This is a genomic window from Burkholderia sp. BCC0322 (genome assembly GCF_902833045.1).
Taxonomy (GTDB): Bacteria; Pseudomonadota; Gammaproteobacteria; order Burkholderiales; family Burkholderiaceae; genus Burkholderia.
Genome location: NZ_CADFDU010000007.1, coordinates 56080 through 113043, shown reverse-complemented (window position 1 = coordinate 113043; position 56964 = coordinate 56080). Strand labels below are relative to the sequence as shown.

The window sequence follows — 56964 nt, the reverse complement described above, 5'->3', positions numbered from 1 at the left end:
CGACGGCCTGCCGCTTGCCGAACGGTACCTGCACCAGCGTGCCCGGCCCGGGCGGCGGTTGCACGTCGCAGCGGTAATCGAACAGGGTGGCGAGCGGATGGTCGAGCGCGACGCGCAGATAGGTGCCGCTCATTGCGGCACTCCGACGGCGGCATGCGCCGCATGGGCATGGACGGCCGACATCCGCGCTCGCATCGGGGCAGCGAACTTAAAGTAAAACTTCAGATTCGGCGCTAAGTTTTGGATTCGCATTAGGAATCGCCGTATACCCTGCCCAGCCTGTGGATAACTTTGTTGAGAACTCGCCGCTCACTGGCTGCAACGCGCGCGGGGCCGCGCTTTGCGCGGATTTTCGCCGCTTGTTGCGGTGCCCCGCTGAGGCTTATTCCATAAGGCTGCTATTCAAATTACCGAACCATAGCGAGACAAATTGACCGATACAGGGCTCTACCGCGCTGCAACGTGGAAAATGTGTATAAGTCAAGTCTTGACAAGCACTGAATCGGCAACCGGTGGGGGGTTGCGTCCTGTTTAGTTCCGGCAGCGAAACGCTGTCACGCCGCAGTGCAGCATGACAGCACTTGCGCTCAGCCCGCGGCTCCGCTACGGATCGCGCGGCTGTGGCGATGCACTTCGTCGACGAGTTCAGCGACGTGATCGGGCGACGTGAATTGCGAAATGCCGTGCCCGAGGTTGAATACGTGGCCCGGATGGTTGCCATAGCTGTCGAGCACAGCACGCGCCTGCTCGCGTACGGCGGCGGGCGGCGCAAACAGGATCGTCGGATCGAGGTTGCCCTGCAGCGCGACCTTGCCCGCAACGCGTTCGCGCGCGTGGCCGAGGTTGACCGTCCAGTCGAGCCCGACCGCGTCGACGCCGGTCGCCGCGATCTCCTCGAGCCACAGCCCGCCGCCCTTCGTGAACGTGATCACCGGCACGCGCTCGCCGTCGTGCTCGCGCTTGAGTTGCGAGACCACGCGGCGGATGTAGTCCAGCGAGAAACGCTGGTACGCGCCGTCCGCCAGCGCGCCGCCCCACGTGTCGAAGATCATCACGGCCTGCGCGCCCGCTTCGATCTGCGCGTTCAGGTACGCGGCCACCGCCTGCGCGTTCACGTCGAGGATCCGGTGCATCAGGTCGGGGCGCGAATACGCCATCGACTTCACCGTGCGGAAATCGTCCGACCCGCCGCCTTCGACCATGTAGCACGCAAGCGTCCACGGGCTGCCCGAAAAACCGATCAGCGGCACGCGCTGGCGGCCCTGGCCGTCGGTGAGCGCACGACGGATCTCGCGCACGGCGCCCGTCACGTAGCCGAGCGTCTCTTCGATGTCCGGCACCGCGAGCTTCGCGACGTCGGCCTCGGTGCGCACCGGATGCGCGAACTTCGGCCCTTCGCCGACCTGGAAGTCGAGGCCGAGCCCCATCGCATCGGGAATCGTCAGGATGTCCGAGAACAGGATCGCGGCGTCGAGCGGAAAGCGCTCGAGCGGCTGCAGCGTCACTTCGGTCGCGTAGTCGGGATGCTTCGCGAGGCCGAGGAAGCTGCCGGCGCGCGCGCGCGTCGCGTTGTATTCGGGCAGGTAGCGGCCGGCCTGGCGCATCAGCCAGATCGGCGTGTAGTCGGTCGGCTCGCGCAGAAGCGCACGCAGGAAGGTGTCGTTGAGCAGGGTATGGGCCACGGTAGGAGCGACGATGCGAGGGCAAACCGGCATTTTACCGGACAGGCGCCGTCGGGCCGCGCTTGCCGACGCGATGGCGGCCATATGACGCGCGCGATGGCTCCGTTATGATCGGACGCTCATATCGAACGAAACGAAGGAGGAGACCGATGAAGACACTCGCCACGTTCGCCGCCGCCACGCTGCTTTGCTGCGCCGCGGCGCACGCGCAGACCGGCGCGGGCACCGCCGCCGCAGCGGGCGCCGGCTCGCGGCTCGACGACGTGCTCGCGCGCGGCACGCTGCGCGTGTGCACGACGGGCGACTACAAGCCGTATTCGTACTACCGTGACGACGGCCGCTTCGAGGGGATCGACATCGACATGGCCGAATCGCTCGCGAAGTCGCTCGGCGTGAAGGCCGATTACGTGAAGACGAGCTGGCCGAACCTGACCGGCGATTTCGTCGCGAAATGCGACATCGCGGTCGGCGGCGTGTCGACGACGCTCGAGCGCCAGAAGCGCGTGTTCTTCACGCAGCCGTACGTGGTGGACGGCAAGACGCCGATCGTGCGCTGCGCGGACGCCGGCAAATACCAGACCGTCGCGCAGATCGACCGGCCGGAGACCCGCGTGATCGTGAACCCCGGCGGCACCAACGAGCGGTTCGCGAAGCAGTACTTCACGCATGCGAACCTCACCGTCTATCCGGACAACGTAACGATCTTCAAGCAGATCCTCGCCGGCAAGGCGGACGTGATGGTGACGGATGCGTCCGAGACGCTGCTGCAGCAAAAGCTGAATCCGGGCCTGTGCTCGGTGCATCCGGACAAGCCGTTCCAGTTCGGCGAGAAGGCGTACATGGTGCCGCGCGGCGACGTCGCGTTCCAGCAGTATGTCGATCAGTGGCTGCATCTCGCGCTGTCGACCGGCGAATACCAGGCGATTTCGGACAAATGGCTAAAGTAAGCGGGCACGCGCACGGCGACAGATAGCAGGCACCGACCCCGCGACCATCGCCGCGAAAGTCGCCGCGCGGCGGCAACCGACGCGCCGCCGTTACAGTTCGGCGCAGCATGCCGGCGCCCGGAAAATCGGCCCGAAGCCATCGAATTGGCCGAACGGCCGACTTCCGCGCGTGCCAATCACGTTTCAAAATCTTTCTGACGAATGAATCGTCATGCGCGACATCGGCCGAAAGGCGCATTTTCTCACGTGCAAATCGGCAGTTCGTCGAGCCTGATACGCATGAAAAACGCATCGTGCGCATGCGCTGAAAACGCTGCGGAAAATATGAGTAAAAATGACCTTTTTCAGGCCCTCAAAAACAGCAAAAAATCCCGGAAAGCCTTATCTGGCGGGCGTTACAACCTGAAACACTTTGTTACCGCGACGGGTCATTAATTCGCCCACAATGGCCTCAACGGTTTCAACACGGATGCGGTCTCGTGTGCCAAGTGTGAGCGGACGCGAAGCGCTGCGAGCCAGTCGGTCACGTACCGAAGCCCTTCCGAGGGGCATCCCTGTTGGAGTCGTTTCCGGCCCCCCGCCGGATTCGGTTTCATCTTTGGTCTCCTCGCGCTAACCCCGTAGCGTGTGGTTTTTAGCGGGCTAATAAGCCCGCTTTTTTTCGTCCATCGAAAGCGCAACGGCCCGCAGGCCGCCGCGTTTTTCCCGCCTTCATGCCGCACTACGCGGTCTTCTGCACGTCGAGCTTCAGCTCCTCGATCATCCGGTCGCGCATCACGAACTTCTGCACCTTGCCCGTCACCGTCATCGGCAGCTCGTCGACGAAGCGGATGTAGCGCGGGATCTTGTAGTGCGCGATCTGCCCGTTGCAGAACGCACGCACGTCGTCCTCGGTCATCTGCTCGTCCGCGCGCAGCACGATCCACGCACACAGCTCCTCACCGTACTTCGCATCGGGCACGCCGAATACCTGCGCGCTCTGGATCTTCGGATGCCGAAACAGGAATTCCTCGATCTCGCGCGGATAGACGTTCTCGCCGCCGCGAATCACCATGTCCTTCAGCCGGCCGACGATGTTGCAGTAGCCGTCCGCATCGAGCGTCGCGAGGTCGCCCGTATGCATCCAGCCGTCCACCAGCACCTCGCGCGTCTTCGCGTCGTCGCCCCAGTAGCCGAGCATCACCGAATGGCCCTTCGTGCACAGCTCGCCGGTTGCGCCGACCGGCACGATCTCGCCGTTCGGGTCGACGATCTTCACCTCCAGATGCGGCTGGATGCGGCCGACCGTCGTCGTGCGCTTTTCGAGCGGATCGTCCGTCGAACTCTGGAACGACACCGGGCTCGTTTCCGTCATCCCGTACGCAATCGTGATCTCCGACAGGTGCATCTGCGACACGACGCGCTTCATCGTCTCGATCGGGCACGGCGAACCGGCCATGATCCCGGTGCGCAGCGTCGACAGGTCGAATTTCGCGAACTCGGGGTGATCGAGCTCCGCGATGAACATCGTCGGCACGCCATGCAGCGCTGTGCAGCGCTCGTCGGCCACCGCCGCGAGCGTCGCGACCGGGTCGAACGCCTCACCCGGGAACACCATCGCCGCGCCCGTCGACACGCACGCGAGCACCGCGAGCACCATCCCGAAACAGTGATACAGCGGCACCGGGATGCACAGCGTGTCCTGTTCGGTGAAGCGCATCGCCGCCGCGATCGAGCGCCCGTTGTTGACGACGTTGCGATGCGTGAGCGTCGCGCCCTTCGGGCTGCCGGTCGTGCCGCTCGTGAACTGGATGTTGATCGGCTCGCTGGCCGCAAGCGTCGCGCCGATCGCATCGAGCAGCGCGGGATCGACGGCCTGGCGGCCGCGCGCCATCACGTCCGCGAAGCGGAACATGCCGGCCGGCGCGACGTCGCCCATCGACACGACCGTGCGCAGGCTCGGCACGCGCGCCGCATGCAGCTCGCCCGGCGTCGCGCTCGCGAGCTCCGGCGCGATGGTCTGCAGCATCTCGACGTACGCGGACGTCTTGAAGCGCTCGGCGGCGATCACGGCCTTGCAGCCAACCTTGTTCAGCGCGTATTCGAGCTCCGACAGCCGGTAGGCCGGATTGATGTTGACGAGCACGGCGCCGATGCGCGCAGTCGCGAACTGCGTGAGCAGCCATTCGCTGCGGTTCGGCGACCAGATGCCGACGCGATCGCCCTTCACGATGCCGAGCGAGGCCAGGCCGGACGCCAGCACGTCGACCTCGTTCGCGAACTCGCGCCAGGTCCAGCGCACCTGCTGCTCGCGGAACACGACGGCCGGACGATCGGGAAAGCGGCCCGCCGTGTCGAGCAGGAACCGGCCGATCGTCGCTTCGGAGAGCGGTACGTCAGTCGTGCCGCGTACGTACGACAATCCGTTTTCGGGCGCGATCAGCGCCCCCACGCCAAGGTCTACTGCCATGAATGTCTCCGTCCTTTTGGTCTGGTCGGCCTGCGCACTTGCGGCGCCCGCCTCCGCCGCGCAATCGCGACGGACGGCCTCGACGCAGATGATGACGCGCGCGGCTGACGACACTCTGACAGCAAATCGCGGCGGACGGATGAAATAGCACGACCGGACGGAACGATCCGGCCCGCAAAAATCAGACGAACCCGACGGACGAAAAAAAAGCAGCCCGAAGGCTGCTTTCTTTCGCGGGACACGCGGCGCGGCTCAGTGCCGGCTGCGAATCTTCGCCAGACGCTGGATCGCCTCGAGCTGCGCCATCGCGGTCGCAAGCTCGGATTGCGCCTTCGCGAGGTCGAGATCCGACTTCGCGTTCTGCAGCGTTTCCTCGGCACGCTTGCGCGCTTCCTCGGCTTTCGCCGCGTCGAGGTCCTTGCCGCGGATCGCGGTATCGGCGAGCACCGTCACGGCGCCCGGCTGCACTTCGAGAATGCCGCCTGCGACGAACACGAATTCGTCGTTGCCGCCCTCGACTTCGATGCGCACCGCACCCGGACGAATCCGCGTGATCAGCGGCGTGTGGCCCGGCAGAATACCCAGCTCACCCGTTTCGCCCGGCAGCGCGACGAATTTCGCCTCGCCCGAGAAGATCTGCTCTTCCGCGCTGACGACGTCTACTTTGATGGTTGCCATATCGACTCCTGTCGACGAGTGCGAACGCCTCACGGCGCCTGCCCTCGTCCCATGCACGGCGGATTGAGCGTGTTGCGGTCGGCGCGGCCGGCCCGGTTACCGGTCAGTGAAGACCGACACCCCGGCCAGCACGCGCCGTGCGACTCACTCGAACCCTTACGAGATCTTCTTGGCCTTTTCGAAGGCTTCGTCGATCGTGCCGACCATGTAGAACGCCTGTTCCGGCAGGTGGTCACACTCGCCGTCGACGATCATCTTGAAGCCGCGGATCGTTTCCTTCAGCGGCACGTACTTGCCCGGCGAGCCCGTGAACACTTCAGCAACGTGGAACGGCTGCGACAGGAAACGCTGGATCTTACGAGCGCGCGCGACCGACAGCTTGTCTTCCGGCGACAGTTCGTCCATACCCAGAATCGCGATGATGTCGCGCAGTTCCTTGTAGCGCTGCAGCGTTTGCTGAACGCGACGGGTGATCGAGTAGTGCTCTTCACCGATCACGTTCGGGTCGATCTGGCGCGACGTCGAGTCGAGCGGGTCGACCGCCGGGTAGATACCCAGCGAAGCGATGTCACGCGACAGAACGACGGTTGCATCCAGGTGGCCGAAGGTCGTGGCCGGCGACGGGTCGGTCAAGTCGTCCGCAGGGACGTACACGGCCTGGACCGACGTAATCGAGCCCTTCTTGGTCGACGTGATGCGCTCTTGCAGCTTGCCCATTTCTTCAGCCAGCGTCGGCTGATAGCCCACTGCCGACGGCATACGGCCGAGCAGTGCCGACACTTCGGTACCGGCCAGCGTGAAACGGTAGATGTTGTCGACGAAGAACAGCACGTCGAGGCCTTCGTCACGGAAGTGCTCGGCCATCGTCAGGCCGGTCAGCGCGACGCGCAGACGGTTGCCCGGCGGCTCGTTCATCTGGCCGTACACCAGCGCGACCTTGTCGAGAACGTTCGAGTCCTTCATTTCGTGGTAGAAGTCGTTCCCTTCACGGGTACGCTCGCCCACGCCCGCGAACACGGAGTAACCGCCGTGTTCCTTCGCGATGTTGTTGATGAGCTCCATCATGTTGACGGTCTTGCCCACGCCAGCACCGCCGAACAGGCCAACCTTGCCGCCCTTTGCGAACGGGCAGATCAGGTCGATGACCTTGATACCCGTTTCGAGCAGTTCGGTCGACGGCGACAGTTCGTCGAACGCCGGAGCCTTCTGGTGGATCGAACGCGTATGTTCGCTTTCGATCGGGCCGGCTTCGTCGATCGGACGGCCGAGCACGTCCATGATCCGGCCGAGGGTCGGCTTGCCGACCGGCACCGAGATCGGCTTTGCCGTGTTCTTCACGGTCAGGCCGCGGCGCAGGCCGTCGGATGCACCCAGACAAATGGTACGGACCACGCCGTCGCCCAGCTGCTGCTGGACTTCGAGCGTCAGTTCCGAGCCATCGAGAATAAGCGCGTCGTAGATCTTCGGCATGCTGTCGCGCGGGAATTCCACGTCGATAACGGCGCCGATGCACTGTACGATCTTGCCTTCTACCAAAGCAGCAGTACTCATCGCTTTTCCTTTAAATACCTGATTCTTTACTCGCGCAAAGGCGCAGTTGTCGTCCGTGGCGCGCGCTTAAACAGCAGCTGCGCCGCCGACGATCTCCGACAGTTCTTTCGTAATCGCGGCCTGACGGCTCTTGTTGTACACGAGCTGCAGTTCGCTGATCACCGTCTTCGCGTTGTCGGACGCGGCCTTCATCGCGACCATGCGCGCCGATTGCTCGGACGCCATGTTTTCCGCGACGGCCTGGTACACCAGCGCCTCGACGTAACGCACGAGCAGTTCGTCGACGACTGCCTGCGCGTCCGGCTCGTAGATGTAATCCCACGACGTGGCCGGCGTACCGTCATCGGCTTCGAAGTGCTCCGACGACAGCGGCAGCAGTTGCTCGATCACGGCTTCCTGCTTCATCGTGTTGACGAAGCGCGTGTACGCGATATAAACGGCCGACAGCTTGCCTTCCGAGTACAGGTCGAGCTGCGTCTTCACCGCGCCGATCAGCTTGTCCAGGTGCGGGGTGTCGCCGAGGTGCACGACCTGCGACATCACCTTCGCGCCGAAGCGGTTCAGGAACCCGAGGCCCTTGCCGCCGATCGCGGTGGCTTCGACCTTCTGGCCCTTCTCTTCCAGCTCCTTGAACTTCTGCACCGTCGCACGCAGCACGTTGGTGTTCAGACCGCCGCACAGCCCCTTGTCCGTCGTGACGAGGATGATGCCGGCCGTCTGCGCGCCGTCGTTCGCCACCATGAACGGGTGGCGGTACTCCGGGTTCGCGCGGCTCATGTGCGCGGCGATGGCACGGACCTTGTCCGCATACGGACGAGCGGCGCGCATGCGTTCCTGCGCGCGGCGCATCTTCGATGCGGCCACCATCTCCATCGCCTTCGTGATCTTGCGCGTGTTCTGCACGCTCTTGATCTTGCCGCGAATTTCCTTCATTCCAGCCATAGCTTGCTCCTTGACCGAAGCGGCGCGGGCGCATCAGCACCCGCGCGGCCTCAGTGTGTCACTCGCGGATCAATAGGCACCGGACTTCTTGAAGGATTCGATCGCCGAGCGCAGTGCGCCTTCGTCGTCCTTCGAGAGATCCTTGGTGTCTTCGATGCGCTTGATGAGGTCAGCGTGGCTGGTCTTCAGGCTTTCGCGCAGGCCCTTCTCGAACGGCAGCACTTGCTTCACGTCGAGGTCGTCGAGGTAGCCGTTGTTCGCGGCGTACAGCGACACGGCCAGTTCCCACACCTGCAGCGGCTGGTACTGCGGCTGCTTCAGCAGTTCCGTCACGCGGCGGCCGCGCTCGAGCTGCTTGCGGGTCGCTTCGTCGAGGTCCGACGCGAACTGGGCGAATGCCGCCAGTTCACGGTACTGCGCGAGGTCGGTACGGATACCGCCCGACAGCTTCTTCACGACCTTCGTCTGAGCGGCGCCACCGACGCGCGACACCGACACGCCGGCGTTGATTGCCGGGCGGATGCCTGCGTTGAACAGGTCGGTTTCCAGGAAGATCTGGCCGTCGGTAATCGAGATCACGTTCGTCGGAACGAACGCGGTCACGTCGCCAGCCTGCGTTTCGATGACTGGCAGTGCCGTCAGCGAACCGCTCTTGCCCTTCACTTCGCCGTTCGTGAACTTCTCGACGTACTCTTCCGACACGCGAGCAGCGCGCTCGAGCAGACGCGAGTGGAGATAGAACACGTCACCCGGGTATGCTTCACGGCCCGGCGGGCGGCGCAGCAGCAGCGAGATCTGACGGTATGCCCAGGCTTGCTTGGTCAAGTCGTCGTAAATGATCAGCGCGTCTTGGCCACGGTCGCGGAAGTATTCGCCCATCGTGCAGCCGGCGTACGGTGCGAGGTACTGCATCGCTGCCGAGTCCGAAGCCGAAGCGGCGACGACGATCGTGTATTCCATCGCGCCCGTTTCTTCGAGCTTGCGAACCACGTTCATGATCGACGAAGCCTTCTGGCCGATCGCGACGTAGATACAGATCAGGTCCTTGCCCTTCTGGTTGATGATCGCGTCGAGCGCCACCGCGGTCTTGCCGCACTGACGGTCGCCGATGATCAGCTCACGCTGGCCACGGCCGATCGGCACCATTGCGTCGATCGACTTGATGCCCGTCTGCACCGGCTGCGACACCGACTTGCGCCAGATCACGCCCGGGGCGATCTTTTCGATCGCGTCGGTCAGCTTCGCGTTGACCGGGCCCTTGCCGTCGATCGGGTTGCCGAGCGCATCGACCACACGGCCGACGAGTTCCGGACCAACCGGCACTTCGAGAATGCGGCCCGTCGTCTTGACGACGTCGCCTTCCGAGATGTGTTCGTATTCGCCGAGAATCACCGCGCCGACCGAGTCGCGCTCGAGGTTCAGCGCGAGGCCGAACGTGTTGCCCGGAAACTCGAGCATTTCGCCCTGCATCACGTCCGACAGGCCGTGGATACGCACGATACCGTCGGTCACGGAGATCACGGTGCCCTGGTTGCGAACGTCTGCGCTCGCTTCAAGGCCCTGGATCCGGCTCTTGATCAGCTCGCTGATCTCAGAGGGATTGAGTTGCATTATTCGCTCCTGATAGTCAATTCTGTTGCGTGCCGGCGTGGCGCTCAGGCGGTCAAGGCTGCCTGCATCGATGCGAGGCGCGCGCGAACCGAGGTGTCGAGCACTTCGTCGCCGACCGTCACGCGCACGCCGCCGATCAGCGACGAATCGACTTCGACCGTCGGTTTCAGCTTGCGCTTGAACTTGCGCTCGAGGCCCGAGACGAGACTCTCGAGATCCGCGCCGTTCAGCGGGAACGCGCTCACGATCTCGGCGTCGGCTGCACCTTCACGTTCGTTCTTGAGCGCCTCGAACTGCTCGGCGATTTCCGGCAGCAGCGCGATGCGATGATTGTCGACCAGCATCTGCACGAAGTTCTTCGCTTCAGCGCCAGCCGCGAGCGGCGACTTCACCGCAACAAGCAGCAACTCGGCTACTTGCGTGCGCGTCACCTTCGGGCTCGACGCGACCGACAGGACTTCCGGCAGACGCGCAACCTGGGCCAGCTCTTGCACGAGCGTGGACCAGGCGGCGATGTCACCGCCCTCGGCCACGCGGAACAGCGCTTCTGCGTAAGGGCGGGCGATGGTTGCAAGTTCGGCCATGATCAGAGCTCGGCTTTCAGTTGATTCAGCAGTTGGGCGTGGGCCGTTTGATCGACTTCGCGCTTCAGGATCTGCTCGGCGCCCTTCACGGCCAGCGTAGCGACTTCGCCACGCAGCGCTTCGCGCGCCTTCACGATTTGCTGTTCTGCTTCCGCCTTCGCCTGGGCGATGATGCGGGCGGCTTCAGCCTGGGCGTTGGCCTTGATTTCCTCGGCGACCGCCTGGGCACGCTTTTCGGCGTCGGCGATGCGCTGCTGGCCGTCATTGCGGGCCTGCGCGAGTTCCTGGTCCACGCGCTTGTGCGCTGCGTCGAGTTCTGCCTTGCCCTTTTCGGCGGCGGCGAGGCCGTCGGCGATCTTCTTCGAACGTTCGTCGAGGGCGTTGATCAACGGCGGCCACACGAATTTCATCGTGAACCACGCGAGGACCAGGAACACGACCATTTGCGCAAACAGAGTTGCGTTGAGATTCACGGTGTTTCCTTATCTGCTATTCCGGAAAAATGAAACGGTAAGGCGCTCATCGAGTTGCATTCGATCAGCGCCCCAAGTCTCCGTTCCGCCCTGCGCCGGCTTGCGCCGGACGCATATTTCCGAGGAACCTTAGCCTGCGAGCTTCGACAGGAGCGGGTTCGCGAACGCGAACAGCATTGCAACACCCACGCCGATCAGGAATGCCGCGTCGATCAGACCAGCCAGCAGGAACATCTTCGTTTGCAGCGGGTTGATGAGTTCCGGCTGACGTGCGCAGGCTTCGATGTACTTACCACCCATCAGCGCGATACCGATACAGGCGCCGATTGCACCCAGGCCGATGATGATGCCGATACCGATGGCGGTCAGACCCTGGATGTTGGCGATGTAAGCTTGCATGATCACTCCTTTGTGAAAAGACTTGGAACTGAGATTTAAAAAACTAAAACGGAAACTCTTTCTTGCACGCCGCGCTTAGTGCTTGTCGTGCGCCTGGCCGAGATACACCAGCGTCAGCATCATGAAAATGAATGCCTGCAACAGAACAATCAGAATGTGGAAGATTGCCCAGACGCTACCCGCGATCACATGACCAATGAAGCCGAGGAACGTTGCGTCGCCACCGAAGCTCCACATGCTGCCGAGCAGGGCGATCAACAGGAACAACAGCTCACCCGCGTACATGTTGCCGAACAGCCGCATACCGAGGGAGACGGTCTTCGCGAGATATTCGACGATGTTGAGCGCGAGGTTCGGGATCCACAGCAGCGGGTGGGCGCCAAACGGTGCCGACAGCAGCTCATGCACAAAGCCGCCCGCGCCCTTGATCTTGATGCTGTAGTAGATCATCAGGACGAACACGCCGAGCGCGATGCCGAGCGTGCCGTTCAGGTCGGCCGTCGGGACGATGCGATGGTGGGAAATCACGTCCGACAGACCGAGCCAGCCGATCACGCGGCCCGGCAGGTCGACGGGGAGGAAGTCGAGGGAGTTCATCAGCGCGACCCACACGAACACCGTGAGCGCGAGCGGAGCGATGAAGGTACGGTTGCCGTGAACGATGGCCTTCGATTGGTCTTCGACCATCTCGACGAGCATCTCGATCGCGCACTGGAAACGGCCCGGCACGCCCGACGTCGCCTTGCGGGCAGCCAGACGCAGCACGAGGATCGTCACGATGCCGCAAACGATCGACCAGAACAGCGTGTCGAGATTCCAGACGTGGATGTCGAAAATCGACGTCTGATGCGAGGTGGAGAAATTCTGCAAGTGGTGCGCAATGTACTCGGACGGATCCGGACCGCGCGTGCCTTCGCTAGCTGCCATATCGTTAATGCCACCCAAATTGTCGAAAATCGTTTTGCCAGTTCCGCAACACGCTATTGCGGGAACGGGCCGGTGCGGTTCTTGTCGAAACCGCACGCTGCTTGTTCGTTACCGCCAGGCCAGCGCGATCCAGTACGTCTTCAGCACGACGAGGTACGTGACGAGGAACGGCACCCAGTGCACGCCGGCCCAGCCGAACGCCACTGCTGCGAACATCCCGATCGTCAGGCCGAGCTTCAGGGCTTCGCCCATCACCCAGCTCATCACGGTGGCCGAGCCACCTGCCTTCAGTCGTGCCACGAACAACGCACTGGGCACCCAGCCAATCGCTCCGCCCAGAAACGCGGATTGCGCAGCGGCACCCGGTGACTTCGAAAACAGCCACCACGCCAGCGTTGCAACCAGGGACAGAACCACTTGCGCGAATACCACCTTATAGGGGGTCACGCGCGAGGGCTTGCTCACGCTCGGGCCGAACAGCTTTTCGGCTTCTGCCCGAGTGAGCGGAACGATGTTGTTATCTTGTTGCTCGGCATCCCAGTCATCATCGAATTCGCGCCGCTCGCCGGCCGCTGAAGCGGTGCGTTGCGTGCGCTGATCATCGTGCCTGTCGTGCGGCGCCTGACCCGCCATCGCAATCTTCCGCAAAATCCTTGAACCCGGCCCCAAGCTTTCCGAAAGCTTTCAGGGGTGCCTAGCTAACAAATCCGGGCGATTGTAAGCGATAGTTGCAAGTGATTCAAGGCTTTAGACGCGACAAAAACCTGCGTAAAACGACGCCTCATCATGTGAAAAACGCGCGATTCGACGACGTACGATGACAGTTGTAAGGTCGCTTTTTGGCGCCGGTATTTCTTGCTCGAAAAAATCCGGCGACGAGGAAATGGCGAGGAAACGATGCCCGGTGCGGGCGCCGGCGGAGCGGCACGATCACCACCCAAGATCCACGCTGTGACGCAGCCCCGGGCTCGGGCTCCGCATGACACCCCGAGCAGACGAAACACTGTGGCCACCCGGCCGCGCCTGTTGCGTGAAATTGGGACCGACGCTGACGCATCGAACCATCCAATCAGTTGTCATGCCACCACAGTCGATCGACTGTGGCTTGCCGCACTTATCAACAGCCCGCACCAGCACGAATGCTGTGCACCCGCCCCACCGCCCGAGTGGCACGCCTGTGCCACGCACACCCGCATCGCTCAACCGTGAACGAGCAGCCATGCACCGAGTGCCGCGCTTGCGAGCGCGAACGGAATCGAGACCAGGTGGAACGGCAGCCACATGCGCGGCTCCTTCGCGAGACGCACCGCGATCAGGTTCGCAAGCGAGCCGATCGCGAAGCCGAATCCGCCGACCGATACGCCGAACGCGAGCGCGCGCCAGTCACGCGTGAACTCCGACAGCAGGATCGCGGCCGGCACGTTGCTGATGCCCTGCGACAGCACGGCACCGGCCGCAAAGATGCGCAGCGATGAATCGAGGCGCGCATGCGCAATCGCGTCATGGATGACGGGCAGCGCAGCCGCGCTGCGCAGCACGACGAACATCAGTACGAAAATCAGTAGCAGCAGCCAGTCGATCTTCAGGACTGCGTCACGTTTTACGACAAGCAGCACGATCGCGACGGCAACTAGGCCCGGCAGCGGATGGTGTGCATCGGCGAGCAGCACGAATGCCGCGAACAGCACCGCCGCGATCAGCGCGTGCATGCGTTGTACGGGAATGGCGACGGCATCGCCGGACAGGTCGAGCGGCTTCGCGCGAAATGCGCATGCCGTCAGCACGAACAGCAGCGCCATCAGCGCGATCGCGAGCGGCCCGAGCGTGACCACGAAGCGGCCGAACGACACACCGCTCAATTGCCACAGGAAGAGATTCTGGGGATTGCCGAGCGGCGTCGCGACGGACCCCGCATTGACGGCCAGCGCGACGACGATCACGAGCCGCCGGAACGGCAGCGGCGTCAGCGCACGCAGCGACACCATCAACGGCACGACGACGAACAGCGCGACGTCGTTGGTGAGCCACATCGACAGCAACGCGGCGAATCCGACCAGCAGCATCGCCAGGCCGCGTTCGGAGTGCACGTGATGCACGATGCGGTGTGCGAGCCACATCAGGCAGCCGGACAACTCGAGCGCCTTGGTCAGCATCAACAGGCCGGCGAGCGTCGCGACCGTCTGCCAGTCAACACGGTCGGCCAACACGGACAATGGTTGCGGACGCACCCATTGCAGCAGGATCAGGCCCAGCGCGAGCACCGATAGCACGGGCTCCTGTGCAAGCCATCCGAGCCACCTTCGCGGCGCCGGCGCGCCCGTCTCCTCCATTGGCCGCCCGTTACTCTTCGGTTGCAACGTTGCCGCGCAGTCGCGCGAGAATGCCCTCGAGCGCGTCGAGGTTGCCGAAGTCGATCGTCACCTGCCCGCGCCCGCGGCGGCCAAGTTTGATCTTCACCGTCGACGCGAGCAGGTCGGACAACTCCTCCTCGAGACGGCGCGTATCGCGGCCGCCGTCGTCCTTCGCACGCGCCTTCACGGCCGGCGCTTCCTTCGTCGTGTGCGAGACGAGCTTCTCCGTCTCGCGTACCGACATGCGCTTGTTGACGACCTGATGGGCGAGCGTGATCTGCGTGGCGGCATCGACGGCGAGCAGCGCGCGCGCATGCCCCATGTCGAGATCACCGGCCAGCAGCATCGTCTGCACCGGCGAGGCCAGGTTCAGCAGGCGCAGCAGGTTCGACACCGCGCTGCGCGAACGGCCAACCGATTCGGCCGCCTGTTCGTGCGTGAAACCGAACTCGTCGAGCAGGCGCTGGATACCGTGCGCCTCTTCAAGCGGGTTCAGATCCTCGCGCTGGATGTTCTCGATCAGCGCCATCGCCGCGGCGGCCTGATCCGACACGTCCTTCACGAGCACCGGCACTTCATCGAGGCCCGCCAGGCGTGCCGCACGGAAACGGCGCTCGCCTGCGATGATCTCGTATTTGTCTGACGAAATGGGCCGTACCAGGATCGGCTGCATCACGCCCTGCGCGCGAATGCTCGCCGCGAGCTCCTGCAGGCTGCCTTCGTCCATCCGCGTCCGCGGCTGGTACTTGCCGGCCTGCAGCTTGCCGAGCGCGAGCGTGTTCGGTGCGCCTTCGATCTTCACCGCTTCGGTGATATCGGCACTGCCGCCGAGCAGCGCTTCGAGGCCACGTCCCAAGCCCTTCTTCTTTGGTACCGCGTTCATGTCTTTCTTCCTCGCTTCGCTCATGTCCGGATCACGACACCTCGAACGCGCGAACGCGGTCGATCATCTCGGCACCGAACTGGAGATACGCTTGCGCACCACGCGAGTTGCGGTCGAACACGACGCCCGGCAGCCCGTAACTCGGCGCTTCCGCCAGGCGCACGTTACGCGGAATCACCGCGTCGAACACCTTGTCGCCGAAGTGCGCTTTCAGTTGATCGGAAACTTGCTGCTGCAGCGTGATGCGCGGATCGAACATCACGCGCAGCAAGCCGATGATCTTCAGGTCGCGGTTCATGTTCGCGTGCACCTGCTTGATCGTGTTGACGAGATCCGACAACCCTTCCAGCGCGAAGTATTCGCACTGCATCGGGATCACGACGCCGTGCGCCGCGCACAGCCCGTTCAGCGTCAGCAGCGACAGCGTCGGCGGGCAATCGATCAGCACGAAGTCGTATTCGTCGGCCACGTGCTCGAGTGCGGCCTTCAGCCGGCGCTCGCGGTTGTCGATGTTGATCAGCTCGATCTCGGCGCCGGACAGCTCGCGGTTCGCGGGCAGCACATCGTAGGTGACGCCGTCCGGGCGTATGCGCGCGTCGGTCACCGAGACGCCGTCGACCAGCACCTCGTACACGGTCGCTTCGCAAGCAGCCTTGTCGATCCCGCTACCCATCGTCGCGTTGCCCTGCGGGTCGAGATCGATCAGCAGGACTCGTTGCTCCTGCGCTGCAAGGCTTGCGGCGAGATTGACCGATGTCGTCGTCTTGCCGACGCCCCCCTTCTGGTTTGCAACGCAGAAGATCTTTGCCATCGTTGGTGTGTTCCCTTTACCTTCAAACAAACGGCGCGCTACTGCGCGCCTGCCCTTCAATTCGCTTCGTCGACGGCCACTTCGATCAGATGCCGTTCGGCATCGAGCATCGGTACCGCCAGCCGTATCGTCTGCTTCACGCGGCTACCTTCCGGCAATCGCGCAATCTCGTCGTCCGGACGGACGCCCTTCATTGCCCAGATCGATCCGCCCGGCGCGACCAGATGTCGGGCAAGTTTAACGAAGTCGGACAGATCCGCGAAAGCGCGGGATACGATCATGTCGAATTTTTCCGGCACTTCGACCCCCGGCTGCAGCGATTCGACCCGCCCGGTGACCACCGACAGGTTCGCGAGCTTCAACTCCGCGCGCATCTGAGTCTGGAATGCAGACTTCTTCTGCACGATATCGTTCAGCGTGATCTGCCAGTCCGGCTCGACGATCGCCAACACGATACCGGGCAACCCGCCGCCCGAGCCGACGTCGAGCACGCGGGCCGATGCCCGGCCACGCAGATGCGAGACGATGGAGAGCGAATCGAGGATGTGCTGGATCAGCATCTGCTTCGGGTCGCGAATCGCCGTCAGGTTGTAGACCGCGTTCCACTTGCCGAGCAGCGCGACATAGTCGAGCAGCTGGTTGCGTTGTGCATCTGTCAGCGCGAGGTCAAGCACCGTCGCGCCCTCGACGAGCATCTGTTCCAGTACGTCCCGATTAACCGCCGGCGCGCGACGCGCCGTCATTGTTGCGTCGGGACGACGCCGTCCCCCTGCTCCGTTGCCGCTTCAGCAGTGCCCTTGCGGCGGCCCAGGCCACGGCGCTTCAGGTGCACCATCAGCAGCGAGATCGCCGCCGGCGTGACGCCCGAGATGCGCGACGCCTGCCCGATCGTCTCCGGCCGGAACTCGTTGAGCTTCTGGCTCACCTCGAACGACAGGCCGCGGACTTCGCGGTAATCGATACCGTCCGGCAGGCGCGTATTCTCGTTCGCATCGTTGCGCTCGATCTCGGACGCCTGGCGCTCAATATAGCCCTGATACTTGATGCCGATCTCGACCTGCTCCTTGATCTGCTCGAGCAGCACCGGATCGTCGGTCAGCGGCTCGGCGGGGCCGCATTCGCCGCCCTTCAGCCCGCACACGCCGTCGTAGCTGATACCCGGACGGCGCAGCAGCTCGGCGAGGCTGTATTCGTGATCGATCGCCTTGCCGAGGAGCGCGGTCGCCTCTTCCGGCGGCAAGGTCTTCGGCGTGACCCACGTCGACTTCAGGCGTTCGGTTTCACGTGAAACAGCGTCGCGCTTCCGGTTGAATGCGTCCCAGCGCGCGTCGTCGACGAGCCCAAGCTCGCGGCCGATCTCGGTCAGGCGCATGTCGGCATTGTCTTCACGCAGGCTGAGACGATACTCGGCACGGCTTGTGAACATCCGGTACGGCTCGGCCACGCCCCGCGTCACGAGATCGTCGACCAGCACGCCAAGGTAGGCCTGGTCGCGGCGCGGGCACCATGCGTCCTTCTCCTGCACGTAGCGGCCCGCATTGAGGCCGGCCAGCAGGCCCTGCGCGGCCGCCTCTTCATAGCCGGTCGTCCCGTTGATCTGGCCCGCAAAGAACAGCCCGTTGATCGCCTTCGTCTCGAGCGACGCCTTCAGCGCGCGCGGGTCGAAGTAGTCGTACTCGATCGCGTAGCCAGGGCGCAGGATATGCGCGTTCTCGAGGCCGCGCATCGAGTGCACGAGCTCAAGCTGGACGTCGAACGGCAGGCTCGTCGAGATCCCGTTCGGGTAGAACTCGTTGGTCGTCAGCCCTTCCGGCTCCAGGAAGATCTGGTGCGATTCCTTCGATGCGAACCGGTGAATCTTGTCCTCGATCGACGGGCAATAGCGCGGCCCGACGCCTTCGATCACGCCTGTATACATAGGCGAACGGTCGAGACCGCCACGAATGATGTCGTGCGTACGTTCGTTCGTGTGCGTGACCCAGCACGGCAGCTGTTGCGGATGCTGCTCCGCGCGGCCCAGGAACGAGAAGACGGGGACCGGATCGAGATCGCCAGGCTGTTCGGTCAGCTGCGAGAAATCGATCGAGCGGCCATCGATACGCGGCGGCGTACCGGTCTTCAGGCGGCCCTGCGGCAGCTTCAGCTCCTTCAGGTGCGACGACAGCGACACGGCCGCCGGATCGCCCGCGCGACCGCCCGTGTAGTTGTTCAGGCCAACGTGGATCTTGCCGTCGAGGAACGTCCCGGCGGTCAGCACGACCGCGCGGGCGCGGAAGCGGATGCCGATCTGCGTGACGGCGCCCACCACGCGGTCGCCTTCGACCATCAGGTCGTCGACGGCCTGCTGGAACAGCCAGAGGTTTGGCTGGTTCTCGAGCCGGCGTCGGATCGCAGCCTTGTACAGGATGCGATCCGCCTGCGCACGCGTCGCACGCACAGCCGGGCCCTTCGACGAATTGAGGATCCGGAACTGAATACCGCTCTCGTCCGTCGCGGCCGCCATCGCGCCGCCCAGCGCATCGACCTCCTTGACCAGATGGCCCTTGCCAATGCCGCCGATCGACGGATTGCAGCTCATCTGCCCAAGTGTTTCGATGTTGTGGGTCAGCAGCAGTGTCTTTGCGCCCATGCGGGCGGACGCCAGCGCCGCTTCGGTGCCGGCATGGCCGCCACCGACGACGATGACGTCAAATTCTGTGGGAAAAAGCATGGTGGATTCCGTACGCAGAACTGCGCACGAACCTATCTGAGAAATGTATGGGCCGAATTATAGCGGGTTCGCTTTTCACTCGAAGGCCAACCGAATGGTAGGGTCTGTGCATTTCGTCGTTTTTTTCGGTGGTGGGTCGATGAATCCGTGATTCAAAGCCCACTTCCGCAAAGCTTCCGGCCCGCCCGCCGCACATCGTTGCGCCTGTGCAGAGATCCATTTGTCCGGAAATTTCACGTGGAACATACAACCCGCTCGAGGTCTTTGCCCCACCCAACACCGCGGACGAAACACCCTGTGCAATCACGCCCGCCCCTTCCTCACAGAATTTTCGTCGGCTCGTTCGACACTTATCCCCTGTGACGCGGCACATCGTCGGCCTGTGACGAGTGGCCAACTCCGAACGGCAAACCGGATCGCCATCTGCGCTGTGGATACCTGCACCCATCGCCACTGCACAGCGCTTTTGACTGTTCCTCCGCAACTTATCCCCTGGTTGTTAACCGCCGATGTGCCGGCATCACACCTCGCATCAAAAACAAAAGCGGCGTGTTTCACGTGAAACACGCCGCCCGTTTCCCGCCAACCGCGCGCCCCGATCAAGCCGTTTTCTTCGCCAACCCGAGATAGGTTTCGATCACGCGCGGATTCTGCGCGAGTTCCGCTGCCGGCCCTTCCAGCGCAAACTCGCCCGTCTCCAGCACGTAGCCGTAGTCCGAGATCTGCAGCGCCGCACGCGCATTCTGCTCGATCAGCAGTGTCGCCACCCCTGTGCCGCGCAACGCGCTGATGATATGAAAGATCTCCTTCACGATCAGCGGCGCCAGCCCGAGGCTCGGCTCGTCGAGCATCAGCAGGTCGGGCTTACCCATCAGTGCGCGACCAACCGCGAGCATCTGCCGCTCGCCACCGGACAGCGTGCCCGCCGCCTGCTTGCGCCGCTCCTTCAGCCGCGGAAACAGCGCGAAGACGTGATCGAGCTGGTCGAGGAAGTTCGCTTCACCCGCCTGCTTGCGCCGATACGCACCCAGTATGAGGTTGTCTTCGACCGTCATCGTGCTGAACAGCTCACGCTTCTCTGGCACGAGGCACATCCCGCGCGCGACGCGCTGCTCGACCGGCAGCGCACCGACATCGTGACCGCGATACACGACCGCGCCCGACGCATGCCCGGTCACCGGCAGCGCGCCCATGATCGCATTCAACAGCGTCGATTTACCGGCCCCGTTCGGGCCGATCACGCTGACGATCTGCCCTGCACCCACCTTGATCGCCGCGCCGTGTAGCGCCTCCACCTTTCCGTACCGGACCGCCAGCCCGCGCACGTCGAGAATCGGTATCGTCGTGTCCGTCATCACTCCACCCCGCCCAGATACGCTTCGAGCACCGCCGGATCCTGCTGCACGTCCTGTGGCAGCCCTTCCGCGATCCGTGTGCCGAATTCCATCACCACCAGCCGGTCGGTGAGATTCATCACGAAATCCATGTCGTGTTCCACGAGCAACACGCTCATTCCTTCCGCCTTCAGCCGCCGCAGCAAGTCAGCGAGCTGCTGCTTCTCCTGGTAACGCAGCCCGGCGGCCGGCTCGTCGAGCAGCAACAGCGTCGGGTCGCAGCACAGCGCACGCGCGATTTCGAGAATCCGCTGCTGGCCCAGCGCGAGGCTGCCCGCTTCGTCGTACATGTGCTTTTCGAGCCCGACGCGGCGGATCTGCTGTGCGGCCTCGGCCAGCAACTGCGCTTCCTCACGGGCATTGAGCCGCGCGACGCTGCGCCACACGCCGGTATGGCCGCGAAGGTGCGCACCGATCGCGACGTTCTCGAGCACGGTCATCGCCGGCAACAGCTTCACGTGCTGGAACGTCCGGCCGATGCCGCGGCGGACGATCTGGCGCGATGTGAGCCCGTCGATGCGCTCGCCACGGAACGTGATCGTGCCGCCCGTCGGCTTCAGCACACCGGTCACGAGATTGAATGTGGTCGACTTGCCGGCGCCGTTCGGGCCGATCAGCCCGATGATCTGCCCCGCTTTCACGTCGAAGCTGACGTCGTTGACGGCCACGAGCCCGCCGAACTGTTTGCGCGCGTTGTCGACGACGAGCAACGGCTCGCCGGCCCTCGGCTTCGCGCGTTGCGGCAACGGCTCCGCGTGCTCGGGTACATGCGCACGCGGCCCGCGCGGAAACAGCCTGGCGACGAACGGCCACACGCCCTGGCGTGCGTACTGCAGCAGCAGCACCATCAGCACGCCGAACACGATGATCTCGAAGTTGCCTTCCGAGCCGAGCAGCTTCGGCAGCAGCGTCTGCAGGTAGTCCTGCAGCACGGTCAGGATCGCCGCACCGAGCACCGCGCCCCACACGTGCGACACACCACCCACCACGGCCATGAACAGGAACTCGATCCCGTGGTTCAGCCCGAATGGCGTCGGGTTCACCGCGCGCTGCAGGTGTGCGTACAGGAAACCCGATACCGCCGCGAGCACGGCCGCGTAGACGAAGATCACGACGCGCATCCACGCGGTGTTCACGCCCATCGCCTCGGCCATCACGCCACCGCCGCGCAGCGCGCGGATCGCACGGCCCGGGCGGCTGTTCAGCAGGTTCTGCACCGACACGATCGCGGCCAGCACGACGGCCCAGATCAGGAAGTACAGGCTGCGGCCGCTGTCGAGCTCGATGCCGAACAGGTTCAGCGCCGGAATCCCGTTGATCCCGTCGTACTTGCCGAGCAGTTCGAGGTTGCCGAACAAGTAGAACAGCGCGAGGCCCCACGCGATCGTGCCGAGGGGCAGGAAGTGGCCGGACAGCCGCATCGTGACCGCGCCGAGCACGAGCGCGACGAGCGCCGTCAGCACGACGCCGACGATCAGTGCGAGCCACGGCGATACACCGTAGCGCGTCGTCAGGAGCGCGGTCGCATAGGCGCCGATGCCGACGAACGCGGCCTGCCCGAAGCTCGTCATCCCGCCGACGCCCGTGAGCAGCACGAGCCCGATCGCGACGATCGCGTACAGGCCGATGTAGTTCAGCAGCGTGATCCAGTATTCAGGCACCTGCAGCGCGCCGGGCAGCACCGGCAGCGCGAACAGCACCACGAGAAACACCCAGAAGGTCTTGTTGCGTCCCATCGTCTTCATCGTGTCACTCCTCTTCCTCTTCCGCATGCGGCGTGGCGAAGCTCCGCCACAGCAGCACCGGAATGATCAGCGTGAACACGATCACCTCCTTGTAGGCGCTCGCCCAGAACGACGAATACGATTCGAGCACGCCAACGAGCAGCGAGCCGGCGGCCGCGAGCGGATAGCTGACGAGCCCGCCGATGATCGCGCCAACGAAACCCTTCAGGCCGATCAGGAAGCCCGAGTCGTAGTAGATCGTCGTCAGCGGGCCAACGAGGATCCCGGACAGCACGCCGAGCCCCGCCGCGAACGTGAACGCGAGCCGCCCTGCCTCGGTCGTGCCGATGCCGACGAGCCGCGCGCCGAGCCGGTTCACCGACGTCGCGCGCAGCGCCTTGCCGGCGATCGTGCGGCCGAAGTACACGTAGAGCGCGCCGATCAGCACGAGCGCCGTCACGACGACCAGGATGCTCTGCACCGACACGTTCATGCTGCCGATCGACAGCGACGCATCCGAGAAGCCGTTGGTGCGCGAGCCTTCCGCGCCGAACATCACGAGCCCGAGGCCGACCATCGCAAAGTGGACGGCGACCGACACGATCAGTAGCAGCAACGTCGTGCCTTCGGCGATCGGCTGGTACACGAGTCGATAGACGAACGGCCCCATCGGCACGACGATCGCGAGCGTCAGTGCGATTTGCGCAAGCATCGGCAGCGGCTGCACGGCGAAGCTGCGTGTGATCGCGAACACCGCGAGCGGCAGCAAGATGTAGCGGCTGCCGAGCGTCGCGAGCGTGCGGCCGAGCTGATGGCGCCGCTCGCGATGCCGGGTCAGGCCGCCGACTTCGAGCAGGAAACACGCGATGCCCATCACGAACAGCAGCCAGCAGGTGGCGGGAAATTTCTGCGCCTGCAACGCGGCAAGCGTCAGCGCACCGTAGGCGACGAATTCGCCCTGGGGAATGAAGATCACCCGCGTGACGGAAAACACCAGCACGAGCGCCAGCGACAGCAATGCATATATGGCGCCGGTCGTGATGCCGTCTTGCGCGAGGATCGCTGCAATCGAGAGATCCATACGTTTCGTGTATCGAGAATGCTGCGGAGAAACGAAAGACGGGACGGCCGACGCGCGGACGGCCAGGTCAGCGCGTCGGGCGCCGGGCAGGCGGCCCCGGCGGTTCCAGGCGGCACGGGCGCGGCCCGTAAGGCCCGGCACCCATGCCGACGGCATGCGCGGCGCCACTCGCGCCGCGCATGCCGGTTTGCAGTGATGCTTACTCGGCCTGCAGCTTCCACTTGCCGTCGACGATCTGCACCATCACGCGCGCACGCGTGTCGAAGCCGTTGTGGTCGGTCGACGTCATGTTGATCACGCCGTGCGACACGGGCAGGTCTTTCACGTTCTCGATCGATGCGCGCAGCGCCTCGCGGAACGCCTCGGTGCCCGGCTGGCCCTTCTTCAGCGCTTCCGGAATCGCACGCTGCAGCAGCAGCCCCGCGTCCCACGCATGGCCGCCGAACGTCGCCAGCGAGCCCGCACCGTACGCCTTCTCGTACGCGGCCTTATAGCCGAGCGCCGGCTTCTTCACCGGGTTTGAATCGGGCAGCTGGTCGGTCACGAGCACCGGGCCGGCGGGCAGGATCTCGCCTTCGCAATCCTTGCCGCACACGCGCAGGAAGTCGTTGTTTGCGACGCCGTGCGTCTGGTACACCTTGCCCTTGTAGCCGCGCTCCTTCAGCGTCTTCGCCGGCAGCGCCGCCGGCGTGCCCGAGCCGGCGATCAGCACCGCATCCGGATTCGAGCCCATCAGCTTCAGCACCTGCCCCATCACCGACGCGTCGGTGCGGTTGTAGCGCTCGTTCGATACGACCTTCAAGCCGTTCTTCGCGGCCGCCGCGTTGAACGTGTTGTACCAGCTGTCGCCGTACGCATCGGCAAAGCCGATGAAGCCGACCGTCTTCACACCGTGTTTCGCCATGTAGCCGGCGATCGCGTCGGCCATCAGCTGGTCGTTCTGCGGCACCTTGAACATCCATGCGCGCTTCGCGTCCATCGGCGAGATGATCTGGGCGCTCGCCGCGAGCGAGATCGTCGGCGTCTTGCCCTGCGACACGGGATCGAGCATCGCGAGCGAGTTCGGCGTGACGGACGAGCCGATGATCGCGTCGACGTGATCTTCATCGATCAGCTTGCGCACGTTCTGCACCGCGCGGCTCGTGTCGGATGCGTCGTCGAGCACGATGTACTGCACGCTCTTGCCGGCGATTTCCTTCGGCAGCAGCGCGATCGTGTTCTTTTCCGGAATCCCGAGCGACGCGGCCGGCCCGGTGGCCGACAGCGTCACGCCGATCTTCACCTGTGCCGACGCCGTTGCCGCCGCGCACACGAGGCCCGCGGCAAGCACGGCCTCCATCCATCGATTCATCTTCATTTACGTTGTCTCCAAACGCTGCTCGAAAAAGCCACGGGTCGCTCGGGCGGCTCCCGGTCCCCAAAACAAGTTAATAATTTAACTATCTCGCCTTGGCGCGCCTACGCTCGTTTTCCCGTGAAACACCCCACCTTCAACTGCGCCCGGACGACACCGCGCGCGGGCGCACCGGCCGGCGGTCGAAACGGTCGTTCGACTGTCACGATGCGCAGCAGCGGTGTCGTCTGGATGAAGAACGCGGAAAAATACGCAATCGCGCGGGCAATCGATGTGCGCGCAACGATCAAGGAAAGGCACGTCGATCTGGCCTGATACGGCCTGGCGCGCGAGCGGCACATGATCGGGAAGCCGGCCGCTCATGCGAATACGGATGCCGATGCGGATGCAGATATCGATACGGATGCGCACGCAACGACCGGCGATGGCGCCGGAATGCGCCTACAGGCCGCGGAACGGCTCGGGAAGGCCTCCGCGACAACCGGCCAACCCCACGACGAACGAACGGCGCCAGCCGCCCTTCCTGCCCCGATCCATCGTCCTGCGCTGCTCATCCAACCGTACTCCCTCTTCTGCATTCTGCTTGTAGGAGAACTGCCGACCGATTTTCCCGACCGCACGGTCGGCGAAAGCCGAGTGTAACGGACGCGTTTGGCGCACGCCAACCGGGTTAGCCCGAACGGCCAGCGCACGGCTGCGCATCGTTTGCGAAGGAATCGCGGGAAAGCGGAAAACGGGAGGACGCGGCGAAGCGCGGAAGAGGCGCGGTGCGAACACAAGCGCGGAATGAGGTCACTGCGCAGGCCGATGCACCATCAACGGAAATCCGTGCACGCAAATGAAAAAGCGCTGTTGGATTCCGTCCAACAGCGCTTTGGGGTCCGGGCACTTTGTGCCTCGATTGTCTCCTCGTTCTCCACCTGCAAATTCGTTTCGCGGTGCATCAGAACTAAAGTGAATCTTAAAGAGGCTTAAGCACCACGGCAACTTAGCATTTACCCCTATGGTGCATCGCCGCACGAAAATGGGGCACCAGTGTGCCGCGCAGCACCGACTTGAGCCCGCTGCGACGCCCTTTCGCAGCGCACCGGATGGTGCTTCGCATCAACGTGCCGCGACGCGCGCGGCACGCGCTCAGGACGCCCTGAGCGGCCTGATCCGCGCGACTATTTCGCCGACGATGCCGCGCCGGAATGCGAGCACGCATGCGATGAAGATCAGCCCCGTGACGATCGTCGCCGATTCGCCGAGCGAATGGAACCACGCGACGCCGGTCGCCGAGGCGAGCCATTCGCCGATGTCGCCGAGCCGGTCTTCCAGCGCGACGATCAGCGCCGCACCCAGCAGCGGCCCGAACAGTGTGCCCATCCCGCCGACGAGCGTCATCAGTACGACGAGGCCCGACATCGTCCAGTACGCGTCCGACAGCGTCTCGAAGCCGAGCACGAGCACCTTCAGCGAGCCGGCGAGCCCCGCGATGCCCGCCGACAGGATGAACGCGAGCAGCTTGAAGCGGTCGGTGTCGTAGCCGAGCGAGATCGCGCGCGCCTCGTTCTCCTTGATCGCGACGAGCACCTGGCCGAACGGCGAATGCACGACCCGCACGATGAACGCGCACGCGGCGACGACCACCGTCAGCACGACGTAGTACAGCGCGACGTCGTTCGACAGGTCGAGCAGCCCGAACAGGTGGCCGCGCGGCACGCCCTGCAGCCCGTCCTCGCCGTGCGTGAACGGCGCCTGCAGGTAGATGAAGTAGACCATCTGCGCAAACGCGAGCGTGATCATCGCGAAGTAGATGCCCTGCCGCCGGATCGCGAACAGCCCGACGACGAGCCCGAGCAGCGTCGCGGCAACGGTACCAGCCAGCACGCCGAGCTCCGGCGTGAAGCCGAGCGTCTGCATCGAATAACCGGTCGCATAGCCGGCGCTCGCGAGGAACATCGCATGGCCGAACGACAGCAGCCCCGTATAGCCGATCAGCAGGTTGAACGCGGCCGCGAACAGCGCGAACGTGAGCACCTTCATCACGAACACCGGATACGCGCCGATGAACGGCGCGGCGAGCAGTGCGGCGAGCAGCACGCCGTAGAGCACTTTTCTCTGCATCATTTTTCCTTGCCGAAGAGGCCCGCCGGGCGGAACAGCAGCACGATCGCCATGATCACGAACACGACGGTGGCCGACGCTTCGGGGTAGAACACGCGCGTGAAACCCTCGATCACGCCGAGCAGCAGGCCCGTGACAATCGAGCCGAGGATCGAGCCCATCCCGCCGATCACGACCACCGCGAACACGGTGATGATCATCGGCTGGCCCATCAGCGGCGACACCTGGATCACCGGCGCGGCCAGCACGCCCGCGAACGCGGCGAGCGCGACGCCGAAGCCGTAGGTGAGCGTGATCATCATCGGCACGTTCACGCCGAATGCCTCGACGAGCTTCGGGTTCTCGGTGCCCGCGCGCAGGTAGGCGCCGAGGCGCGTCTTCTCGATCACGAACCACGTCGCGAGGCACACCGCGAGCGACGCGACGACGACCCATGCGCGGTAGTTCGGCAGGAACATGAAACCGAGGTTGGTGGCGCCGGACAGCTGCGACGGCACGTCGTACGGCTGGCCGGACGAGCCGTAGATCGACCGGAACACGCCTTCGACGACCAGCGTGAGCCCGAACGTGAGCAGCAGTCCGTACAGGTGATCGAGCTTGTACAGCCAGCGCAGCATCGAGCGCTCGATCAGGATCCCGAACGCACCGACGACCAGCGGCGCGATCACCAGCATCGCCCAGTACGGCAGGCCGAAATACGACAGGCCCATCCACGCGAGCATCGCACCCAGCATGAACAGCGCGCCGTGCGCGAAGTTGATCACGTTGAGCAGCCCGAAGATCACCGCAAGCCCGAGGCTCAGGATCGCGTAGAACGAGCCGTTGACGAGCCCGAGCAGCAACTGGCTCAGCATCGCCGGCAACGGAATGCCAAAAATTTCCATCGACTTAGCCGTCAGAATGAGTTTCGTTGCGTGCGCAACCTTCATGCGTCGCGTACGCGGGCAGCGCAGCGGGCACATCGCTGCAGCCGCCACCGAGCGGCGCGCCCGCGCGCGCCGCTACGTCCTGCTTACTTCCACAACGCGCAGCGCGATTCCTGCTTGGTTCCGAACGCCTGTTCGCCCGGAATCGTCGCGAGCACCTTGTAGTAATCCCACGGCTCCTTCGACTCCGACGGCTTCTTCACTTCCATCAGGTACATGTCGTGGATCATGCTGCCGTCCGTGCGGATGTAGCCCTTCGCGTAGAAGTCGTTGACCTTGATCTTCTTCAGCTCGGCCATCACCTTGTCGGAATCGGTCGTGCCTGCGGCCTGGACGGCCTTCAGGTAGGTCGTGACCGACGAGTAGTCGGCCGCCTGCAGACTCGACGGCATCTTCTTCATCTTGCCGAAGTAGCGCTGCGCCCACTGGCGCGACGCCGCGTCGCGGTTCCAGTACCAGCTGTCGGTCAGCACCAGGCCCTGCGTCGTCTCGAGGCCGAGGCTGTGCACGTCGTCGATGAACATCAGCAGCGCGGCGAGCTTCATCGTCTTCGTGATGCCGAATTCCTTCGCGGCCTTGATCGAGTTGATCGTGTCGCCGCCCGCGTTCGCGAGGCCCAGGATCTGCGCCTTCGACGCCTGCGCCTGCAGCAGGAACGACGAGAAATCCGACGCGGACAGCGGGTGGCGTACCGCACCGAGCACCTGGCCGCCGTTCGCCTTCACGACATCCGACGTGTTCTTCTCGAGCGCCTTGCCGAACGCGTAATCGGCGGTCAGGAAGAACCACGTCTTGCCGCCCTGCTTCACCACCGCCGAACCGGTGCCCTTCGCGAGCGCCATCGTGTCGTAGGCGTAGTGGACCGTGTACGGCGTGCACTGCTCGTTGGTCAGCGTGTCGGCGCCTGCGCCGATGTTGATGTAGACCTTCTTCTTCTCGGCCGCGACCTGGTTCATCGACAGCGCGGTGGCCGAGTTCGTGCCGCCGACCAGCAGGTCGAGCCCGCCGCGGTCCATCCATTCGCGCGCCTTCGACGCGGCGATGTCGGCCTTGTTCTGGTGATCGGCATAGACGACCTCGATCGGCTTGCCGAGCACCTTGCCGCCGAAATCGGCGACCGCCATGCGGATCGCCTCCAGGCCGCCCTGCCCGTCGATATCCGCGTAAAGCCCCGACATGTCGGTGATGAAGCCGATCTTCACGGTATCCGCGGCCTGCGCGGCGCCAGCGGTGAGCACGGCGGTCGCGAGCGCGAGACAGGCGTGTGCGAGGGTCTTCATTTTCATTGACGTCTCCTGTTGTTCTGATGCGTTGTGGTTGTTCGAAGCCGCCACGGCTAGCGGCGAAAGAGACGGGCCGGCGTCACACCCCGAGCAGGTCGTGCAGGGTCGGCATCTTGCTTTCCAGTTCGGCCGCCTGGAAATGTTCGACGATGCTGCCGTGCTCCATCACGTAGAACCGGTCGGCGAGCGGGGCCGCGAAGCGGAAATTCTGTTCGACCATCACGATCGTGTAGCCGCGCGCCTTCAGCGCGACGATCATCCGCGCCAGCGCCTGCACGATCACCGGTGCGAGGCCTTCGGAAATCTCGTCGAGCAGCAGCAGGTTCGCGCCGGTGCGCAGGATCCGCGCGACCGCGAGCATCTGCTGCTCGCCGCCGGACAGCCGCGTGCCCTGGCTCTGCCGGCGCGACGCGAGGTTCGGGAACATCGCGTAGATCTCGTCGATCGACATCGCGTGGTCGCGCGATCCGATCGGCGGCGGCAGCATCAGGTTCTCCTCGCACGACAGGCTCGAGAAGATCCCGCGCTCCTCCGGGCAGTAGCCGATACCGAAATGCGCGATGCGGTGCGTCGCGAGGCCGATCGTCTCGTTGCCCGCGACCTTGATCGACCCGCTGCGGCGGCCCGTGAGGCCCATGATCGCGCGCAGCGTCGTCGTGCGGCCCGCGCCGTTGCGGCCGAGCAGCGTGACCACCTCGCCGCGATGCACCGTCAGGTCGACACCGTGCAATATGTGGGATTCCCCGTACCAGGCCTCCAGGCCCGTGATCTCCAGCGCGGGCGTACCGCTTTCGACGCCGCTCAATTCGCGTTCCTCCCGTTCGCTGTGCTTCATGCGTGCGCCCCCGCGAGCGCCGCGTCGGCGCTGCCCATGTAGGCCTCGATGACGAGCGGATTCTTCGACACTTCCGCATACGACCCTTCGGCCAGCACCTCGCCGCGCTGCAGGACGGTGATCGTGTCGGAGATGCCCGCGATCACGTTCATGTTGTGCTCGACCATCAGGATCGTGCGGCCGCTCGCGACCTTCTTGATCAGCGCGGTCACGCGATCGACGTCCTCGTGGCCCATCCCCTGCGTGGGCTCGTCGAGCAGCATCAGTTCCGGCTCCATCGCGAGCGTGGTCGCGATCTCCAGCGCGCGCTTGCGGCCGTAAGCGAGTTCGACGGTCGGCACCTGCGCGAAATCGGTGAGGCCGACCTGCGTGAGCAGGTCCATCGCGCGGTCGTCAAGCCGCTTCAGCGTGCGTTCGCTGCGCCAGAAATGGAATTCGGTGCCGAGCGCGCGCTGCAGGCCGATGCGCACGTTCTGCAGTGCGGTCAGGTGCGGGAAGACGGCCGAGATCTGGAACGAGCGGATGATGCCGCGGCGTGCAACCTGCGCGGGCCGCTCGTCGGTGATGTCGATGCCGTTGAAGACGATCTGGCCGGCCGTCGGCGTCAGGAATTTGGTGAGGAGGTTGAAGCAGGTGGTCTTGCCCGCGCCGTTCGGTCCGATCAGCGCGTGGATCGCACCGCGACGCACACGCAGGTTCACGCCGTTGACGGCCGTGAAACCCCTGAACTCCTTGGTCAGTCCGCGTGTTTCCAGAATCGTGTCGCCGAGAATCATGTTCCCTTCCGTACGAAGTCAGGCGAAGCACCGGGAAGATTCGCGAGAAGCGTCCGCGAAACAGGTCAGCGGATGAGCGGGCTGCCCCGGGCGCCGTGTTACGCCTCGCGGGTGGTCTCCCGCGCCGACGCGTATGCACGCTGCGCCACATTGTCTCGCCGTTGGTGCAGTGCAATCATCGGGATTTGCACTTATAGGGCTGGCCGCCATGTCGCGTGCGGCTATGCACGGTTTTTCACCGCGTTTGTTTTTTTGATACGTGCATCGTCGTCGGTTGACCATCCGCACGGCACGGCCCGGCACGCACGCAACAAAAAAGCCGTGCGGCTGCACGGCTTGCATGGATCTTGCCGGCGAACCGGCACAATCGGCGCCGGCGCCGCAACAGCAGCTTGTTTCGCATAGCGAATCAGCGGGCGTCGTCATGACAGCCCGCTGGCGTGCGGGTCGGCCTCCCGTCACACGGGTGTCGCCGCGGCCTCCGTGCGCACCGGCGTCGCTTCGCGCGCCGCGCGGCGATCGGCACGGATCATGTCGCTCGCGCGCTCGGCGATCATCAGCGTCGGCGAATTGGTGTTGCCCGATGTAATGAACGGCATCACCGATGCATCGACGATCCGCAGCCCGGCGATGCCGCGTACGCGCAGCCGGCTGTCGACCACCGCGCGCTCATCGTCGGCACGCCCCATCCGGCAGGTGCCGACCGGATGGAAGATCGTCGTGCCGATGGCGCCGGCCGCCTCGATCAGCTCGACTTCGCTCCGGTACTGCGCGCCCGGCAGGATTTCCTCGGGACGATAGCGTGCGAGCGCCGGCGCGGACGCTATCCGGCGCGTGAGCCGCAGCGCGTTCGCGGCGACGTGGCGATCGTGATCGGTCGACAGATAGTTCGGCGCGATCGCGGGGGCCACACCCGGATCGGCACTCGCGATATGCACGCTGCCGCGCGACGTCGGCCGCAGATGGCACACGGAGGCCGTGAACGCGTTGAAGCTGTGCAGCGGCTCGCCGAAGCGTTCGAGCGACAGCGGCTGCACGTGGTATTCGAGATCGGGGCGCGTGAGCGCGGGATCGTCGGGATCGGATTTCGCGAACGCGCCGAGCTGCGACGGCGCCATCGACATCGGCCCGCGCTGCAGCAACGCATATTCGGCGCCGATCATCAGCTTGCCCCACCAGTGCGCGGACAGCGTGTTGAGCGTGCGCACGCCTTCGACGCGAAACGCCATCCGCAATTGCAAGTGATCCTGCAGGTTTTCGCCGACGCCCGGCAGATCCTGCACGACGTCGATGCCGAGCGCCTGCAGCCGCCGGCCATCGCCTATACCCGACAGTTCGAGCAGCTGCGGCGAATTCACGGCGCCGGACGTCAGCAGCACCTCCGAACGCGCCCGTGCAACGTAATCGGTGCCGCCACCGTGATATTCGACGCCGACCGCGCGCCGCCCGTCGAAGATCACGCGCTGCGCGTGCGCGCCGGTGATGACGGTCAGGTTCGGGCGTGCCATCGCGGGCCGCAGGAACGCTTTCGAGGTATTCCAGCGCACGCCGCGCTTCTGGTTCACCTCGAAATAGCCGACCCCGGTATTGTCGCCACGATTGAAATCGTCGGTTGCCGGGATACCCGTCTGCTGCGCGGCCTGCGCGAACGATTCGAGGATCTCCCAGCGCAGCCGCTGCTTCTCGACGCGCCAGTAGCCGCCCGCGCCGTGCGCGTCGCTCGCGCCCGCATGGTGATCCTCGCTGCGCTTGAAGATCGGCAGCACGCTGTCCCACGACCAGCCGGCGTCGCCGGTTTCCTGCGCCCAGCCGTCGTAATCCTCGCGCTGGCCACGCATGTAGATCATCCCGTTGATCGACGAGCAGCCGCCGAGCACGCGGCCGCGCGGATATGAGAGCGCACGGCCGTTGAGCGCCGCTTCCGGCTGCGTCTTGTACAGCCAGTCGGTGCGCGGGTTGCCGATGCAGTACAGATAGCCGACCGGAATGTGGATCCAGTGATAGTCGTCCTTGCCGCCCGCTTCGAGCAGCAGCACGCGGATGTCGGGATCTTCGGTCAGGCGGTTCGCGAGCACGCAGCCTGCGGTGCCCGCGCCGACGATCACGTAATCGAATTCGCCTTCTAGCGTGCGTTGTGTCGTCACGGTTTGTCTCCTGTCACGCGGTGCAACGCCGCGCGTCATTTCCAGCATAGTGTGTCGCGCGCCACGCATGCGGCCCCGCGCGCCACGGCCGATGAAGCGTACTCCGGCCGCCGGCCGCCGATCCAATGAGTTATGCTGAACTGCGTTATAAGCCGCGCTCATATCACGACGATGGATCTCACCCTGCTCCGCGCGTTCGCGACGGTCGCGCGCGAAGGCAACCTGACGCGCGCCGCCGTGCAACTGCACCTGACGCAGCCAGCGGTCAGCCTGCAGATCAAGCATCTGCAGGAAACCCTCGGCGTCACGCTGTTTTCGCGCACGTCGCGCGGTCTCGCACTGACGCGCGACGGGCAGACGCTGCTGCCGCATGCGGAACGGGCGCTCGCCGCGGCCGCCGACGTGCAACGCGCCGCTGCTGCACTGCGACACGAGGTCCGCGGCCGGCTGCGGATCGGCACGATCCTCGATCCGGGCTTCCTGCGGCTCGGCGGCTTCCTGCGCGCGCTCGTCGAAACCCATCCGCAGATCGAGACGGCGCTGCGGCACGGCATGTCGGGCTGGGTGATCGAACAGGTGCGCACGCAGGCGCTCGACGTCGGCTACTACATCGGCCGGCCGGGCGAGGACGATCCACTCGACGGCGCGCTGTTCCACACCGTCACGCTCACGCATTTCCAGTACCGCGTGCTCGCGCCGGCCGGCTGGAAGGAGCGCGTGCAGCGCGCCCATGACTGGCGTTCGCTTGCGACGCTGCCGTGGATCTGGACGCCGCCGGCGTCCGCGCACCACCGGCTGCTTTCGCGGCGCTTCGCCGATGCCGGCGCGCAGCCGCTCAAGGTTGCCGAGGTCGACCAGGAGCAGTCGATGCTCGATCTCGTCAAATCGGGGATCGGGTTGACGCTCGCGCGCGACTCGACCGCGCTGGCCGAAGCGCACGCGCATGCGCTGACGATCGTCGAGCCCGTGACGGTGCCCACCGAACTGACGTTCGTGACGCTCGCCGAGCGGCGCGACGAACCGGCGATCGCGGCCGCGCTACGGCTGATCGAGGCGCAATGGTCGATATGAGCGGGGCTGATGACGACGCGGCCCGCCCCGGCGCGTCATCTCGCCACGCCCCCCGCCCGTCGTCACGCCACCGTCTCCGCGTTTTTGCTAGATTGTGCGTTCGCACACCGCGAGACCCCGATTGAAGGAGACCCGCATGGCCCGCAACATCGAGATCAAAGCCCGCGCCCGCGAATTCGACCAGCTGCGCGAACAGGCGGCCAGGCTCGCGACCGAGGCGCCGCTCTTCTATCGCCAGCAGGATTTCTTCTACGACGTGCCGCGCGGCAGGCTGAAGCTGCGCCGCTTCGAGGACGGCACGCCGGCCGAACTGATCTTCTACCAGCGCGACGACCGCGACGGCCCGAAGGCGTCGTACTACACGCGCAGCCCGGTGACGAACCCCGACGCGATGCACGCGCTGCTCGCCACCGCGCTGACCACGCGCGGAATCGTGACGAAGGAGCGGCACGTGTACCTCGCGGGCCGCACCCGCATCCACCTCGACCGCGTCGACGGCCTCGGCGATTTCATCGAACTGGAAGTCGTGCTCGGCCCCGATGACGACGAAGCCGGCGGCGAAGCGGAAGCGCACGACGTGTTCGCGAAGCTCGGCGTGCCGCAGGACGATCTCGTCGCGGTCGCGTACGTCGACCTGCTGAACGCCGACACGCAGCACGAAGCGACCTGATCCGGCCCTGCTCTACCGCAGTGCCACCCGCGCCGCCCTCGCCCCTGCCGCCGCCCGGTCGCCGCGTCAGGCGGCGCCAGGCGCCAAGTGCGCGAGCGGCAGTGCGCCGTTGCGCTTGAAGGTCGTCAGCACGATGTTCGAGCGCACGCTGTCCACGCCCGGCACGCGCATCAGCTTCTTCATCACGAACTGCGACAGCGCGTTGAGGTCGGGCGCGACGATCCGCAGCAGGTAGTCCGCATCGCCCACCACCGCATGGCATTCGAGCACTTCGGGCAGCACGTCGATCTGCTGCTGGAACTGCTCGATGATCGAATCGCCGTGGTGCTTGAGCTTCAGGCTCGTGAACGCGGTGACGCCGAGCCCGAGCTTTTCGGGCCGCAGCATCACGCGATAGCCTTCGATCACGCCGGCCGCCTCGAGCCGCTGCAGCCTCCGGCCGATCTGCGACGGCGACAGCGGCACCTCCTCGCCGAGCTGCTGGTGCGTCGCGCGGCCGAAGCGCTGCAGCACGTCCAGCAGCGCAAGATCGAAATGATCGAGTTCCAGCATGAGCATTCTCCGCATTGATTCGTGATTTGATGCACGATTATCGCATCATCAAGCAAATCAACGCCAATATTGCGCCCATTCCGCGCGCACCCCGCTCTACACTTGCATGGTTCCCAACCGCCACGTGCAGAGCCAGATCATGTCCACCGTCGTCACCGCGAAACTGCAGGAGCAGTTCGATGCGGGCCTCGAAACCCGCGCCGATTTCACCATCGACCAGCCGCTCGCGCGTTACGGCCAGGTTGACCACGCGGTGTGGAAGCAGCTCTATGCACGCCAGTCGGCACTGTTGCGCGGGCGCGCGTGCGACGCGTTCGTCGCGGGGCTCGGGAAGATCGACCTGCCGGCCGATCGCGTGCCGTCGTTCGCCGACGTGAACCGTCAGTTGAAGCCGGCAACGGACTGGGAGATCATCGCGGTGCCGGGCCTCGTGCCCGACCGGGTGTTCTTCGCGCATCTCGCGAACCGGCGCTTCCCCGTCACCTGGTGGATGCGCCGCCCCGACCAGCTCGATTACCTGCAGGAACCCGACTGCTTCCACGACCTGTTCGGCCACGTGCCGCTGCTGATCAATCCGGTGTTCGCGGACTACATGCAGGCGTACGGTCGTATCGCACTTGCGGTCGCCGACGACGAAGCGGCGCTGGCGCGCCTCGCGCGGCTCTACTGGTATACGGTGGAATTCGGGCTGATCCGCGATCCGCGCGGCACGAACGGGCTGTCGATCTACGGCGCCGGAATCGTGTCGAGCAAGGGTGAAAGCCTGTACAGCCTCGAAAGCGCGGCGCCGAACCGGCTCGGTTTCGACCTCGAGCGCGTGATGCGCACGAAGTACCGGATCGACACGTTCCAGAAGACCTATTTCGTGATCGACGATTTCGCCCAGCTGTTCGCGCTCGCCGACGTCGACGGCCGTGCGCTGGCCGACCGGCTGGCGGCGCTGCCCGAGTTCGCAGCCGGCGCGGTGCTCGATACCGATAGCGTGCTGCACCGCGGCACCGGCGAAGGCTGGCCCGACGACGCCGACGCATGACGGTCGAGGGTGCACGAACGCGCCCCCGGCGGCCTCCCGATCGCCTTCCCGCAACTATGAAACAATGACCGGTGCCGGCTTCGCCGCGCGGCGCAGCCGCGCGCGGGCGCCGTTACCGAACGAGAGGTGCAAGATGATCCACAAGCTCACATCAGAAGAACGCAAGACCCGACTCGAAGGCCTGCCGCTCTGGACGGCCGTACCCGACCGCGACGCGATCCAGCGCAGCCTGCGCTTCGCCGATTTCAACGACGCGTTCGGCTTCATGACGCGCGTCGCGATCAAGGCGCAGGAAATGAACCACCATCCGGAATGGTTCAACGTGTACAACCGCGTCGACATCACGCTGTCGACCCACGACGCCGACGGCCTGACCGAACGCGACATCGAACTCGCGCTGTTCATCGACCGCGCCGGCGCGCACGCGAAACCCGCCGCCTGAGGCCTTCCTCTACCGCCGCGCGTCTTTCGATGCGCGGCGCGTCAACTTTTCATTTCGATGAACGTTTTCTAGGATGTAGTCAGCGAAAGCCTTCAGCTTTCCAAGCCATCCTTAAGGCGCACGTAAGTCTCGTATGCATTCCGCGCCTTGGGGTCCAAACCTTCCAGTTGCAGCGCGCTTTGGCGCTGTACAATCAGCAGCGCATACGGCTTGGAAAGCGCGCTGGCCTCTTCGCAGAGTTTGAGTTCGTCGCCGCTCGACGGCGAGCGGGCGCGCCAGAAATTGATCGCGGCTTCTAGGTCGTTGATCGAAATATCGGACATGTTTGGATTTAATCGTTCGCTGGCCGCCATGCTTGATGTCAGGTGTAGCGGCGCCCCTGTGGAAACGGCGTCGTGCTGTCCGCGTGCCTGAACCGCCAACCCATTGTACTTGAGCGAACTTCATGCGACTCCTTCTGATTGAAGACGACCGCCCCATCGCACGCGGTATCCAGAGCAGCCTCGAGCAGGCTGGCTTCACCGTCGACATGGTGCATGACGGCATCTTTGCCGAACAGGCGCTGGCACAGAACCGCCACGAACTCGTGATCCTCGACCTCGGCCTGCCAGGCATCGACGGGATGACGCTGCTCACGCGCTTCCGCCAGACCAACCGCCACACGCCCGTCATCGTGCTGACCGCGCGCGACGAGCTGAACGACCGGATCCAGGGCCTGAACTCGGGCGCCGACGACTACATGCTCAAGCCGTTCGAGCCGGCCGAGCTCGAAGCGCGCATCCGCGCGGTGATGCGCCGCAGCGGCCCGCACAGCGACATGCCGCGTCCGGAAGTGTCGCTCGGCGGCGTCCGCCTGTCGGGCGTCGACCGCCGCATCTTCAACGATGACAAGCCGCTCGAACTGTCGCCGCGCGAATTCGCGGTGCTCGAGATGCTGCTGCTGCGCCACGGCCGCGTCGTCAGCAAGGCCCAGCTGCAGGATCACCTCACGCACTTCGGCGGCGATCTCGGCGACACCGCGATCGAAGTCTACGTGCACCGCGTGCGCAAGAAACTCGAGCAGTGCCGTGTCGAAATCGTCACGGTGCGCGGCTTCGGCTACCTGCTGCAGGAAATCCGCCAGACGGCGAGCGTCTGAGCGGCACCGCACGCCGGGCGGCGACGCGCCGCCCGCGTGTGCGCGCTGCTCCGCGTCGCCGCCCGGCGCAAGACCGCGCCGCTCCCCGTGAGCGGCGCTTATCCATTTGCCCGTCGAAATGTCTCCTGATCCGGCTGTGACCACCAGCCTGCGCCGCTCGCTGCTTCGGCGCCTCGCCGCCCCGCTGTCGATGCTCGCGCTGATGAGCGGCCTGATCGCCTACTGGCTCGCGTGGCAATACACGCAGCACGTGATCGACCGCTCGCTCGCCGATCTCGCGACCGCCATCTCCAAACAGATCCAGATTGCCGGCCCCGACGCGCCGTTCACGGTGCCGCCGCTCGCGCAGGCGATGTTCTCCGATCCCGCCGAAGCGCTGATCTACCGGATCAGCGACGGCGAACAGGAACTCGCCGGCGATCCGAAGCTGCCGCTGCAGGGCATCAACGTACGCCGCATGCATCACGCGTATGTGTTCGAGGCCGAATACGACAACCGTGCCGTGCGGGTTGCGCAGGTGCGCGTCGACGACGTCGAAGGCGGCAAGCCGATGGTCGTCGAGGTCGCGCAGCCGGTGCGGCACCGCTACCGGATCGCGGCCGAATTCCTCGTCGCGATCATGATGCCGCTGCTGCTGCTGCTGCTCGCGGGCTGGGGCATCGTGTGGCGCGTCGTGAACCAGCAGCTCGGCCCGCTCACGCACCTGGCCGATTCGCTGAACCGGCAGACCCACACGTCGCTGGAACCGGTCGACGAAACCGAGGTGCCGCTGGAAATCCGGCCACTGACGAGCGCGATGAACGCGCTGCTCGGCCGCCTGAAGACTGCGCTCGACGCGCAGCGCAAGTTCATCGCCGATGCCGCGCACCAGTTGCGCACGCCGCTCACGGCCGTGAAGCTGCATGCGGAACAGGCCGCCGTCGCGCGCGACCCGCACCAGACCTACGCTGCCGTGCGCGAGCTGCGCGCGGCGGCCGACCGTGCAGTGCGGCTGTCGAATCAGTTGCTGTCGCTCGCCCGTGCGGAGCCGGGCGAACAGGCCGCGCGGTTCGTCGACGTCGACCTCGCGGCGATGGCGTTCGAGACGGGTGCCGAATGGGTACCGCGCGCCCTTGCGTCGCACGTCGACCTCGGCTTCCAGCGCACCGACGATCCCGGTGACGACGGGAAGCTGATCGTGCGCGGAAATCCCGTGCTGTTGCGCGAGGTGATTGCGAACCTGCTCGACAATGCACTGAAGTACGTACCGCTCGCGCGGCCGGACGGCGCACGGATCACGGTGAACGTTGCGCGCGGCGCACTCGAGGACGGCCAGCCGGCCGCCGAGATCGTCGTCGAGGACAACGGCCCCGGCGTGCCCGCCAACCAGCAGGCCGACCTGTTCAAGCGCTTCTTCCGCGGCGACGCGCAAAGCGGCAACGGTGTCGAGACGGGCGCCGGGCTCGGCCTCGCGATCGTGCACGACATCATCGCGATGCACGGCGGCACCGTCTCGTACGAGGATGCGTCGGAAGGCGGCTCGCGCTTCGTGGTGAGGGTGCCGCTGACCGCGCGCATCGAGAAGCCGGCCAGCGAAACACCGGCCGCCGCATCGGCGCACTGAGGGACTCCCGGCGGGCAGCCGCTGATCGGGCCGCGCGCCGGATGAGGGAGGCGGAGAGCACGGCTGCGCGATGCGGCAGCCGTCTGCTGAAACGTCTGGCGGCAGCGCATCGTGCGCTGCCGCTTGCGTCACTTCTTGCTTTTCTTGTCCTTCGACCGGGACTCGGACTTGCCGTCCTTCTTGTCCTTCTTCTTTTTCTTCTTGCCGCCGTCGTCGGATGTGGCGAGCAGCGTGCCGCGACACGACGCCGCGCCGCAATGGCACGCGTATTCGCGCTTGAGCGACTTCGTCAGCTTCGCATCGATCACGAGGCCGTAGTCGTAGAACAACTCCTCTTCCGGCCCGATGTCGCGCAGTGCGTGGATGTACACGCGGCCTTTGACTTCCTCGGCTTCGCAGTTCGGCGCGCACGAGTGGTTGATCCAGCGCGCGCTGTTGCCGTCGATCTTGCCGTCGATCACCCCACCCTCGTCCAGTGCGAAGTAGAACGTATGGTTCGGTTCGCTCGGGTCGTGCGGGTGGCGACGCAGCGCCTCCTTCCACGAAATTCGTTCGCCCTTGTATTCCACTACGCGCTCGCCGGCCTTGATCGGCGCCACGGCGAACACGCCCTTGCCGTGTACTCCCGAGCGGCGCACCGCGATCCTGCGTGAACTCATCGAACGAATCCTTGTGAAGACGACTTGAATGGAAGGCGGCCGCGATCGCGACCTCGCGTCGCGCAAAACGAAAACGCGGCACCGGTCGGTGCCGCGTCGGGGCATGCGGCGGATTACCCGCATCCTACACGTTCACGATTGCTTCGTTCAACATCACGCGCAATATTGCGCGCGCGGCGCTCAACGCTGGCCGAATGCGATGTCGCCGAACAATGCCTTGTGCTCGCGCGGCTGCGAGCGCCAGTATTGCGGCGGTGCCGTCACCTGCGCGCCGAGCTCGGCCGCCGCATGCCACGGCCAGCGCGGGTCGTACAGCATCGCACGCGCCATCGCGACGAAATCGGCATCGCCGGCTTCGATGAGCCGGTTCGCATGCGCGGGCTCGTTGATCAGGCCGACCGCGATCGTCGGCATGCCGACCGCGCGCTTCACGGCCTGCGCGAACGGTACCTGGTAGCCGGGCGACAGCGGAATCTTCTGCAACGGCGACACCCCGCCGGACGACACGTCGATCCAGTCACAGCCGCGGCGCTTCAGTTCGTGCGCGAACGCGATCGTATCGTCGAGCTCCCAGCCGCCTTCGACCCAGTCGGTCGCGGATACGCGCACGCCGACCGGCCGGTCTTCGGGAAACGCCGCGCGCACGATCTCGAAGATCTCCAGTGGAAAGCGCATGCGATTTTCGAGCGAGCCGCCGTATTCGTCCGTGCGCTGGTTCGCGAGCGGCGACAGGAACTGGTGCAGCAGGTAGCCGTGTGCCGCGTGCACCTCGATCGCATCGATGCCGAGCCGCGCCGCCCGCTTCGCCGCGGCCGCGAACGCTTCGCGGATCCGGTTGAGGCCCGCGGCATCGAGTGCGAGCGGCGGCGTCTCGCCATCCTTGTGCGGCACGGCCGACGGCGCATGCGGCAACCAGCCGCCGTCGGCGACGGACACGAGCTGACCGCCCTGCCAGGGCACGTTGCTCGACGCCTTGCGCCCCGCATGCGACAACTGCATCGCGATGCGGACCGGCGAATGCTTGCGGATCGCGGCCAGCACGGGCTTGAGCGCGGCCTCGGTCGCGTCGTCCCAGAGGCCGAGGTCGCCATGCGTGATGCGTCCGTCGGGTTCCACGGCGGTCGCCTCGATGCAGAGCAGCCCCGCGCCCGACAATGCGAGATGGCCGAGGTGAATCATGTGCCAGTCGGTCGCCTCGCCGCGTTCGGCCGAATACTGGCACATCGGGGAGATCACGATCCGGTTCGGAAGGGTCACGCCTCGCAGCGTGAACGGGGAAAACAGCGCAGTCATGGAGGCCGCTCGCCAGGAAAGGAAAGAGCGAACGAGCGTAGCACGCAGGCCGAAAGCGTGCTGACGGCGCCCCCGGCAGTAAGCGGATGGTCAGGTGCGGCCGGCAGTGGGTTGCCGGCGATGCGGGAAAGGTGGAAAACGCCGCGCATACGACGATGCGCCGGCCTGCATCGGATGCGGGCCGGGCAACCCGTTCGCGGCGAACGGCAGCGCCGCCGGCGGCGTCAGAGTCCGACGCTGTCGAGCCACTCCGCGAACATGCGTCGCGCGGCCGCTTCGAGCCCGGGGCCGTACTGAGCGGTGTCGGCGCGCAACTGGCGCGCGTCGATGCCGGGCGTCGCCGCGATTTCGCCGGCGTTCGCGATCAGCCACGGTTCGAAGCGGTCGGTGCGGATTTCCGGATGGCATTGCAGCGCCAGCACGTGCCGGCCCCATGCGAACGCCTGGTGACGGCAGGCCGGTGTCGACGCGAGATGAATCGCCCCGCCCGGCAGGTCGAACGTGTCGCCATGCCAGTGCAGCATCGACGTCGCCGCACCATCGAGATGGCGCAGCGGCGATGCGCGGCCGGCATCGGTGAGCGTCAGCGGCGCCCAGCCGAGTTCGTGCTGCGCGGCCGGATAGACACGCGCACCGAGCGCCCGGGCGATGAATTGCGAGCCGAGGCAGATCCCGAGGATCGGCAGCCCGGCGTCGATGCGCTGGCGCACGAGCGCCGCGAGCGGCGCGATCGTCGGATACTGCGCATCGTCGTACACGCTGAGCGGCCCGCCGAGCACGACGAGCAGCGACGGCTCGAGCACGTCGAGCACCTCGACCCGCGACGACCCGACGTCGACGTAGCGCACCCGCCGGCCCCGTTCGCCGAGCACCTGCTCGAAGCTCCCGAGATCCTCGAAATGCACGTGGCGGATCGCCACGACTTCAGCGTTCATCATCGGCCTCCCGGTCGATCGACGGACGTCAGCCTGCGAAAATCTTCCAGGTCTTCTTCTGCGTCGCCGCGTCGGCTTCTTCCTGCACCGAGCAGTCGAGACGCAAATCGCTGTCGGACATCGAGATATCGAGCGCCGCGCAGTGATGCACGGTCTTCTTCGACAGCTTGCCCGGCTGGAAGTGGGCGCACGTCACGCACATGCGCTGCGGCGGCGTCGCACCGGCCACCTGCAGTTCGCGCAGCGTCTTCAGCAGCGCGCGATACAACGCGCCCTGCTCGTCCGCGCCGAGCTTGCCGACCGCTTTCGTCAGGAATTCAGGCCATTGCAGCGCCTTCTTCGCGGCCGTCCGGCCGCGGGCCGACAGGCGCACGGCCAGCGCGCGGCCGTCATCCAGCGCACGGCGCTTCTCGACGAGACCCTTGGTCTCGAGCGTGCTCACCGCATCGCTCGTGGTCGCCGCGGTCAGCTGGGTCTCGCGCGCGATCTCGCCGAGCCGCATCGGGCCCTTGCGCTGCAGCAGCAGCACGAGAATCTCGCCCTGCGTCGGCGTGAGGCCCGCGCCTTCCGCCCAATCCCATGCCTGGCTTCGCATGGCCGTACTCAACCGCAGCAGGCTGTGGGTCACACGTCCCGAAGCCTGATTCCCGTAAACGCCTTCGCTCATAGTCTTTTCGCTTTGCCGCCGCCCGGTTTGCCGAGCGGCCGTAGTGTGGAGATCGAATGTCTATCTCAAAACAGACACGCTCTTGCGAGTGCGTCAGCACGGCCGTCGCGAGGGCACACGCGGCGGTCGCGTTCGCGGCGACCGGTAAGACACGCATCGTTCCGGTGTCCGCAAAGCCGACATTCTAAGCGAGAGCGGAAAATCGCACAGCTAAGTTATCCCCTTCATTCTGTGGAAAATCACTGGATAACCAAAATTTTTCGTTGTGCCTGCAATGCCGGACACCCGCCGAACGGTGCATGCGAGCATTTTCCTGTTCGGATCGGCCATCGGGCCAAGCGCAATGATCCACCGGGTTATCCCGCGCACAGATCGTTGACTTTGCAGCGGAATATCAGGTTATCCACAGATTTTCAGGACAACCGGCAACGATTTCGGCGGCAATCGGGGCCGCCGGTCGTTCAGTGAATCGCGACTCGGTCGAGCCCGTAATCTGCAAAACATTTTTTCACTCGCGCCAACGTAAGCACTGCTGGCGGACCGTCTCATTGAGCGATTTTTCCTGTTTGAAAACGGTTCTCAACCACGATGCGTCGTTCACGCGCGCCTGGGCGAGCGCACCGATCTCGTCGAGCGCCGCGCGCGAACCGAGCGCGGCCGCATGCGGCGCGATCCGGTCGAGCGTGTCGAGGATGTCTTCGGCGATCGTGCGGCGCTCACCCGTCTGAGGATTCACGCAGGTGCCCTCGAGCCCGAAGCGGCACGCCTCGAAACGGTTGAACGTGTAGACGAGGTAGTCGTCCTCGGACAGCTTCAGCGGCCGGTCGGTCAGCAGGTAGCGCGCGAGCGTCTGGATGTAGCAGGCGATCGCCGCCGCGCGGTCGACCGACAACGGCGTGTCCATCACGCGCACCTCGATCGTCCCGTAGCCGGGTTTCGGCCGGATGTCCCAGTAGAAGTCCTTCATCGAGTTGACGACGCCGGTGTTCACCATCTTCGTGAAGTACTCCTCGAAGCTGTCCCAGGTCAGCACGAACGGCGCGCGGCCCGACAGCGGGAACGCGAACACCGAATTCAGGCGTGCCGAATGGAAGCCGGTGTCGACGTTCTGCACGAACGGCGACGACGCGGACAGCGCGATGAAGTGCGGAATGAAGCGCGACATCGAGTGCAGCAGGAACAGCGCGCTGTCGGGATCGGGGCAGCCGATGTGCACGTGCTGGCCGAACACGGTGAACTGCTTGGCGAGATAACCATACAGCTCGGAGATGTACTGGAAGCGCGGCGCATCGTAGATCTGCCGGTCGCTCCATTGCTGGAACGCATGCGTGCCGCCGCCGGCCAGCCCGACGTTGAGCTGGTCGGCCGCCTTCACGAGCACGTCGCGGATCGCGTGCAGCTCGCTCACCGCCTGCTCGTGCGTACGGCAGATGCCGGTCGACAGCTCGATCATGCTTTCGGTGATTTCGGGCGTGATGTTGCCCGGAAAGGTCTCGCCCTGGATCAGGCGCATCAGGTCGGAGGCCGCTTTGGTCAGGTCGTAGTTGTGCGTGTTGACGACCTGGATCTCCAGTTCGACGCCGAACGTAAACGGTTCGGAATTGACGAAGGTTTCGAGTGCCATGGCAGGTTCCGGAATCAGTTGCTGTCGCTGCGTTCACCGACCGCCGACAAGCAGCGGTACACGATGAACGGGCTGACGAGCTGCAGGATCACGATCGTGCACATCACGATCGCGCGCAGGTGCGGGTCGAAATTCGGATAGAGCTGGTAGGTGTCGTCGACGAGCAGGTACGACAGCGCGGACATCGGCGTGAGCGCGATGCCGAGCGCGATGCCCTGCTTCATGCCGATGCCGCTCGGCTTCGCGAACGCGACGACGCCGGCCAGCTTCGCGACGAGCCGCGTGACGATCAGCACGATCGCGAGCAGCCCGCCGAGCGCGATGTCGCCCCACGTGAACGACGTGAGCGTGAGCACGAACAGGACCACCGTCAGCAGCCAGCCGGCCGTGCCGAAGTGCTCGGGCCACAGCTGCGGGCGCGCTTCGAGGTTCTTGACGATGATGCCGGCGAGCAGCAGCGTGAGCAGCGTCGACAGCTTCAGCGCCTGGGCCACCGCGATCGCCAGCATCACGAGCCCGAACAGCGCGACGAACGAATGCTCGTCGCGCATCGTCGACGTCATGTGACGGAACAGGAAATTGCACGAACGCGCGACGAGGTACGCGACGATGAACGAGCCGGCGATCAGGTAGAGCGGCTGCAGGATCGTCGCGAAAACGTTGCCGTACGCTTCCTGGTGGAGCCAGCTCGTCACGAGCTTGGTCAGCACGATCGCGTACACGCTGTTGAGCGCGGTGAGCGTGATGAGGCGCTGCGACACCTGTCCTTCCGCGCGCAGTTCGGTCTTGAGCTGGATCACCATCGACGGCGACGTCGCGATCGCGATCGCCGACAACACGATCGCGACCATTCCCGAAACACCGAGCGCAAGCATGACGAACAGCACGAGCACGAACGTCAGCGTGGCTTCCGCGAGGCTCGACGCGATCAGCCACGGATTGCGCCGGATCCAGCGCAGGTCGAGGCGGCTGCCGAGCTCGAACAGCAAGAGGCCAAGTGCGACGTCGATCAGCAACCGGGAAGTTTCGTCGGTGCTTGCATCGATCACGCCGAATCCGAACGATCCGGCGATGAGACCGATCACCGCATAACCGGTGATGCGAGGCAGACGCCATGCGCGATAGCACAGCTCGCCACACAGGCCGGCCGCGAACAGCGCGAGCCCGGCCCAGAACACGGCATCCGGCGTAAGCGGCCAGTTGGGCAGGAATGAGAACGCCGACTTCATCGTGGTGACTTCTCCTTTGGAAGCGACCGCCAGCGACGCGGGGTCAAGCGTCAGAAATGGATGCGCGCCGGCCGGGTATCGCCCCGAATGTGATTGTTGTGTCGACGACGGCGGGACATGGGATCCGCCTTTTCCGCCACAGGGCGGAAAGTCGTTCAGGTTGCCGATCTGGATTGTCGGCCTGGTGTGTGAACGGACTGCGCAGTCTCGAAGATTCAGATTCGAAATCGTGCCGACCGTTCCATTGAAGCATGTCCGGCGCCTGGCCGGATGAACGCGAAGGAAACCGATTGTGCCACAGCTTTTTCGGTCTGGAACCCATTGAATCGACTCGCGGCGCTGTGCGGCACCACAGGTCTTTGGTTTCAAAGGTTTACCTGTATATATACGTAGTAGAAGTTAACAAAGGGCGCACAGTTCTGTGGATAACTTCGGTTTACGTTGACGGATCAAGGTGTTGCAGAACCCATAACCCGTTGCACAGACTGTTCGTGCACAGCGGTTTGAGTTGAGCAACTTTCGGGCCGCCTCACAGCTGTGCCGAGTTACCCAGTTTACGTCCACTGTGATTGCACACGAAGTGCGCGCGGATTCCACGCGGTTATCCACAGTGTCGAGTGGATAACCTGGCGCAAAAAAGTCGGGAAACTGTGAGCGACTCGGGTGGGTGATCAGCCGGGCTGACCGACGCGGCGTGCGCGCAACGCGCGGATCAGGAAGCGGGCGGGGTCGACGGCATCGGCGAGTTCGCGCTCGAGCGGCCACGGCTCCCCTTCGAGTTGCGATGCAATCAGTTCGGCGCCGAGCGCGGCCCATACGAGTCCGCGCGAGCCGAAGCCGAATGCGCCGTAGAGCCCGGGCATGCGTGGCAGGTCGCGCGCCTGCGCACCGCTCAGTGCGCGTGCATGGGCGACGGCGCCCGCTTCGTCCGCGAGCGGGCCGAGCAGCGGCAGGCGGTCGCCGACGACCCAGCGGAACGCGACGCGGCCGCGCAGTGTGTCGGTGTCCGGCAGTTCGCCGATCAGGCCGGGCAGCAGATGCCGCACGCGCTCGAGGTTTTCGAGGTGGCCGGCCGCGCGCATCGCGGGATCGATGTCGTCGGGCTCGAACGTCGCGCCGATCAGCAGCGTGCCGTCGTCGAGCGGTACCGCGTAACCGTCGCCGATCGTCGGGCACGGCAGCGGCGCCGTGCTGCCGGCCGGCAGCAACGTGAGCTGACCGCGCACCGGCTGCAGTGCGACATGCTGCAGCCCGGCGAGACGCGCGGCGTCGCCGGCATTCGCGAGCACGACGACGGGCGCGTCGGCCAGCGTGCCGCCCGTATCGTCGAGTGCATGCCATGCGTCGCCCCGACGTTCGAGTTTTGCAACGCCGGTGGACGCGAGCAAGCGCACGCGCTCGCCGGCCGCCGCATATTGGGCCGCGCAAACGCCGGCCGGCCAGATGGCGCCGCCGTGCGGAAACAGCAGGCCGCCCTGCGCGACCGGCAGGTTCAGATAAGCGCGCGCGGCATCGACGTCGAGCAACGACACGTAGTCGGACGGCGCACCGAACGCATCGAAGGCGTCGCGCATCCGTTCGAAGTCGTCGGCCGATTCGGCGAGATGGATCATCCCGTGCGTGCTGCGCGCGAATGCATGGCCCGCACGTTCGAGTGCGCGCCAGCGCGCGATCGCATGCAGGAAGCCACTACGCGTGAGCCGGCTCGCGACGTTGTCGTCGCGTGTCATCAACGGATGGAATACACCGGCCGGATTGCCCGACGCTTCGCTCGCGATCCGCTCGTGCCGCTCGATCAGCGTGACGTCCCAGCCGCGCGCGGCCAGGCGTTCGACGACCGCGCACCCTGCCAGGCCTGCGCCGATCACGATCGCGCGACGCGTCGCGACAGGCAACGCGAGCGGCGGCTCGTGCCGGCGCGCGCGCCAGCGCGGCGCATATTCGCCGACGAGCAGATCGTCGATCTCGCGATACGTGAAACCCGACGTGTCGAGTGCGTGTTTCAACGCGTCCGAATGCGCATACGCTGCAAATGTTGCGTGTTCGCCGGCGATTTTCGAGAGCGCACGGACCACGCCGGTCGACTGGAGATCCGCGTCGCTCGAGGACGTGAGGCCGTCGAGACAGAACGCGTCGGCGCGCGCAACGATCCTGCCCAGCATGTCGATCGCATCGCCGAACGCGAGCGTGAGCACCACGCGCCCTTCGTCGAATTCGAGCCGGTGCAGCCCTGGTACAAGCATCGGCCACGCGTCGGCAAGGGTATCGACATCCGCCGATATGGTTGTGTCCGCAACGATATGCGCAGCTGCACGGCGCAGGTCGTCGCGCGCAAACGGATGCGGTTCGACTGCGACAAAATGCAGCCGCTCGCAGCGCGCGGGATCGTCGCGCCACGCGGCCCAGGCCGCGAGGAAGCTGCCGCCCGCGCCGAATCCGGTCGCCACGATCGTGAACGTGCGGCGGCCCTGCCAGCGCGCCGGCAGCCCGTTGCCCGCGACGAACACGCGATGCGCAAGTGCGCCTGATGCGCTGCGCTGGAGATCGCCGAACTCGGGCGAGACGAGCGTGCCGTCGTCGCGAAGCGCGAGCGTGGCGGGAACAAGTCGGTCGGTCATGCGAAACAAAAAACGTGGCAGCCAAGCCTGGCAAGGGATTGCGCGGGGCCGTCCGACCGGTCGTTGGAAAAAGCCAACGGCGCGGCGCACGGGCGGACCGCGCTGCGTATCCTGTCCGGTTGGCGCTGGTCAAAAAACGGGCAGCCGGTGATTCATTCGGCGAAATACCGATGAAAATCTTTGAAACCCTTGTCGTTATTGGGTTTGCGCTGCGCTATCATAGCAACGCCGTACCGCGGGGTGGCCGCCGGCTAACCGGAGGGCGCGTCGCGCGGGCCAGGATTCGGCGCTGTGTCGTCGGAGTCTGACTCTCGACGGCACGGTTCGCGCACGTATAATCGGCGCGTTCGCGCTGTTCGTGTCAACCTAACCTGATAAAGGAACCTTAATGAACAAACAGGAACTGATCGACGCCGTCGCCGCCCAAACGGGCGCCAGCAAGGCTCAAACCGGCGAAACGCTGGACACGCTGCTCGAAGTCATCAAGAAAGCCGTGTCGAAGGGTGATGCGGTTCAGCTGATCGGCTTCGGCAGCTTCGGTTCGGGCAAGCGCGCAGCACGTACGGGCCGCAACCCGAAGACCGGCGAAACCATCAAGATCCCGGCAGCCAAGACGGTCAAGTTCACGGCTGGCAAGGCGTTCAAGGACGCCGTCAACAAGCGTTAAACCAGCGCCTGTTCCAAGAAAAACCCGCCTTTCGGCGGGTTTTTTGTTGGGCGCGCGCAGCATTTTTGCCACAGTCCGCGCCCCTCTTGCAAGATTTAACGGTTGTTTTTACAACGCGTTACGCATGCACGATCTGCGTGTCGCCGTGATCGTCGTCGTCGTGCGAATCGACATCCCACGCCGGGAACGGATCGTCGAACGCATGCCATCCGGCCGCGCCGAGCGCGAATTCCGCATCGGTCAGCAGGCACGCGTCGAGCTTCGCGCGCCATGCATTCGCGTCGAGCGCGATGCCGATCAGCACGAGTTCCTGCCGGCGGTCGCCCACTGAGCGATCGTCGAGATCGCCGTGCCATTCGGCGCGGATTTCGCCCAGCAGCTCATCGTCGTCCGGCCATTCCGCGCGATCCTGCGCCGCCCACCAGAGCCCCGCCGGGCCATGCCGGCATACGCCGCCCGCCTGCGACAGCGAACCCGCGATGTCGTTTCGCGTCGCGAGCCAGAAGAAGCCCTTGCTGCGCAGCACGCCCGGCCACTCCTGGTGCAGCAGCGCCCAGAGTCGAGCCGGATGAAACGGCCGGCGCGCACGGTAAACAAAATTGCCGATGCCGAATTCGTCGGCTTCGCCGTGCACGTGCGCATGATGTTCGTCATGGCCGTCCGGGTCGTCGCGATGAGTGTGATCGTGATCGAGCGACGCGAGCCAGCCCGGTGCGTTCGCGGCTTCGTCGAAATCGAAGCGGCCCGTGTTCAGCACTTCGTCGAGCGGCACGTTGCCGAACGTCGACACGACCTGGTGCGCGCGCGGATTGAGTCGCGCCAGAATGTGCTGCAGGCGTGCAAGGTCGTTCGCGTCGACGAGGTCGGCCTTGTTGATCACCAGCACGTCGCAGAACTCGATCTGCTCGATCAGGAGTTCGACGAGCGTGCGGTCGTCCTCTTCCGATGCGGCGATGCCGCGCGCCGCGAGCGCATCGTCCGAGCCGTAGTCGCGCAGGAAGTTGTACGCGTCGACCACGGTGACGAGCGTGTCGAGCTGCGCGACCTTCGACAGCGACGTGCTGTCGTCGTCGACGAACGTGAAGGTTTCGGCGATCGGCATCGGCTCCGCGATTCCGGTCGATTCGATCACGATCGCGTCGAAGCGGCCTTCGGACGCGAGCGTGCGGATCTCGACGAGCAGGTCGTCGCGCAGCGTGCAGCAGATGCAGCCGTTCGACATCTCGACGAGGCGTTCCTCGACGTGCGACAGCGCCTGCGCGTCGCGCACGAGCGATGCGTCGATGTTGACCGCCGCGAGATCGTTGACGATCACGGCGACTTTCAGGCCCGCGCGGTTCGCGAGGATGTGATTGAGCAGCGTGGTCTTGCCGGCGCCGAGGAAGCCGGACAGCACGGTGACGGGCAACGGCTGGTTCATTGCCGGATTCATAGCGATATGCACCAACGGAAAGATTGAAAAAGCGGCCGCGACGCCCTTCCGGGGCGCGATCGTCCCGCGCACGGGTGAAATTGCGGCGTGAGTCCGCATTGTGCATCAAACGCGCGCCGGCCGGCCGGTACGGCGTCAGGCCTGCGGCGCCGCGTCATTGCATGGGCGGCAGCAGCTTCCACTGGGTCAGGATGCCGGCGATCTGCCGCGCGTACTTGTCGCGCAGCGACGGGGTTTCCGAATGATAGGCGCCGACGGCCTGCCACGTGTTGCCGTAGCGGTTCATCTTCTGCTTGAGATGCCACGCGGCGATGTACACGTTCTTGCACGGCTCCATCAGCGTATCGCGGCCGATCCCGTAGCGCGACAGCGTCGGCAGGTGGATCGAATTGATCTGCATCAGGCCGTAGTCGACCGAGCCATTGGTGTTCTTGTTCAGCGCGCCGGGCCGGTTGCGCGATTCCTGCCACGCGATCGCGCGCAGGATCAGCGGATTGACCTGCTGATATTTGGCCGCTTCGTCGAAACAGTCCGCGCGAGCGTTCGCGCTGGCGAAACAAGCGCCGGCGGCGATCAACGCGATCGAAGCGAACCGTCTGTTCATGGTGCGAAATCGACAAGAAAATGCGTGAGGGTCGGGAAAACCCGCGCCTGTTATTCGTGCGACAAGAATCATGCCGCCCGTATCATACCGACAGTCCGTCAGCTTGAGACATACAGGAATACGGCAGCCCGGTTATACCGCATTTCCGTGTCGATTCATCGTGAAACGGGGGCGATGGCCGGCATGCCGGGAACAGGCCGAATCTTACATATTGCATACGGCTCGCCGGATACATGTCGTATGTGAGACAGTCCTCGGATCAATGTGATATTTCGGACATGAAAAACTGCTAATGTCGCCTCTTTCGGACTTGGATCCCAGCACTACCGCCGGAAGTGGCCTGAGCCGGCATCGACCCATTCATCCATGACAAGAAATCGCTTCGTAATGCGGCGCGTCGCCACGACTCTGATCGTCGCCGGCATCATCGTCTCGCAGGCCGCCTACGCTCAGGTCACGCTCAACTTCGTGAATGCGGATATCGACCAGGTCGCCAAGGCGATCGGCGCCGCAACCGGCAAGACCATCATCGTCGACCCTCGTGTGAAGGGGCAACTCAACCTCGTGGCCGAACGGCCAGTGCCGGAAGACCAGGCGCTGAAGACGCTGCAGTCGGCGCTGCGCATGCAGGGCTTCTCGCTCGTGCAGGATCACGGCGTGCTGAAGGTCGTACCCGAGGCCGACGCGAAACTGCAGGGCGTGCCGACCTATGTCGGCAATGCGCCGCAGGCCCGCGGCGACCAGGTGATCACGCAGGTGTTCGAGCTGCACAACGAATCGGCGAACAACCTGCTGCCCGTGCTGCGGCCGCTGATCTCGCCGAACAACACGGTCACTGCCTATCCGGCGAACAACACGATCGTCGTGACCGACTACGCGGACAACGTGCGGCGCATCGCACAGATCATCGCGGGCGTGGACAGCGCCGCGGGCGCGCAGGTGCAGGTCGTTCCGCTGCGCAACGCGAACGCGATCGATCTCGCCGCGCAGCTGCAGAAAATGCTCGACCCGGGCGCGATCGGCAATAGCGACGCGACGCTGAAGGTGTCGGTCACGGCCGACCCGCGCACCAACTCGCTGCTGCTGCGCGCGTCGAGCGCGTCGCGCCTCGCGGCCGCCAAGCGGCTCGTGCAGCAGCTCGATGCGCCGAGCGGGGTGCCCGGCAACATGCACGTCGTGCCGTTGCGCAACGCCGATGCTGTGAAGCTCGCGAAGACGCTGCGCGGGATGCTCGGCAAGGGCAGCGGCAGCGACAGCGGCTCGTCGGCGTCCTCCAACGATGTGAACAGCTTCAACCAGAACGGCGGCTCGTCGTCGAGCGGCAACTTCTCGACCGGCACGTCCGGCACCCCGCCGCTGCCGTCGGGCGGCCTCGGCGGCTCGTCGTCATCGTCGGGGTACGGCGGCTCGTCGGGCAGCGGCGGCGGGCTTGGCAGCGCCGGTCTGCTCGGCGGCGACAAGGACAAGGGCGACGACAACCAGCCCGGCGGGATGATCCAGGCCGATGCGGCGACCAACTCGCTGATCATCACCGCGTCGGATCCGGTTTACCGGAACCTGCGCTCGGTGATCGACCAGCTCGATGCGCGGCGTGCGCAGGTCTATATCGAGGCGCTGATCGTCGAGCTGAACTCGACGACGCAGGGCAACCTCGGCATCCAGTGGCAGGTGGCGAGCGGCCAGTTTCTCGGCGGCACGAACCTGGCGGCCACTGCCGGCAGCGTGGCGGGCAACAGCATCATCAACCTGACGACCGGCGGCACGGCGGCGACCACCGGACTGGCAGCCAACATCGCGGGGCTGAACCAGGGCCTCAACATCGGCTGGCTGCACAACATGTTCGGCGTGCAGGGGCTCGGCGCACTGCTGCAGTATTTCTCGGGCGTGAGCGACGCGAACGTGCTGTCGACGCCGAACCTGATCACGCTCGACAACGAGGAAGCGAAGATCGTCGTCGGCCAGAACGTGCCGATCGCGACCGGTTCGTATTCGAACCTGACGAGCGGCACGACGAGCAATGCGTTCAACACCTACGACCGTCGCGACGTCGGCCTGACGCTGCACGTGAAGCCGCAGATTACCGACGGCGGCATCCTGAAGCTGCAGCTCTATACCGAGGATTCGGCGGTCGTCGCCGGCACGACGAGCGCGCAGACCGGCCCGACCTTCACGAAGCGCTCGATCCAGTCGACGATCCTGGCGGACAACGGCGAGATCATCGTGCTCGGCGGCTTGATGCAGGACAACTACCAGGTGGCGAACAGCAAGGTGCCGCTGCTCGGCGACATTCCGTGGATCGGCCAGTTGTTCCGTTCGGAATCGAAGCAGCGCCAGAAAACCAACCTGATGGTGTTCCTGCGCCCGGTGATCATCACCGATCGCAACGTCGCGCAGGAAGTCACGGCCAATCGCTACGACTATATCCAGGGCGTGACGGGTGCGTACAAGTCCGACAACAACGTGATGCGCGACAAGGACGATCCGATCGTTCCGCCGATGCCGATCGGCCCGAGCCAGGGCGGCACGGCCGCGGGCAACCTGTTCGATCTCGACAAGATGCGTCGCCAGCAACTGCAGCGCCAGGTGGTGCCGGTTCCGGCCCAGCCGTTGCCGGAGGCGACGCCCGCGCAGCCGCAAAGCGTGCCGCAGCAGGCCGTGCCGCAACAGCCGCTGACGGCCACGCCGGGAGCGTCGCAGTGAGCGACGTGCTCGCATCCCCTTCCCACGACGGCGCGCCGGGCGAACGGCAGCCGCCGTCGCCGCTCGCCGCGCGGCTGTTGCCGTACGGCTTCGCGAAGAGCGGCCAGGTGCTGATCGCGCACCAGCTCGACGACACGCTCGAGGTGTGGATCAGCGAACGCACGAGCGACGCTGCGCTCGCGGAGATCGCGCGCAACTTCGGCTCGATCTCTGTGCATCGCGTGCCGGCCGACGAGCTCGCGCAGGCGATCAACCATGCGTACGCACGCCAGGACGGCAGCGCCGCGCAGGTGGTCGGCGAGGTCGAAGGCGAGGTCGACCTGTCGCGGCTGATGCAGGACATCCCCGAAGTCGAGGATCTGCTCGAATCGGAAGACGACGCGCCGATCATCCGGATGATCAACGCGCTGCTCACGCAAGCGGCGCGCGAACAGGCATCGGACATCCACATCGAGCCGTTCGAGAACGCCTCGGTCGTGCGCTTTCGCGTCGACGGCACGCTGCGCGACGTCGTGCGGCCGAAGAAGGCGCTGCACGGCGCGCTGATCTCGCGGATCAAGATCATGGCGCAGCTCGATATCGCGGAGAAGCGCCTGCCGCAGGACGGCCGCATCACGCTGCGCGTCGGCGGCCGGCCGGTCGACGTGCGGGTGTCGACGCTGCCGACCGGGCATGGCGAGCGCGCGGTGCTGCGTCTGCTGGAAAAGGATGCGAAGCGGCTGAACCTCGAAGCGCTCGGGATGGGCCGCGACACGCTCGTCCAGTTCGACAAGCTGATCGCGCGCCCGCACGGCATCGTGCTCGTCACGGGCCCGACGGGTTCGGGCAAGACGACCACGCTGTACGCGTCGATGTCGCGGCTCGAAACCGCGACGACCAACATCATGACCGTCGAGGACCCGATCGAATACGATCTCGGCGGCATCGGCCAGACGCAGGTGAACGAGCGGATCGGGATGACCTTTGCCCGCGCGCTGCGCTCGATCCTGCGCCAGGATCCGGACGTGATCATGATCGGCGAAATCCGCGATCTCGAAACCGCGCAGATCGCCGTGCAGGCATCGCTGACGGGCCACCTCGTGCTCGCGACGCTGCACACGAACGATGCGGCCTCGGCCGTCACGCGTCTGACCGACATGGGCGTCGAGCCGTACCTGCTCGCATCGTCGCTGCTCGGCGTGCTCGCGCAGCGGCTCGTGCGGCAGCTCTGCCCCGCCTGCAAGGAAGAGCGCCAGGAAGAAGGCCGCACCGTGTGGCATCCGGTCGGCTGCGACAAGTGCGGGCATTCGGGTTATTCGGGCCGGCGCGGCGTATACGAACTGCTGCTGGTCGACGATTCGATCCGCTCGCTGATCCACCGCAACGCGGCCGACGCGGAGATTCTCGCCGCCGGCCGTGCGGAAGGCATGCGCACGCTGCGCGACGATGCCGAGCGCTGGCTCGCGTCGGGCGCGACGTCGCTCGAGGAAGTGCTGCGCGTGACGGGAGGCGCATAGCGCGATGCCGGCATTCCGTTTCGAAGCAATCGATTCGGCGGGACGCGCGCAGAAAGGCGTCATCGATGCCGACAGCGCCCGTGCCGCGCGCGGCCAGCTGCGTACGCAAGGGCTGACGCCGCTCGTCGTCGAGCCGGCCGCCAGCGCGACGCGCGGGGCGCGGTCGCAGCGGCTCGCGTTCGGCCGCAAGCTGTCGCAGCGCGAACAGGCGATCCTCACGCGCCAGCTCGCGAGCCTGCTGATCGCCGGGCTGCCGCTCGACGAGGCGCTCGGCGTGCTGACCGAGCAGGCCGAGCGCGACTACATCCGCGAACTGATGGCCGCGATCCGCGCCGAGGTGCTCGGCGGCCATTCGCTCGCGAATGCGCTGGGCCAGCATCCGCGCGATTTCCCGGAGATCTACCGCGCGCTCGTCGCGGCGGGCGAGCACACCGGCAAGCTCGGCATCGTGTTGTCGCGCCTCGCCGACTACATCGAGCAAAGCAACGCGCTGAAGCAGAAGATCCTGCTGGCGTTCACGTATCCGGGGATCGTCACGCTGATCGCATTCGGCATCGTCACGTTCCTGCTGAGCTATGTCGTGCCGCAGGTCGTCAACGTGTTCGCGAGCACGAAGCAGCAGTTGCCCGTGCTCACGATCGTGATGATGGCGCTGTCGGATTTCGTGCGGCACTGGTGGTGGGCGATCCTGATCGCGGTCGTGCTCGTCGTGTGGTTCGTGAAGGCGACGCTGTCGCGCGACGGGCCCCGCCTCGCGTTCGACCGCTGGGTGCTGACCGCACCGCTCGCCGGCAAGCTCGTACGCGGCTACAACACGGTGCGTTTCGCGAGCACGCTCGGCATCCTCACCGCGGCGGGCGTGCCGATCCTGCGCGCGCTGCAGGCGGCCGGCGAGACGCTGTCGAACCGCGCGATGCGCGCGAACATCGACGACGCGATCGTGCGCGTGCGCGAAGGCTCCGCGCTGTCGCGCGCGCTGAACAACGTGAAGACGTTTCCGCCGGTGCTCGTACACCTGATCCGTTCCGGCGAAGCGACGGGCGACGTGACGACGATGCTGGATCGCGCGGCCGAAGGCGAAGCGCGCGAACTCGAACGCCGCACGATGTTCCTGACGAGCCTGCTCGAGCCGCTGCTGATCCTGGCGATGGGGGGCATCGTGCTCGTGATCGTGCTGGCGGTGATGCTGCCGATCATCGAGCTGAACAACATGGTGCAGTGACGGCCTGACCGTGGGTCGGGCCGTCGCCTTCGGCTTCAGCGCATGTAGATCGCCGGGGACGGCGTGTTGGCGGGCAGCTGGACTTCGGTGCGGGCACCGTTGCGCTCGACGATGATCGAGCGGGGGCGGACTTCGGCGAGCTTCGCGCCGGACGTGACGTCCGCGCCGAGCGACACGGCGCGCGGCGGCTCACCGCCGACACCGACGATCGCGGCGCCGCCGTGGTCGAGCGCGAGGATGCCGAACAGGTGGATGTCCTGCACGGGATTCTTGTCGAGCTGACCGCCGAAGAGCGCCGCGGCGTCCTCGGTGCGGATCGGCGGCCGCGCGGCGGCGGCGGGCAGCGGCGCTTCGCGGGCGGACAGCGTGACGACCCAGTAGGTGGCCGTCGCGCACAAACCCGCGAAGAGGGCTAGGGAGAGGATCCGGATCGAGAGCGCGTTCATGCGCGCTATTGTACGGATGTATATGAAATTTGCGTTGGGTGAAAGCCCTCGGCAACGCGCGCCTTACAATGCGTGCTCCGCGCCCGCGGGTTCGGAAGGTTGCCGTCAGGCAATCGTCCGCTGCGCCGGGTGCGTCACTCAACCAACGACATTTTTTGGAAAGAGGTAGTCAGTCATGCAAACGTGGATCACTCGCCGCAACGCGGCCGTGCGTCGTCAGCGCGGTTTCACGCTGATCG

The 56964-nt window shown here is 65.3% G+C and carries 52 protein-coding genes (2 of these 52 cut by a window edge); 13 read left to right on the top strand and 39 right to left on the bottom strand.

Features of this window, described 5'->3' with window-relative positions; translation table 11 throughout:
* Together HWX39_RS21185 and hemE are read right to left on the bottom strand one after the other, a co-directional pair.
* On the bottom strand, positions 1-133 hold the start of the coding sequence (locus HWX39_RS21185) for a primosomal protein N' (protein ID WP_175969829.1). Its footprint begins 2129 nt before the window's first position; 133 of the gene's 2262 nt are visible here — the first part of the coding sequence; the start codon lies at positions 131-133; its stop codon lies off the left edge, out of view.
* 454 nt (positions 134-587) lie between these two features.
* Positions 588-1682 (bottom strand): uroporphyrinogen decarboxylase, encoded by a 1095-nt coding sequence (hemE, locus tag HWX39_RS21180; protein WP_279613100.1) that lies wholly within the window; start codon positions 1680-1682, stop codon positions 588-590.
* 149 nt (positions 1683-1831) lie between these two features.
* On the opposite strand from hemE, the gene HWX39_RS21175 reads away from it, so the two are divergent.
* On the top strand, positions 1832-2629 hold the full coding sequence (locus HWX39_RS21175) for a transporter substrate-binding domain-containing protein (RefSeq protein WP_175969827.1): 798 nt from the start codon (positions 1832-1834) through the stop codon (positions 2627-2629).
* Between the two features lie 721 nt (positions 2630-3350).
* Here the strand turns inward: HWX39_RS21175 and HWX39_RS21170 are convergent.
* The 19 genes from HWX39_RS21170 to HWX39_RS21080 form a co-directional block, all read right to left on the bottom strand.
* The gene (locus tag HWX39_RS21170; protein ID WP_175969826.1) at positions 3351-5078 is read right to left on the bottom strand and encodes an AMP-binding protein; all 1728 of its coding nucleotides are present in this window, start codon (positions 5076-5078) and stop codon (positions 3351-3353) included.
* Between the two features lie 252 nt (positions 5079-5330).
* Positions 5331-5756, bottom strand: a complete 426-nt coding sequence (locus HWX39_RS21165; RefSeq protein ID WP_006477288.1) for a F0F1 ATP synthase subunit epsilon — start codon at positions 5754-5756, stop codon at positions 5331-5333.
* Positions 5757-5912: 156 nt separating this feature from the next.
* Positions 5913-7307, bottom strand: a complete 1395-nt coding sequence (gene atpD, locus HWX39_RS21160; protein WP_014895501.1) for a F0F1 ATP synthase subunit beta — start codon at positions 7305-7307, stop codon at positions 5913-5915.
* Between the two features lie 66 nt (positions 7308-7373).
* A complete protein-coding gene (gene atpG, locus HWX39_RS21155; protein WP_034209645.1) occupies positions 7374-8249 on the bottom strand; it encodes a F0F1 ATP synthase subunit gamma in 876 nt (291 codons plus the stop codon).
* 69 nt (positions 8250-8318) lie between these two features.
* The gene (atpA, locus tag HWX39_RS21150; RefSeq protein ID WP_175969825.1) at positions 8319-9860 is read right to left on the bottom strand and encodes a F0F1 ATP synthase subunit alpha; all 1542 of its coding nucleotides are present in this window, start codon (positions 9858-9860) and stop codon (positions 8319-8321) included.
* A gap of 44 nt (positions 9861-9904) precedes the next feature.
* The gene (locus HWX39_RS21145) at positions 9905-10444 is read right to left on the bottom strand and encodes a F0F1 ATP synthase subunit delta (protein ID WP_175969824.1); all 540 of its coding nucleotides are present in this window, start codon (positions 10442-10444) and stop codon (positions 9905-9907) included.
* 2 nt (positions 10445-10446) lie between these two features.
* Positions 10447-10917, bottom strand: a complete 471-nt coding sequence (locus tag HWX39_RS21140) for a F0F1 ATP synthase subunit B (protein ID WP_039351436.1) — start codon at positions 10915-10917, stop codon at positions 10447-10449.
* A gap of 129 nt (positions 10918-11046) precedes the next feature.
* Positions 11047-11316, bottom strand: a complete 270-nt coding sequence (atpE, locus tag HWX39_RS21135; RefSeq protein WP_006482730.1) for a F0F1 ATP synthase subunit C — start codon at positions 11314-11316, stop codon at positions 11047-11049.
* Between the two features lie 75 nt (positions 11317-11391).
* Positions 11392-12243, bottom strand: coding sequence for a F0F1 ATP synthase subunit A (gene atpB, locus HWX39_RS21130; protein ID WP_175969823.1), 852 nt, complete (start codon positions 12241-12243; stop codon positions 11392-11394).
* A 108-nt stretch (positions 12244-12351) separates the two neighbouring features.
* Positions 12352-12876, bottom strand: coding sequence for an ATP synthase subunit I (locus HWX39_RS21125; protein WP_175969822.1), 525 nt, complete (start codon positions 12874-12876; stop codon positions 12352-12354).
* A 566-nt stretch (positions 12877-13442) separates the two neighbouring features.
* Positions 13443-14573, bottom strand: a complete 1131-nt coding sequence (locus HWX39_RS21120; RefSeq protein ID WP_175969821.1) for an SLC13 family permease — start codon at positions 14571-14573, stop codon at positions 13443-13445.
* Positions 14574-14583: 10 nt separating this feature from the next.
* On the bottom strand, positions 14584-15477 hold the full coding sequence (locus tag HWX39_RS21115) for a ParB/RepB/Spo0J family partition protein (protein WP_175969820.1): 894 nt from the start codon (positions 15475-15477) through the stop codon (positions 14584-14586).
* A 31-nt stretch (positions 15478-15508) separates the two neighbouring features.
* Positions 15509-16288 carry a ParA family protein gene (locus tag HWX39_RS21110; RefSeq protein WP_175969819.1) on the bottom strand — a complete coding sequence of 260 codons (780 nt, stop codon included), beginning with the start codon at positions 16286-16288 and terminating at the stop codon, positions 15509-15511.
* Between the two features lie 56 nt (positions 16289-16344).
* Positions 16345-17031, bottom strand: coding sequence for a 16S rRNA (guanine(527)-N(7))-methyltransferase RsmG (gene rsmG, locus HWX39_RS21105; protein WP_175969818.1), 687 nt, complete (start codon positions 17029-17031; stop codon positions 16345-16347).
* Entirely contained in the window at positions 17028-18998 is a 1971-nt protein-coding gene (mnmG, locus tag HWX39_RS21100; RefSeq protein WP_175969817.1) for a tRNA uridine-5-carboxymethylaminomethyl(34) synthesis enzyme MnmG, read from the bottom strand. Before mnmG ends, rsmG begins: the two co-directional genes overlap by 4 nt.
* A gap of 599 nt (positions 18999-19597) precedes the next feature.
* Positions 19598-20353, bottom strand: coding sequence for an ABC transporter ATP-binding protein (locus tag HWX39_RS21095; RefSeq protein ID WP_175956638.1), 756 nt, complete (start codon positions 20351-20353; stop codon positions 19598-19600).
* A complete protein-coding gene (locus HWX39_RS21090) occupies positions 20353-22137 on the bottom strand; it encodes a branched-chain amino acid ABC transporter ATP-binding protein/permease (protein ID WP_175969816.1) in 1785 nt (594 codons plus the stop codon). Before HWX39_RS21090 ends, HWX39_RS21095 begins: the two co-directional genes overlap by 1 nt.
* Positions 22138-22141: 4 nt before the next feature.
* Positions 22142-23197 (bottom strand): branched-chain amino acid ABC transporter permease, encoded by a 1056-nt coding sequence (locus HWX39_RS21085; RefSeq protein WP_175969815.1) that lies wholly within the window; start codon positions 23195-23197, stop codon positions 22142-22144.
* 199 nt (positions 23198-23396) lie between these two features.
* Positions 23397-24554, bottom strand: a complete 1158-nt coding sequence (locus HWX39_RS21080; RefSeq protein ID WP_175969814.1) for an ABC transporter substrate-binding protein — start codon at positions 24552-24554, stop codon at positions 23397-23399.
* 336 nt (positions 24555-24890) lie between these two features.
* On the opposite strand from HWX39_RS21080, the gene HWX39_RS21075 reads away from it, so the two are divergent.
* Positions 24891-25193 (top strand): hypothetical protein, encoded by a 303-nt coding sequence (locus HWX39_RS21075; RefSeq protein ID WP_175969752.1) that lies wholly within the window; start codon positions 24891-24893, stop codon positions 25191-25193.
* Positions 25194-25685: 492 nt separating this feature from the next.
* Here the strand turns inward: HWX39_RS21075 and HWX39_RS21070 are convergent, their stop codons facing one another.
* The 6 genes from HWX39_RS21070 to HWX39_RS21045 all read right to left on the bottom strand — a co-directional run bounded on the left by HWX39_RS21070 (position 25686) and on the right by HWX39_RS21045 (position 32624).
* Complete coding sequence (locus HWX39_RS21070; RefSeq protein ID WP_175969813.1) at positions 25686-26660, bottom strand: branched-chain amino acid ABC transporter permease; 975 nt, start codon at positions 26658-26660, stop codon at positions 25686-25688.
* Positions 26660-27544 (bottom strand): branched-chain amino acid ABC transporter permease, encoded by an 885-nt coding sequence (locus tag HWX39_RS21065; protein ID WP_011350508.1) that lies wholly within the window; start codon positions 27542-27544, stop codon positions 26660-26662. The genes HWX39_RS21070 and HWX39_RS21065 overlap by 1 nt, the downstream gene beginning before the upstream one ends.
* Before the next feature lie 128 nt (positions 27545-27672).
* Positions 27673-28872 carry an ABC transporter substrate-binding protein gene (locus HWX39_RS21060; protein ID WP_175969812.1) on the bottom strand — a complete coding sequence of 400 codons (1200 nt, stop codon included), beginning with the start codon at positions 28870-28872 and terminating at the stop codon, positions 27673-27675.
* A 76-nt stretch (positions 28873-28948) separates the two neighbouring features.
* On the bottom strand, positions 28949-29704 hold the full coding sequence (locus HWX39_RS21055) for an ABC transporter ATP-binding protein (RefSeq protein WP_174945245.1): 756 nt from the start codon (positions 29702-29704) through the stop codon (positions 28949-28951).
* The gene (locus HWX39_RS21050; protein WP_021160426.1) at positions 29701-30480 is read right to left on the bottom strand and encodes an ABC transporter ATP-binding protein; all 780 of its coding nucleotides are present in this window, start codon (positions 30478-30480) and stop codon (positions 29701-29703) included. Before HWX39_RS21050 ends, HWX39_RS21055 begins: the two co-directional genes overlap by 4 nt.
* A gap of 458 nt (positions 30481-30938) precedes the next feature.
* Positions 30939-32624: a GMC family oxidoreductase N-terminal domain-containing protein gene (locus tag HWX39_RS21045; protein WP_175969811.1), complete on the bottom strand. Its 1686-nt coding sequence runs from the start codon at positions 32622-32624 to the stop codon at positions 30939-30941.
* Positions 32625-32795: 171 nt separating this feature from the next.
* Here HWX39_RS21045 and HWX39_RS21040 point away from each other — a divergent pair, with 171 nt between their 5' ends.
* Positions 32796-33695, top strand: a complete 900-nt coding sequence (locus HWX39_RS21040) for a LysR family transcriptional regulator (RefSeq protein ID WP_175969810.1) — start codon at positions 32796-32798, stop codon at positions 33693-33695.
* A gap of 136 nt (positions 33696-33831) precedes the next feature.
* Entirely contained in the window at positions 33832-34365 is a 534-nt protein-coding gene (locus HWX39_RS21035; RefSeq protein WP_175969809.1) for a class IV adenylate cyclase, read from the top strand.
* A gap of 66 nt (positions 34366-34431) precedes the next feature.
* On the opposite strand, the gene HWX39_RS21030 is transcribed toward HWX39_RS21035, so the two are convergent.
* On the bottom strand, positions 34432-34917 hold the full coding sequence (locus HWX39_RS21030; RefSeq protein WP_006408082.1) for an Lrp/AsnC family transcriptional regulator: 486 nt from the start codon (positions 34915-34917) through the stop codon (positions 34432-34434).
* A gap of 139 nt (positions 34918-35056) precedes the next feature.
* Between HWX39_RS21030 and phhA the strand changes: the two genes are divergently transcribed.
* Both phhA and HWX39_RS21020 read left to right on the top strand, forming a co-directional pair.
* Positions 35057-35950, top strand: a complete 894-nt coding sequence (phhA, locus tag HWX39_RS21025) for a phenylalanine 4-monooxygenase (protein ID WP_244135060.1) — start codon at positions 35057-35059, stop codon at positions 35948-35950.
* 64 nt (positions 35951-36014) lie between these two features.
* Positions 36015-36392, top strand: a complete 378-nt coding sequence (locus HWX39_RS21020; RefSeq protein ID WP_279613099.1) for a 4a-hydroxytetrahydrobiopterin dehydratase — start codon at positions 36015-36017, stop codon at positions 36390-36392.
* 92 nt (positions 36393-36484) lie between these two features.
* On the opposite strand, the gene HWX39_RS21015 is transcribed toward HWX39_RS21020, so the two are convergent.
* Entirely contained in the window at positions 36485-36715 is a 231-nt protein-coding gene (locus HWX39_RS21015) for a DUF3717 domain-containing protein (RefSeq protein WP_089438903.1), read from the bottom strand.
* A 122-nt stretch (positions 36716-36837) separates the two neighbouring features.
* On the opposite strand from HWX39_RS21015, the gene HWX39_RS21010 reads away from it, so the two are divergent.
* Both HWX39_RS21010 and HWX39_RS21005 read left to right on the top strand, forming a co-directional pair.
* Positions 36838-37530, top strand: coding sequence for a response regulator transcription factor (locus HWX39_RS21010; RefSeq protein WP_006401494.1), 693 nt, complete (start codon positions 36838-36840; stop codon positions 37528-37530).
* Between the two features lie 118 nt (positions 37531-37648).
* Complete coding sequence (locus HWX39_RS21005) at positions 37649-39133, top strand: sensor histidine kinase (protein ID WP_175969806.1); 1485 nt, start codon at positions 37649-37651, stop codon at positions 39131-39133.
* A 128-nt stretch (positions 39134-39261) separates the two neighbouring features.
* On the opposite strand, the gene HWX39_RS21000 is transcribed toward HWX39_RS21005, so the two are convergent.
* The 7 genes from HWX39_RS21000 to mnmC form a co-directional block, all read right to left on the bottom strand.
* Positions 39262-39792 carry an SET domain-containing protein-lysine N-methyltransferase gene (locus HWX39_RS21000; protein ID WP_175969805.1) on the bottom strand — a complete coding sequence of 177 codons (531 nt, stop codon included), beginning with the start codon at positions 39790-39792 and terminating at the stop codon, positions 39262-39264.
* Between the two features lie 180 nt (positions 39793-39972).
* Positions 39973-41085, bottom strand: a complete 1113-nt coding sequence (locus HWX39_RS20995) for an NADH:flavin oxidoreductase/NADH oxidase (RefSeq protein WP_175969804.1) — start codon at positions 41083-41085, stop codon at positions 39973-39975.
* A gap of 224 nt (positions 41086-41309) precedes the next feature.
* Positions 41310-42020: a glutamine amidotransferase gene (locus HWX39_RS20990; RefSeq protein WP_175969803.1), complete on the bottom strand. Its 711-nt coding sequence runs from the start codon at positions 42018-42020 to the stop codon at positions 41310-41312.
* 28 nt (positions 42021-42048) lie between these two features.
* Positions 42049-42687, bottom strand: a complete 639-nt coding sequence (locus HWX39_RS20985) for a MarR family winged helix-turn-helix transcriptional regulator (RefSeq protein WP_043184842.1) — start codon at positions 42685-42687, stop codon at positions 42049-42051.
* Between the two features lie 508 nt (positions 42688-43195).
* Positions 43196-44311, bottom strand: coding sequence for a YbdK family carboxylate-amine ligase (locus tag HWX39_RS20980; RefSeq protein WP_175969802.1), 1116 nt, complete (start codon positions 44309-44311; stop codon positions 43196-43198).
* Between the two features lie 14 nt (positions 44312-44325).
* Entirely contained in the window at positions 44326-45540 is a 1215-nt protein-coding gene (locus HWX39_RS20975) for a cation:proton antiporter (RefSeq protein WP_175969801.1), read from the bottom strand.
* Between the two features lie 671 nt (positions 45541-46211).
* Positions 46212-48158 (bottom strand): bifunctional tRNA (5-methylaminomethyl-2-thiouridine)(34)-methyltransferase MnmD/FAD-dependent 5-carboxymethylaminomethyl-2-thiouridine(34) oxidoreductase MnmC, encoded by a 1947-nt coding sequence (mnmC, locus tag HWX39_RS20970; RefSeq protein ID WP_175969800.1) that lies wholly within the window; start codon positions 48156-48158, stop codon positions 46212-46214.
* A gap of 388 nt (positions 48159-48546) precedes the next feature.
* Here mnmC and HWX39_RS20965 point away from each other — a divergent pair, with 388 nt between their 5' ends.
* Positions 48547-48825: an HU family DNA-binding protein gene (locus HWX39_RS20965; RefSeq protein WP_006401505.1), complete on the top strand. Its 279-nt coding sequence runs from the start codon at positions 48547-48549 to the stop codon at positions 48823-48825.
* A 118-nt stretch (positions 48826-48943) separates the two neighbouring features.
* On the opposite strand, the gene HWX39_RS20960 is transcribed toward HWX39_RS20965, so the two are convergent.
* The gene (locus tag HWX39_RS20960; RefSeq protein ID WP_175969799.1) at positions 48944-50257 is read right to left on the bottom strand and encodes a GTP-binding protein; all 1314 of its coding nucleotides are present in this window, start codon (positions 50255-50257) and stop codon (positions 48944-48946) included.
* Positions 50258-50411: 154 nt separating this feature from the next.
* Positions 50412-50861 carry a lytic transglycosylase domain-containing protein gene (locus HWX39_RS20955; RefSeq protein ID WP_175969798.1) on the bottom strand — a complete coding sequence of 150 codons (450 nt, stop codon included), beginning with the start codon at positions 50859-50861 and terminating at the stop codon, positions 50412-50414.
* Between the two features lie 366 nt (positions 50862-51227).
* On the opposite strand from HWX39_RS20955, the gene gspD reads away from it, so the two are divergent.
* Genes gspD through gspF form a run of 3 tightly spaced genes read left to right on the top strand, consistent with a single transcriptional unit; the run spans position 51228 to position 56279 of the window.
* On the top strand, positions 51228-53561 hold the full coding sequence (gene gspD / locus HWX39_RS20950; protein WP_175969797.1) for a type II secretion system secretin GspD: 2334 nt from the start codon (positions 51228-51230) through the stop codon (positions 53559-53561).
* Positions 53558-55057, top strand: a complete 1500-nt coding sequence (gspE, locus tag HWX39_RS20945; RefSeq protein ID WP_175969796.1) for a type II secretion system ATPase GspE — start codon at positions 53558-53560, stop codon at positions 55055-55057. Before gspD ends, gspE begins: the two co-directional genes overlap by 4 nt.
* Before the next feature lie 4 nt (positions 55058-55061).
* Positions 55062-56279, top strand: coding sequence for a type II secretion system inner membrane protein GspF (gene gspF, locus HWX39_RS20940; RefSeq protein ID WP_069246748.1), 1218 nt, complete (start codon positions 55062-55064; stop codon positions 56277-56279).
* A 35-nt stretch (positions 56280-56314) separates the two neighbouring features.
* On the opposite strand, the gene HWX39_RS20935 is transcribed toward gspF, so the two are convergent.
* Positions 56315-56725 carry a general secretion pathway protein GspC gene (locus HWX39_RS20935; protein ID WP_175969795.1) on the bottom strand — a complete coding sequence of 137 codons (411 nt, stop codon included), beginning with the start codon at positions 56723-56725 and terminating at the stop codon, positions 56315-56317.
* A 175-nt stretch (positions 56726-56900) separates the two neighbouring features.
* On the opposite strand from HWX39_RS20935, the gene gspG reads away from it, so the two are divergent.
* Positions 56901-56964, top strand: partial view of a type II secretion system major pseudopilin GspG gene (gene gspG / locus HWX39_RS20930; RefSeq protein WP_166891651.1) — the start only. It continues 389 nt past the right edge of the window; only the first 64 of its 453 coding nucleotides appear in the window; its start codon is at positions 56901-56903; its stop codon lies off the right edge, out of view.

What these genes read in the sequence shown, in the direction of transcription:
- HWX39_RS20935 (WP_175969795.1), bottom strand. Translation starts at nt 56,725, where the DNA reads ATGAACGCGCTCTCGATCCGGATCCTCTCCCTAGCCCTCTTCGCGGGT.
- HWX39_RS20955 (WP_175969798.1), bottom strand. Translation starts at nt 50,861, where the DNA reads ATGAACAGACGGTTCGCTTCGATCGCGTTGATCGCCGCCGGCGCTTGT.
- HWX39_RS20985 (WP_043184842.1), bottom strand. Translation starts at nt 42,687, where the DNA reads ATGAGCGAAGGCGTTTACGGGAATCAGGCTTCGGGACGTGTGACCCAC.
- HWX39_RS21050 (WP_021160426.1), bottom strand. Translation starts at nt 30,480, where the DNA reads ATGATTCTCGGCGACACGATTCTGGAAACACGCGGACTGACCAAGGAG.
- HWX39_RS21035 (WP_175969809.1), top strand. Translation starts at nt 33,832, where the DNA reads ATGGCCCGCAACATCGAGATCAAAGCCCGCGCCCGCGAATTCGACCAG.
- HWX39_RS20990 (WP_175969803.1), bottom strand. Translation starts at nt 42,020, where the DNA reads ATGAACGCTGAAGTCGTGGCGATCCGCCACGTGCATTTCGAGGATCTC.
- mnmC (WP_175969800.1), bottom strand. Translation starts at nt 48,158, where the DNA reads ATGACCGACCGACTTGTTCCCGCCACGCTCGCGCTTCGCGACGACGGC.
- HWX39_RS21055 (WP_174945245.1), bottom strand. Translation starts at nt 29,704, where the DNA reads ATGAAGCACAGCGAACGGGAGGAACGCGAATTGAGCGGCGTCGAAAGC.
- HWX39_RS21075 (WP_175969752.1), top strand. Translation starts at nt 24,891, where the DNA reads ATGATCGGGAAGCCGGCCGCTCATGCGAATACGGATGCCGATGCGGAT.
- HWX39_RS21175 (WP_175969827.1), top strand. Translation starts at nt 1,832, where the DNA reads ATGAAGACACTCGCCACGTTCGCCGCCGCCACGCTGCTTTGCTGCGCC.
- HWX39_RS20960 (WP_175969799.1), bottom strand. Translation starts at nt 50,257, where the DNA reads ATGAATCCGGCAATGAACCAGCCGTTGCCCGTCACCGTGCTGTCCGGC.
- HWX39_RS21115 (WP_175969820.1), bottom strand. Translation starts at nt 15,477, where the DNA reads ATGAACGCGGTACCAAAGAAGAAGGGCTTGGGACGTGGCCTCGAAGCG.
- phhA (WP_244135060.1), top strand. Translation starts at nt 35,057, where the DNA reads ATGTCCACCGTCGTCACCGCGAAACTGCAGGAGCAGTTCGATGCGGGC.
- atpG (WP_034209645.1), bottom strand. Translation starts at nt 8,249, where the DNA reads ATGGCTGGAATGAAGGAAATTCGCGGCAAGATCAAGAGCGTGCAGAAC.
- HWX39_RS21015 (WP_089438903.1), bottom strand. Translation starts at nt 36,715, where the DNA reads ATGTCCGATATTTCGATCAACGACCTAGAAGCCGCGATCAATTTCTGG.
- atpD (WP_014895501.1), bottom strand. Translation starts at nt 7,307, where the DNA reads ATGAGTACTGCTGCTTTGGTAGAAGGCAAGATCGTACAGTGCATCGGC.
- HWX39_RS20995 (WP_175969804.1), bottom strand. Translation starts at nt 41,085, where the DNA reads ATGACTGCGCTGTTTTCCCCGTTCACGCTGCGAGGCGTGACCCTTCCG.
- HWX39_RS21080 (WP_175969814.1), bottom strand. Translation starts at nt 24,554, where the DNA reads ATGAAGATGAATCGATGGATGGAGGCCGTGCTTGCCGCGGGCCTCGTG.
- atpB (WP_175969823.1), bottom strand. Translation starts at nt 12,243, where the DNA reads ATGGCAGCTAGCGAAGGCACGCGCGGTCCGGATCCGTCCGAGTACATT.
- HWX39_RS21120 (WP_175969821.1), bottom strand. Translation starts at nt 14,573, where the DNA reads ATGGAGGAGACGGGCGCGCCGGCGCCGCGAAGGTGGCTCGGATGGCTT.
- HWX39_RS20980 (WP_175969802.1), bottom strand. Translation starts at nt 44,311, where the DNA reads ATGGCACTCGAAACCTTCGTCAATTCCGAACCGTTTACGTTCGGCGTC.
- atpA (WP_175969825.1), bottom strand. Translation starts at nt 9,860, where the DNA reads ATGCAACTCAATCCCTCTGAGATCAGCGAGCTGATCAAGAGCCGGATC.
- HWX39_RS21145 (WP_175969824.1), bottom strand. Translation starts at nt 10,444, where the DNA reads ATGGCCGAACTTGCAACCATCGCCCGCCCTTACGCAGAAGCGCTGTTC.
- HWX39_RS21005 (WP_175969806.1), top strand. Translation starts at nt 37,649, where the DNA reads ATGTCTCCTGATCCGGCTGTGACCACCAGCCTGCGCCGCTCGCTGCTT.
- HWX39_RS21110 (WP_175969819.1), bottom strand. Translation starts at nt 16,288, where the DNA reads ATGGCAAAGATCTTCTGCGTTGCAAACCAGAAGGGGGGCGTCGGCAAG.
- HWX39_RS21070 (WP_175969813.1), bottom strand. Translation starts at nt 26,660, where the DNA reads ATGCAGAGAAAAGTGCTCTACGGCGTGCTGCTCGCCGCACTGCTCGCC.
- HWX39_RS21170 (WP_175969826.1), bottom strand. Translation starts at nt 5,078, where the DNA reads ATGGCAGTAGACCTTGGCGTGGGGGCGCTGATCGCGCCCGAAAACGGA.
- HWX39_RS21085 (WP_175969815.1), bottom strand. Translation starts at nt 23,197, where the DNA reads ATGGATCTCTCGATTGCAGCGATCCTCGCGCAAGACGGCATCACGACC.
- HWX39_RS21020 (WP_279613099.1), top strand. Translation starts at nt 36,015, where the DNA reads ATGACCGGTGCCGGCTTCGCCGCGCGGCGCAGCCGCGCGCGGGCGCCG.
- HWX39_RS21030 (WP_006408082.1), bottom strand. Translation starts at nt 34,917, where the DNA reads ATGCTGGAACTCGATCATTTCGATCTTGCGCTGCTGGACGTGCTGCAG.
- mnmG (WP_175969817.1), bottom strand. Translation starts at nt 18,998, where the DNA reads ATGCTTTTTCCCACAGAATTTGACGTCATCGTCGTCGGTGGCGGCCAT.
- HWX39_RS21125 (WP_175969822.1), bottom strand. Translation starts at nt 12,876, where the DNA reads ATGGCGGGTCAGGCGCCGCACGACAGGCACGATGATCAGCGCACGCAA.
- gspD (WP_175969797.1), top strand. Translation starts at nt 51,228, where the DNA reads ATGACAAGAAATCGCTTCGTAATGCGGCGCGTCGCCACGACTCTGATC.
- HWX39_RS21065 (WP_011350508.1), bottom strand. Translation starts at nt 27,544, where the DNA reads ATGGAAATTTTTGGCATTCCGTTGCCGGCGATGCTGAGCCAGTTGCTG.
- HWX39_RS21060 (WP_175969812.1), bottom strand. Translation starts at nt 28,872, where the DNA reads ATGAAAATGAAGACCCTCGCACACGCCTGTCTCGCGCTCGCGACCGCC.
- gspF (WP_069246748.1), top strand. Translation starts at nt 55,062, where the DNA reads ATGCCGGCATTCCGTTTCGAAGCAATCGATTCGGCGGGACGCGCGCAG.
- rsmG (WP_175969818.1), bottom strand. Translation starts at nt 17,031, where the DNA reads ATGACGGCGCGTCGCGCGCCGGCGGTTAATCGGGACGTACTGGAACAG.
- atpE (WP_006482730.1), bottom strand. Translation starts at nt 11,316, where the DNA reads ATGCAAGCTTACATCGCCAACATCCAGGGTCTGACCGCCATCGGTATC.
- HWX39_RS21010 (WP_006401494.1), top strand. Translation starts at nt 36,838, where the DNA reads ATGCGACTCCTTCTGATTGAAGACGACCGCCCCATCGCACGCGGTATC.
- HWX39_RS20965 (WP_006401505.1), top strand. Translation starts at nt 48,547, where the DNA reads ATGAACAAACAGGAACTGATCGACGCCGTCGCCGCCCAAACGGGCGCC.
- HWX39_RS20975 (WP_175969801.1), bottom strand. Translation starts at nt 45,540, where the DNA reads ATGAAGTCGGCGTTCTCATTCCTGCCCAACTGGCCGCTTACGCCGGAT.
- HWX39_RS21090 (WP_175969816.1), bottom strand. Translation starts at nt 22,137, where the DNA reads ATGAAGACGATGGGACGCAACAAGACCTTCTGGGTGTTTCTCGTGGTG.
- HWX39_RS21165 (WP_006477288.1), bottom strand. Translation starts at nt 5,756, where the DNA reads ATGGCAACCATCAAAGTAGACGTCGTCAGCGCGGAAGAGCAGATCTTC.
- HWX39_RS21040 (WP_175969810.1), top strand. Translation starts at nt 32,796, where the DNA reads ATGGATCTCACCCTGCTCCGCGCGTTCGCGACGGTCGCGCGCGAAGGC.
- HWX39_RS21000 (WP_175969805.1), bottom strand. Translation starts at nt 39,792, where the DNA reads ATGAGTTCACGCAGGATCGCGGTGCGCCGCTCGGGAGTACACGGCAAG.
- HWX39_RS21095 (WP_175956638.1), bottom strand. Translation starts at nt 20,353, where the DNA reads ATGACGGACACGACGATACCGATTCTCGACGTGCGCGGGCTGGCGGTC.